Raw genomic sequence first — 57048 nt, 5'->3', positions numbered from 1 at the left:
ACCTGGACTCCCGCGCCAGCGGGGATCTGCTCCGGCTGCTGCGCGAGGCGGTCGACACCCTCGGGCAGACGGTGGTGATGGTGACCCACGATCCGGTCGCCGCCGCCCGCGCCGACCGGGTGGTCTTCCTCGCCGACGGCCGGCTGGTCCGGGACCTGGCCGAGCCGACCGCCGAGCGGGTCCTCGACGTGCTCGGCCACCTGGACGCGACGGCCGGACCGATCGCCACGCCGGTGCGGGGGCGGTGAACATGCTCCGGATGACCCTGCGTTCGGTGCGCGCCGAGGCGCTGCGCATGCTGATGTCCGCCCTGGCCGTCGTGCTCGGGGTGGCCTTCATCGCCGGCACGCTGATCTTCGTTGACGGGATGCGGGCCGGCACGTACGACCGGGCAGCCGCCTTCGACCGGCACACCGACGTCGGTGTCTACGCCAGCCGGGCACCGCTTCCGGCGTCACTGGTCGAGCGGGTGCGCACGGTCGACGGGGTACGCGCCGCCGAGGGCGAGCTGACCGCCACGGCCGGAGTGGTCGGTTCGGACGGCCGACCGGTGCTCGGCTTCGGGGTCCTCGCCGCCGTGCCCACCGACCCCGCCCTCCAGTCGTACGACCTGGTGGCCGGGCGGCTGCCCGCCCGTCCCGGAGAGGTGGTGCTCGACGAGCGGACCGTTGCCGAGGAGGGCTTCGAGTTGGGCGCCCCGGTCCGCGTCGGCGGTGCCAGTGGCGCGGCCCGACCGTACACGCTGGTGGGCGCGGTGGATGTCGCCAACACCGCGCGGGACATCGGGGGGCCGTTCGTCGGCCTGGTCGGCGCTGACGCGCTCGCGGTCTCCGGCGACGAGGGCTTCGGCCGGATCATGGTGGCCGCCGACCCGGGGGTCTCCGACCAGGTGCTCGCCGAACGGATCGCCACGGCTGTCGGGCCGGGACCGACCGTACGCACCCGGCAGGCGATCCTCGACAAGGCCGTCGCCGACGCGGTGCGCGATCTCAACCAGTTCAACGTGGTGCTGCTCACCTTCGCCGGGGTGGCGGTGGTGGTGGCCGCGTTCGTCATCGCCAACACGTTCACGATCGTGCTCGCCCAGCGTTCCCGGCGTACCGCGCTGCTGCGCCTGGTCGGCGCCACCCGGGGGCAGGTGTTCCGGGCGACCCTGCTGGAGTCGGGGCTGGTCGGCCTGGCCGCCTCGGTGCTCGGTGTGGCGGTCGGGGTCGGGCTGGCGGCCGGGATGACCGCGCTGATGGCGCGGCTGACCGTCCCGCTGCACGGCGACCTGACCATCACCGCCGGCACGGTGGTGGGCTGCCTCGTCGCCGGCACCGCGCTCACCGTCGGCGCGGCCCTCGTGCCGGCCTGGCACGGCACCCGGGTGGCGCCGGTGGCGGCGCTGACCGACGCGGCCGTGCAGGTCACCCGTCCCGCCGGACGGGCACGTCTGGCCCTCGGGGCGGTGATTCTCGCCCTCGGCGTCGCGGCCCTGGTCGGCGCGGCCTCCGCCGGTCACTTCGTGCTGGTCGCCCTCGGCGGGGTGCTGAGCTTCCTCGGCATCGTTCTGTTCGGCCCGGTCCTGGTGCCGGCGCTGGTCCGGGTGTTCGGCGCCCCCGCCCGACGGCTCCTCGGGGTCACCGCCGCGCTCGCCGTGGCCAACGCGATCCGCAATCCACGGCGGGTGGCCGCGACCGCCACCGCCCTGGTGATCGGCATAAGTCTGGTCGCGTCCTTCGTGGTCGGTGCGCGCAGCACCAAGGTCGCCATCGAGCGCGCCGTGGACGCCCAGGTGGGCGTGGACTTCGTGGTGACCGGGATCGGCATCGACCTGCCCGCCGGGGTGGTCGACGCGCTCGCCGCCCGGCCCGAGTTGGGTGTGGTGCACGAGCCGCGTACGCACATCGTCGACGATCTCGAGTTCCGCGCCAGCGACCCGGCGCTGGTCGGCCAGCGGCTCGACAGCGTGGCCGGCCGGGTCGACCGGCTCGGGCCGGGCCGGGTGCTGGTGCACCGGGAGTTGGCGACGCGGCGGGGCTGGTCGGTCGGCGACACCGTCACCCTGCGCGGACAGCCGTTCGAGGTGGCGGCCGTGGTGACCGGGGCCGGCCGGGAGCAGTCGTTGGGGCCACCCGGCCAGGTGGTCGATCTGGTCGCCGCCGACTTCACCCGTCTCTTTCCCGACGTGCGGGGCTACCTGGCCGAGGTCGACCCGGCCGCGGGGGTGCCGGCCGCGTCGGCCCGGACCGCGATCGAGGAGGTGCTGGCCGACTACCCGACGGTCAACCTGTTGGACCAGGCGGCGTACAAGCGGACGCTCACCGGGACCGTGGACATGCTGCTGGCCTTCGTGATCGCGCTGCTCGGCCTGGCCGTGGTGATCGCGCTGGTCGGCGTGGCGAACACGCTGAGTCTGTCGGTGATGGAGCGGACCCGGGAGAACGCGGTGCTGCGGGCCGTCGGACTGACCGGAGGACGGATGCGAGCGATGCTGGCCGCCGAGGCGGTGCTCACCGCGCTGGTCGGGGCGGTGCTCGGGGTGGCCCTGGGTACCGGGGTCGCCGCCGGGGCGATGGCCCTGGTCGCCCGCATCGGCGGCGAGTTCACCCTGGTCGTGCCGTGGGGACAGCTCGGCGGCATCCTCACCGTGGCGGTGCTGGCGGCACTGGCGGCGTCGGTGCTGCCGGCCCGACGGGCGCTGGCCGTGCCGGTGGTGGAGGCGCTCGCGGACTAGAGGCGTTCGACGGTGGGGCCGGTGCAGCGGTTGCGGGTGTCGAAGACGTAGCGCGCGTGCCGGCCCACCAGGTCGTAGTCGAAGACATCGTGGTCGGTGATCACCACCACGGCGTCTGCCGCGCGTACCTCCGGCTCGGTCAGGTCGACCGTCAGCACCCCGTCGGGGAGGTGGTGCGGCTCGGCGTACGGCTCCACCGCGCGGACCTCGCCGCCCAACTCCCGCAACCGGCGGGCCACCTCCACGGCGGGCGAGTCGCGCATGTCGGCGGTGTTGCGCTTGTACGTCAGGCCGAGCAGCAGCAGCCGGGCACCGCTGACCGACCGGCCGGACCGGTTCAGCCCCGCCATCACCCGCTGTGCCACGTGCTCGGGCATCTCGTGATTGACGTCGTTGGCCAGTTCGATGAACCGGAACTGCCGGCCGAGGCGGCGCTTCACCTGCCAGGACAGGTAGCAGGGGTCGATCGGCAGGCAGTGGCCGCCGACCCCTGGGCCGGGCCGGAACGGCATGAAACCGAACGGCTTCGTCTCGGCCGCCTCGATCGCCTGCCAGACGTCGATGTCCAACTGATGCGAGAGCATGGTCAGCTCGTTGACCAGAGCGATGTTGACCTGGCGGAAAGTGTTCTCGATGAGCTTCGTCAACTCGGCCACCCGGGTGGAGTCCACCGGGACGGTCCGCTGCACCAGCCGACGGTAGAAGCCGTCGACCCGGGCCAGGGAGGCAGCGTCCACTCCGGAGACAACCTTCGGGGTGTTCTCCAGCCGCCAGGTCGGGTTGCCGGGGTCGATCCGCTCGGGGCTGTAGCCGAGGTGGAAATCGCCGGGGCTGTGCAGTCCGCTGGCCGACTCCAGCAGCGGCCGCAGCAACTCCTCCGTGGTGCCCGGGTAGGTGGTCGACTCCAGGATCACCGTGCAGCCCGGCCGCAGATACGGCCCGATGCCGGTGCCCGCCTGCTCGACGAAGCTGAGGTCCGGCGTGCCGTCCCGCAGCGGCGTGGGCACGGTGATCACGCAGATGTCGAAGAACTCGGCATCCGCGTACTCGCTGCTCGGGCGGTAGCGACCACTGCCCAACGCCCGGCCGAGCCGATCGGCGGGTATGTCCGCCACGAACGACTCGCCCGAGGCGAGCCGCTTGACCCGGTCGGCGTCGACATCGAGGCCGACCACGTCCAAGCCGGCTTCGGCGGCCCGTATCGCCAGCGGTAGGCCGACGTAACCCTGGCCGATGACGACCAATTTCTCCACACTCACCCGGGACTCCCGAACAGTTGGCGATAACCGCACGTGAGCAGACTAAAGCGTGCTGTTATGCCGGATGTCCGATTCGGTGATTTCCGGGAAAATCGCGAGGCATGGGAACTAGCCGGCGTTTCCCTCCCCGCCGCCGTCCCCGGGAGGTGCGGCGCTGGTCGCCGGCGGCGTGCTCGCCGGCGGCGTGCTCGGCGGCGGGGGCGTGGGGGTGCCCGGGCCGTCGGTCGGACCATCGTTGGACGGCGTCGGATCGGGCGACTCGGGTGTGGTCGGCGTGTGGGGCTGCGTCGTGGTTGGTGACGGTGACCGGGACCCGGTCGGGGTGGCCGTCGAGCCGGTCGGACGGTACGAGGGAGGCGCGGCCGGCGCGCTCTGGTCCTCGCTCGGCAACGGCTCCGCCTCAAGGCTGGTCTCGGTGCCCGGCAAGTTGGTCGGCACCGTCACCGCGGGAGTGTCGGCTGTGGTCGCCGCGTTGAGCGCGGCACCGAGCGCGACCAGCCCGACCGTCACGGCGGTGAGCGCGCCGATCAGCGTGCCGCGACGGCCCCCGCGGCCGGCCGGCGGGGCGTCCGCCGCCGTGACGTCGGCCCGGGTCTCCGGCCCGGCGTCGCGCAGCGCCGCGGCGGCCGGCACCATCGCGGTCGGCAGGGAGCTGTCCGACACCGCCGTCCGGGCGGCCTCCGCCATCGCCGCGCCGCTGCTGAACCGATCGGCGGGGTCTTTGGCCAGAGCTTGGGCGACCAGGACGCGTACCGCCTCCGGAATGTCGTGCGGCAGTTCCGGTGGCGGGTCGTCGAGATGCCGGACGGCCACCTGGAGCGGATTGTCGCCGGTGAACGGCGGGCTGCCGGTCAGGCAGCAGTAGGCGACCGCGCCGAGGGCGTACAGGTCGGTCGCGCCGGAGACCGGACGCCCGGCTGCCTGCTCGGGCGCCATGTAGAGCGCGGTGCCGGGGACCGCGTTCGTGCTGGTGATGCTGGTCACATTGGTCGAGCGGGCGACGCCGAAGTCGACGAGGACGACCGAACCGTTCTCCTGCACCAGCAGATTGCTCGGCTTGACGTCGCGGTGCACGATCCCGCCGAGATGGGCGGCGTGCAAGGCCTGCGCCGCCTGCGCCACGACCGACATGGTCTCGCTCACGGTCAGGCGGCCCTCGGCCTCGATCCGCTTCGACAGCGGCACGCCGGTGACGAATTCCATGACCAGGTAGTCGGCCCGGCCTCCGTCGGGCAGATCGTCCTCGCCGCAGTCGAAGACCTGGACGATCCCCGGATGGCGCAGCGCCGCCATGATCCGGGCCTCGGCCCGGAACCGGGCGATGAAGTCGGGGTCGGAGACCAGTGAGGGCAGCAGCACCTTGACCGCGACCTGCCGGCCCAGGATCAGATCGGTGCCGCGCCAGACGTCCCCCATGCCGCCGGTGGCGACACGCTCGTCCAGGCGGTAACGACCGCTGAGTACGACCTCCGAAGACAACACGGTTCCACCGTACCCACAGTGGTCGTGGACCACGCGTTTGCGGGTCCGGGATTCGGGGGCGTCGAGCGGCCTGGTCGTGGGCCTTTGCGTGACCCTGCCGACACATGGTGTCACAGGTTGCTCCCGCCGGGCGCACCGGGGGAGATACCGCTGCCGTCGGGGCGCGGAGGCGCCGCCGGCCGCCGGGCGGCGTCGTGTACCGTCGATTCGCCGTCCGGCCGGCAGCCGTTCATCTGCTCGTCCGGTCAGCGGCGCCGACCTGTCAGTCAACTGGCGGACGGGTCGACGGGGGCGGACCGGGGGAGCAGGTCCGGCCCACAAAGGTCCGGGCCCGCGCAGCGCGCGCCGGCCCGGCGGACGTCCCACGAGAGGGCCGGTGGAACGGAAGCGGCAGGGCCATGACCGGTGAGCTGAGCCAGGCCGTCGAGGCGGCCCAGGCCGGCGACGAGGACGCCTTTCGCCTTCTCTACCGTGGCCTTCAGCCTGGCCTGCTGCGTTACCTGACCGTCCTGGTCGGCGCGGACGCCGAGGACGTCGCGTCGGAGACGTGGCTTCAGGTGGCGCGCGACCTGCCCCACTTCACCGGTGGGGAGTTCCGGGCCTGGGTCGTCACTATCGGACGCAACCGGGCCATGGATCATCTGCGCCGGCAGCGCCGCCGCCCGGCGGTGTCGGTGCCGGTCCAGGAACTCGCCGAGTTGGCCGGGGACGCCGACACCGCCGAACGCGCCGGAGAGAGCCTCGGCACCGAGGCCGCCCTGGCCATGATCGCGAATTTGCCGCCCCGGGAGGCCGAGGCGGTTCTGCTACGGGCGGTCGTCGGGCTCGACGCCGCGACCGCCGGACGGATACTCGGCCGCCGGGCCGGGGCGGTACGCACCGCCGCCCACCGGGGACTGCGACGGTTGGCGCTGCTGCTCGACCAGCGAGCCGAGGCCGCCACGTCGTCCGGTCGGAGGGCGCCGGGTCCCCGTACCGGCCTGTCGCCGAAGGCGCCGCGCACCGAATCGGTGGACGGTTGACATGGGGAGACCGTGCATGATCCTGCGCTGGCTGGCTCGGTCCGGTGACCGAGCGGAGCATGAGCGGCTGCTCGACGACGCCCGCGGGCCGTGGGCCGGAGCACCGCCGTCCGGGCCGCCGGATCCGCTGGCGGGGCTGTTGCGGGCTGCCGCCGCCCCACCTCGTCCACGGGAACTCGCCGGCGAAGAGGCGGCGCTCGCCGCGTTCCGTGCGGCCCGGCAGGCCGCCGCCGGGGCACCGGCGGCCCGGCCGCTTCGGCGTCGGTTCACCGCCGGTGTGGTGCTCTGGCTCGCCGGCCTGGCGGCCACCGCCACCGCGGGCGCCGCGCTGGCGGCGGCCAACCTGGACCGTACGGAGGCGCCGCCGCCTCCGCCTCCGGCGTCCGCCACGGTCGCGCCGGTGCCCACCGGTGTCCCCGCAACCCCCACCGCCGACCGGCCCGGCGGCCGGACGCCGACGCCGACCGGAGCGCCGAGCGGTGCCGCGCCCGCGCCGACCTCGGCAAGCCCCGTACCCATCGAGGCGGAGCCGAGGGCGACGGCCCACCTCGGGCGGGGGAACTCCGGGCGCTGCAAGGCGTACCTGTCTAAGCCCGAGCGCCAACGGGAGAAGGCACTACGCACGCCCGGCTTCGACGAACTCGTGACTGCGGCCGGTGGTGCCGAGCACGTTCCGGCCTACTGCCGGCAACTGCTGGCCGAGACCGACCCGAATTGGCTGGCCAGGCAGGAGCCCGAGCCGGACGCGAGCACCAACGGCACCGAATCCTGAACATCCGCGCCGACGTCGGGCCGGCGTGCCGAAACCCGGATCGGTCACCCACACCGGAGGTGAATCACCTTCGGTGTGTGATTGACTACTGATGGACAGGAGGGGTAGCCGCCGAATACCCGGTGATGTCACCGGGGCGGATTACGGTGGCAGCGCCGGATCGCCGCCGGAAGGGCCGTCGCATGGTGATGTCGCCGGAACTGGACCGCGTCGTGGTGCTGCGCGACCGCGCCGCCGCCGCTCGGCACCTCGCCCGGATCTGCTTCAAGACCGGCCCGCCGACCTACACCGGGGTCGAGCTCGAATGGACGGTTCACGACGCCGTCGATCCCGCCAGACCCGTCGGCGCCGCGCGGCTGGCCGCGGCGTTGGGCCCCTACAGCCCCACCACGCTGGATCCGGCCAGCCCCGCCCGGCGACTGCTCCGGGGCGGTGCGGTGACCGTCGAGCCCGGTGGCCAACTGGAGATCTCCACCCCGCCGCGGGCCTCGGTCGCCGCTCTGGTCGAGGCCGCCCAGTCCGACATCGCTCAGCTCACCCGACTGCTGGAGGCGGCCGGCCTGTGCCTCGGCCGGGCCGGGATCGACCCGTACCGCTCACCCCGGCCGGTGCTCGACACTCCGCGCTACCGCGCCATGCGTCAGGTCTTCGACCGGCGTGGCCCGGCCGGGCGAACGATGATGTACAGCACCGCCGGTCTACAGGTCTGTCTGGACGCGGGCGAGCCCGAGCAACTCGCCGCCCGCTGGGCGCTGGTGCACGCGGTCGGCCCGCCGCTGCTGGCCGCCTTCGCCACCGCCGGCCGGCACGCCGGCCGGGACACCGGGTGGGCGTCGGCGCGGATGGTGACCTGGTGGCGCATCGACCCGGCCCGCACCGCCCCGGTCTGGACCCCGGGCGCCGACGCGGACCCGGTCACCGCGTGGACCGCGTACGTTCTCGGCGCCCCGCTGCTCTGCGTGCGCGACGACGGCGACTGGATCCCACCGCGAAACGTGACGTTCGCCGACTGGCTCGACGGCGCGCTGCCCCGGCCGCCCACTGTCGATGACCTGGAGTACCACGTGAGCACCCTCTTCCCACCGGTACGACCGCGCGGCTACCTCGAACTGCGTTATCTGGACGCGCAGCCGGGACGCGACTGGACGCTGCCGCTGGCGGTGCTCGCCGCCCTGTTCAGCGGCGCCGACACGGTCGACGCGGCGGCCGCGGTGAGCATGCCGGTGGCCGGAAGCTGGCGCGTGGCCGCCCGGCAAGGGCTGGGTGACCCGGCGCTGGCCTGCGCCGCCGCCGAACTGCTCGACCTGGCCGTGGCGGCGCTACCCCGGCTCGACCTGCCGGCGGCCCTGCACCACGAGATCGACCAGGGAGTACGACGGCGGCGGCAGGCCGCGACGAGGAGGCAAGGGTGACCGACGTCTTGACCGACCGGGGCGACGCGGAGCAGTTACGGAGCCGGATCGCGGCCGAGTTGGAGCGAACCCGGGCCCGGACCGCGCTGCTGACCGAGGCGGTGGACGACAACGACCTGGTGCGTCAGCACTCGCCACTGATGTCACCGCTGGTGTGGGACCTGGCCCATGTGGGCAACCAGGAGGAACTCTGGCTGGTCCGGGACGTCGGGGGGCGCGAGCCGGTCCGCTGCGACATCGACGACCTGTACGACGCTTTCAAGCAGCCCCGCCGGGACCGCCCGTCGCTGCCGCTGCTGCCGCCGGCCGAGGCGCGGGCGTACCTGGCCACGGTCCGTGAGAAGGTCCACGACCTGCTGGACCGGGTCGCCTTCGACAGCCGTCGGCTGGTCGCCGACGGGTTCGCCTTCGGGATGATCGTGCAGCACGAGCAGCAGCACGACGAGACGATGCTCGCCACCCACCAGCTGCGGGCCGGCCCGGCCGTGCTGCACGCGCCGCCGCCGCCCGAGCCGGTCGCGCGGGTGGCCGGCGAGGTGCTGGTGCCCGCGGGCCCGTTCGTCATGGGCACCGACACCGACCCGTGGGCGCTGGACAACGAACGCCCGGCCCACCGGGTGGAGCTGCCCGCGTACCTCATCGACGCCGCGCCGGTGACCAACGGGGCGTACCGCCAGTTCATCGCCGACGGCGGGTACGACGATCCCCGCTGGTGGAGCGGGCCCGGCTGGCGACACCGGCAAAAGGCCGGGCTGAGCGCGCCGATGCACTGGCGGCCCGACGGCGACAGTTGGGCGTACCGGCGCTTCGGCCGGTGGGACCGGGTCCGCGACGACGAGCCGGTGGTGCACGTCTGCTTCCACGAGGCGCAGGCGTACGCCGCGTGGGCGGGCAAGCGGCTGCCCACCGAGGCGGAGTGGGAGAAGGCGGCCCGCTGGGATCCGGCCACCGGCCGGTCCCGTCGCTATCCCTGGGGCGACGACGAGCCCACCGGTACGCGGGCCAACCTGGGGCAGCGGCATCTGTGGCCGGCGCCGGTCGGCGCCTACCCGGCCGGCGCCTCGCCGCTGGGCGTGCACCAGCTCATCGGTGACGTCTGGGAGTGGACCGCCACCCCGTTCCGGGGCTATCCCGGCTTCGCGGCCTTCCCCTACCGCGAGTATTCCGAGGTCTTCTTCGGCGACGACTACCAGGTGCTGCGCGGCGGCTCGTTCGGCACCGACCGGGCCGCCTGCCGGGGCACGTTCCGCAACTGGGACTATCCCATCCGGCGGCAGATCTTCAGCGGCTTCCGCTGCGCCCGCGACGCGCATCCGGAACAGGCCCACCGGTGACGGTCGCGGGACCGGCCGCCTGATGTGTCGCCATCTTGCCTACCTCGGGCCGCCGGTGACCCTGCGCGAGCTGCTTCTCGATCCGCCGTACTCGCTGTCGCGCCAGTCCTGGTCGCCGCGGGACATGCGCGGCGGGGGGACGATCAACGCGGACGGCTTCGGCGTCGCCTGGTATCCCGGCGACGGTCCGCCGGTGCGGTACCGGCGCGCCCAGCCGTTCTGGAGTGATTCGACCATCGCCGAACTCGCGGCCGTCACCTCGAGCGGCGCGGTGCTGGCCGCGGTGCGTTCCGCCACCGTCGGCATGCCGGTCGCTGACGGTGCCGCCGCGCCCTTCGCCGAGGGACGGTGGCTGTTCAGCCACAACGGTGTGGTGCGCGGCTGGCCGGACTCGATGGTCGCGCTCGCCGCCGAGCTGCCCATACGTGACCTGCTAACCCTCGACGCGGCCACCGACTCGGCGCTGCTGTGGGCGCTGGTCCGCGACCGGCTGCGCGCGGGCGTTGCCCCGGCGCGGGCGGTCGCCGACACGGTCACCTCGGTCGCCGCGGCCGCCCCCGGGTCACGGCTCAACCTGCTGCTCACCGACGGCCGCACAGTGATCGCCACGGCGGTCGGGCACGCGCTCTCCCTGCGCGCCACGCCGACCTCGGTGCTGCTGGCCTCCGAACCACACGACGACGAGCCGGGCTGGCGACAGGTGCCGGATGGCCAGCTCGTGCAAGCCACCGCGACCGAGGTGCGGCAGCGCACGATCGCGGCGCGGTGAGCCCGGCCGCTCGGGACATCACAGGGAAGGGGAAGTAGATGGGCGCGGAGCCGCTCGAGATCCACCTGGACGATCAGGACATCGTCCGCAGCCTGGGGCACGACGTGCGGGTCGGGCTGACCGCCGAGGCGAAATGGCTGCCCCCGAGATGGTTCTACGACGCTCGGGGCAGCGAGCTGTTCGACGAGATCACCCGGCTGCCCGAGTACTACCCGACCCGGGCCGAACGCGCGGTGCTGGCCGAGCGGGCGACCGAGATCGCCGACCTGAGTGGCGCGAAGACCCTCATCGAGCTCGGTTCTGGCTCGTCGGAGAAGACCCGACTGCTGCTGGACGCCTTCACCCGGCGCGGCGATCTGGGCACATTCGTGCCACTGGACGTGTCGATCGACGCCCTGCGGGCCTCCACCGCCAGGCTTGCCGCCGACTATCCGGGGCTGCGGGTGCGGGGCATCGTCGGGGACTTCACCCGCCACCTCGACCGGCTGCCCACCGGCGGCCGGCGACTGGTGGCCTTCCTCGGCGGCACCATCGGCAACCTGCTGCCGGACGAACGGGCCGAGTTCCTCGCCCGGATGCGGGCCGCGCTCGAACCGGGGGACTGGCTGCTGGTCGGCACCGATCTGGTCAAGGATCCGGCAGTGCTCGTGCCCGCGTACGACGACGCGGCGGGGGTGACCGCGGAGTTCAACCGCAACGTGCTTCGGGTGCTCAACCGGGAACTCGGTGCCGACTTCGATCCGGAGGCGTTCGCGCACGTCGCGCGCTGGGACCCGGACCGCGAATGGATCGAGATGCGGCTGCGTGCCGAGCGGCCGATGCGGGTGCGGGTGATCGACCTGGATGTCGACTTCGCTGCCGGGGAGGAGCTGCGTACCGAGGTGTCGGCCAAGTTCCGCCCCGAGGGGATCGCGGCCGAGCTGGCCGCCGCGGGATTCCGCGCCGAACGGTTCTGGGCTGACCCGGACGGCCGGTTCGGCGTGAGCCTGGCCCGGGCGGAGTGACCGGCCCGTGATCGGCTAGGCTGGCGGGCAACGAAGGGGAGTAGCCCGCAACGACGTGGTCGACATACTGGTGCGTTCCGCATCCGGCCACCCGGCCTCGTAGCGACGAGGCGGGCGAGACCTTCGACCAGGCTGTAACAGCCGGGTCGAGGGCGCCCCGGGCACCTTCTTCCCGGCCAGATCCGGAAGGACGTCATGGACGGGTTCCTCGTTGCGCTGGCGGTCAGCTTCGGCGTGATCTTCGTCGCCGAGCTGGGAGACAAGTCCCAGCTCATGGCCCTGGCCTTCGCCACCAGATATCGCACCGTGCCGATCCTGATCGGCATCACCGTCGCCACCGCCGTGGTGCACCTGGCCTCGGTGGCGATCGGTCACGGCCTCGGCGCCACCCTCCCCACCGGCTGGATCTCGCTGCTCGCGGGTCTGGCCTTCATCGGCTTCGGTTTGTGGACGCTGCGCGGCGACACGCTCACCGAGGAGGAGAAGCGCAAGGCCGCCAAGGGCGGCAAGTCGGCGGTGCTGACCGTCGGTGTCGCGTTCTTCCTGGCCGAACTCGGTGACAAGACAATGCTCGCGACGATCACGCTGGCCACCCAGTACGGCTGGTTCGGCACCTGGGTCGGCTCGACCGTCGGGATGGTCGCCGCGGACGCGCTCGCTATCCTCGTCGGCCGGCTACTCGGCCGCAAGCTGCCGGAACGGACCATCAAGTACGGCGCCGCCGCTCTCTTCGCCATCAGCGGCCTCTGGCTGATCATCGAGGCGGTCGCGCAGCTGAGGTGAGTCGGGGGCATGACGGACGGACCCGGCGCGGACTAGCCGTTCGACGGCTGGGTAAGGCGCCAGGGCCCATCCCGGGCGTCCGGCGAACCAGCCCAAGGGGCGCCCGGAGCCCGACGCCTGACCGTGGGGCCGCTGGTCGGCGGGCCGTCAGGTGCCGGGCTGCTGGTAGACGTCCGGCACGCCGTCCTGGTCGAGGTCGACCTGCTCCTTGCACGCGATCGCCCGGTAGGCCCGGTTGCGCCGGGACAGCACCACCGTGGCCAGTAGCGCCGAGATCAGCGAGCCGGCCAGCACGGCGGCCTTCACGTTGTCCCCCTCCCCGCTGTCGGAGCCGAAGGCGAGTTCGCCGATCAGCAGCGAGACGGTGAAGCCGATGCCGGCCAGCAACGACACGCCGAGCAGGTCCGACCAGGAGATGTCCTCGTCGAGTCGGGCCCGGCTGAACCGGGCCAGCAGGAAGGTCGACCCGAGGATGCCGACGCATTTGCCGATCACCAGACCGAGCACGACGCCGAGGACGATCGGATCGGTGACCACCGCGCCCAGGTCGGCACCGCGCAGGGACACCCCGGCGGCGAAGAACGCGAAGACCGGTACGACGAACCCGGCCGAGATCGGCCGCCACCGGTGTTCCAGACGCTCGGCGAGGCCGGGTGCGGGTCGCCCGTCGCGACCCTTGCCGGCGAGCACCGGAACGGTGAAGCCGAGCAGCACGCCGGCGACCGTGGCGTGCACGCCGGAGGAGTGCACCAACGCCCAGGCGACGGCCGCGAGCGGGATGAGCGCCCACCACCAGGTGCGGCGACGTTGCACCAGCAGCCCGAACAGCGCGATCGGCGCCACGGCGCCGAGCAGCGGGAGCAGGCTGAAGTCGTCGGTGTAGAAGACCGCGATGATGGTGATCGCGAGCAGGTCGTCGACCACCGCCAGGGTGAGCAGGAAGGCGCGTAGGCCCTGCGGCAGGTAGGCGCCGATCACGGCCAGCACGGCCAGCGCGAAGGCGATGTCGGTGGCGGTCGGGATGGCCCAGCCGCGTAGCCCCTCGCCGCCGGCGGCGAGGTTCACCCCCACATAGATCAGCGCCGGTATCATCATGCCGCCGACCGCCGCGATCACCGGCAGGGCAGCTCGGTGCGGGTCGCGCAGTTCGCCGGCGACGAACTCGCGCTTCAGTTCCAGGCCGACCACGAAGAAGAAGATGGCCAGTAGCCCGTCGGCGGCCCAGGTGGCCAGATCGAGGTCGAGGTGCAGCGCGGCGCCGCCGGTCCAGGGCACCCATCGGCCCAGTTCGGCGTAGGCGTCGCCCCAGGGCGAGTTCGCCCAGAGCAGCGCGGTCACGGCGCCGAACAGCAGCAGCGCGCCACCGACGGTCTCGGTGCGCAGCATGTCGGCCAGGAATCGGGCCTCCGGCCAGGAGGTACGCGTGAAGAGGCGGCGGACGCCGCGGTGCTCGGGGCGTGGGCTGTGGTCGGTCATGTGGAGGGTCCACCTCGTCGGTCGGGGGACAACAGCGTGTCATCGCCGACCAGCCTTCCCGGCACACCGTCCGTGATCCTATCCACCGCGCAACGGCCCGCCGCGCGGGTCCCGGCCCGTCGCGGAGCTCCACCCGCTGGTCGAGGTCCGCACTTTTCCGTGCCGAAGGCGATTCCGAGGGACCCATGGTCCGGTTGGTACTACCGGGCGTACTCCTCGTCAAGGAAACTGACAATCCAGGACACAAGCCTCTAAGGACCGCTTTAATAGCTTTACAAGATTGGTCGACCTTGGGAGTTTTTGTGAACTTTTTTGGTGTCGCCGGCCCGGCCCGGAGGCATGTCTGATGGACCTGGTCCGCCAACTGCGCCTCGTCCGCCGAAACTGGTGGATCATTCTGGTCACGCTTATGGTGTCCCTCGGCGTCACTGCCCTGGTCACCGTCCGGGCCCAACCGCGTTACCTCGCCACGGTCACTTTCTTCGTCACCACACCCAGCCAGGGCGTCACCGACGCCTACCAGGGCAGCCTTTTCCTCCAGCAGCGGGTGAAGTCCTACGAGGAGTTGCTGACCAGTGACCGGCTGGCGCAGAGCGTGGTGACCGACAACCAACTCGGGCTGACCGCCGAGCAGGTCCAGCGCCGGATCACGACCTCGACGGAGACCGGCACGGTCCTGCTCCAGGCGTCGGTGACGGACACCGATCAGACCCGGGCGCTGCGGGTCGTCGAGGCCCTCTCGGCGAGGTTCGTCGAACTCGTCAACAAGGTGGAGACCCGCCTGGACGGGACCCCGGGTCCGATCAAGATCGAGGTCATCGGCGGGCCCCGGGTCAGCCCGAGCCCGGTCTCGCCGCAGCCGGTCCGCAACATCCTCATCGGCACCCTGCTCGGCCTGCTGGCCGGGACGGGCCTGGCGATCCTGCGGGGCATGACCGACGTGCGGTTGCGGGACGCCGCCGCCCTGCGGCGGGTGACCGGCAGTCCGCTGCTCGGCGAGATACCGCTCGACCCCGCGGCCCGGACCGCCCCACTGATCGTCGGTGCTGCCGCGACCTCGGCCCGGGCCGAGGCCGTCCGCAAGCTGCGGACCAACCTGCGCTTCGTCGACGCGCACGAGCCGGCCCGGGTCATCGCCGTCACGAGCGCTCTGCAGGGCGAGGGGAAGAGCACCCTGTCCTGCAACCTGGCGATCGCCCTGGCTGAAGCGGGCTGGCGGGTGCTGCTGGTCGACGCGGATCTTCGCCGATCGAAGGTCGGCGATTATCTGGGCGTCGACTCCGCGGTCGGGCTGACCGATGTGTTGCTCGGGGACGTGCACGTCGGTGACGTGGTCCAGCGCTGGGGCGACAAGTCGCTGCTCGTGCTGCCCAGCGGGGCGACCCCGCCCAACCCGAGCGAACTGCTCGGCTCGAAGGCCATGGCCGATCTGCTGCTGACCCTGCGGGAGTCCGCCGACATCGTCATCATCGACACCGCGCCGTTGCTCGCGGTCACCGACGGCGTGGTGGTCGCCGTGCAGGCCGACGGTGCCCTGCTGATCAGCCAGCAGGGACGCACCGCACGGCCACAGGTGGCCGCCGCGGCCCGCGCGCTCGACGCGGTGTCCGTACGGCTGCTCGGCTGCGTGCTGAACATGGCGCGGACGCCCAAGTCCGAGGCGTACCAGTACGAGGCCTACCGGTTGGCAGCGACGCCACCGGCGGCGGCGAGCCGGGCCGCGGCGGGGCGGCACGCCGAGCGCGTGGGCGCCAACGACGCGGTCGAGCACGTCGAGGAACTCAGCCGGCTGTCCCGATGAGCGCCGCCAGCGGTCGCAGGCACCGTTCGATCTCCCGGGCGCAGTGCCGGAAGTCGTCGGGGGTGCCGGTGAGCGGGTCCCGCAGGTCGTCGGCGTCCCCGAGGGCCGGTTGCAGCCGCCCTCGGGCCAGCGCGGCGGCTGCCACCGCCGCCCGCAGTGGGTCGGCGTGCTCCTGTACCGGTGGCTCGACGGCCGCGATCAGCCGGCCGAACTGGCGCAGCGTGAACGTGCGGTGCAACGCCGCCGGCGCCAGCGCGGTGCAGACGGAGCGCTGGCGCCGGGTCGCGGTCAGCACCAGCGCCGCGTGGTTGAGGTGCTCGGGCGCCAGTCGGCGGCTGCGGAAGCCTGCCGGATCCGCGCCCATCTCGGCGGCGATCCGGGCCGCGAACGGGTGCATGGCCAGCCCGGCCACGGCGTCGGTGCCGGCGCTGGCCACCGTCACCGGCCAGCCGGCGAGCAGCCGGCGCGCGGTGTACTCGGCCATCGGCGAGCGGCACAGGTTGGCGTGGCAGACGAACAGCACTGCGGTGGCCATGTGGAACCCCTTCGACGATGCGGTCGCGGCCGGCGCGGCGATCCGGGACAGTCGCCGCCGACCGCCTCGGGAGGGGTTGCCGGCATCGTACGCAGCCGTGGTGCCGGTGGTCCCCGGCGCCGCGCCGAATCGGCCGGCCGTGACGGGGGTGCGAGGGTGCGGATCGGGATCCTGACGTACCACTTTCCGCCGGAGCCGGCGTTCATACCCGGCAGCCTGGCCGAGGAACTGGCCGCCCGGGGCCACGAGGTGCGGGTGCTCACCGGTTTTCCCGACTACCCCGGCGGGCACGCCTATCCGGGTTGGCGCCAGCGCTGGCGGCACGAGACCCACGACCGAGGGCTGACCGTGCGGCGGGTTCTGCGGTACAGCACCGGCGACGATGGCATGCGCGGCCGGATGGCGTCCTGGCTCTCCTTCGCCGGGAGCGCGGCGCTGGTCGGGCGCCGCTACCTCGCCGGCGTCGACGCGCTGTACGTGTACCAGCCGCCGGCCGCGGCGTTCGCCACGGCGGCGCTGCTACGCCTGCTCGGTCGGGTGCCGGTCGTCCTGCACGTGCCGGACGTGTGGCCGGAGCAGGCGGTGGACGGCTCTGACGACGGGCGGTGGGCGGCGCGGGTGCGTGCCGCCATGATCCGCACCTACCGCTCCGCCACCCTGGTGGCGGTCACCGCGCCGTCGTTGCGCGATGCCGTCGTCGCGCTCGGCGTCGACCCGGACCGGGTCCGGCTGGTGCTCAACTGGACCGAGGAGCGGATCTTTCAGCCCAAGACGGCCAGCGCGGCCGCGCGCCGGCTGGTCCGCCGCGACGAGCGGTGCGTGGTGATGTACGCGGGCACGATCGGTGCCCGGCAGGGGCTGATGACGGCGGTACGGGCGGCGGCGGCCCTCCCCGGCACCGTGGACGTGGTCCTGGTCGGTTCGGGCGCGGACGAGCCGCGGGTGCGCGGGCTCGCCGCCGAGCTGCGGGCCGACAACGTGCGGTTCGTGGAGCGGCGGTCCCCGCTGGACATGCCCGAGTTGTATGCGGCGGCCGACTACCAGCTGGTGATGCTGCGTGACCTGCCGGAGCTGCACAGCAGCGTACCGGCCAAGCTCCCGGCGGTGCTGTCGTGCGGCGTGCCGGTGGTGGCATCGGCCGGCGGCGACACCGCTGCCCTGGTCGAGCGGACCCGCGCCGGGCTGTCCTGCCCGCCGGAGGACTGGGCGAGCTTGGCCGACCGGTTCTGGCTGGCGGCGCACATTCCTCCGCCGGCCCGAGTCGAGATGGGCCGGCGCGGCCGGGAGGCCTACCTGCGGGAGATGTCGCTGCCGGCCGGGGTGGACCGGATCGAGCGGCTGCTGCGGGAATCGGTTGCCGCCGCCCGCCCGGAACAACAGCGAATAAAACTCTCATAGCTTCTTAAAACACTATTCGAGCCGCAAAAGCCGTATCAGGTGTTAGAACAATGGTGCCTTCTGTCCGTTTCGGCAAGCGAGGTGGTTGTGACGGAGCACGAGACTTCGCAACGCCGTCGGCGTCGCCGTCGGCGCGTACGCCTGCGTCGTGCGCTGCTCGGCTCGCTGGTGGTCGGCTCGCTGGTGTTGAGCCTCGCCGGATGGGTCGGGTTCCGGGGCTGGCAGGCCCGCACCCACCTGGTCAACGCCACCGGGCTCGCCGGCGCGCTGAGCGCTCACCTGGTCAGCGGCGACGTCGACCGGGCCCAGCGTGCCCTCGCCGCGCTCCAGGAACAGTCCAGGGCGGCCCGCCGGGCCACCGGGGATCCCGGATGGCGGTTGGGCCGGCAGGTGCCGTACGCCGGGGCCAACCTCTCGGCGGTGCGGCAGATTGCCATCGCGGTCGACGACCTGGCTCGCCAGGCTCTTCCGGCGCTGGTGCGGGTCGACCTCGGTGGCCTGCTGCCCCACGATGGTCGGCTGGACCTGGCCGGACTGGGAGCGATCAGCGACGAGCTGGTCGAGGTGGACGCGGCGGTGCAGCGGACCCGGGCCGAGCTCGCCGCAGTCAACGGCGACCGGCTGCTCCGACAGGTCCGGCTGGCGCTTGAGACGTTACGCGGCGAACTCGACCGGTTGGCCACGATGACCTCGGCGGCCGAGCGGGCCGGCCGGCTGCTGCCGCCGTTACTCGGCGCGGACGGCCCGCGGCGCTATCTGCTGGTGTCCCAGAACCTCGCCGAGCTGCGCGCCACGGGCGGCATCTTCGGTGCGTACGCCGTGATCGAGGCGAACCGGGGCCAGGTCCGGATGGGTGCCCAGGGCAGCGGCGCGAGTATCGGCATGTTCACCACTCCGCTGAAGATCCCGGCCGAGGTGCGCGCCCTCTGGGGCGAACTGCCCGGCACCTATCCCGCGGATGTCAACCTCAGCCCGCACTTCCCGACCGCAGCGGCGCTGCTGCGGGAGATGTACCGACGGCACAGCGGCGAGAGCGTCGACGGGGTGCTCGCCGTCGACCCGGTGGCGCTGTCGCATTTGTTGGCCGCCACCGGTCCGGTGCGGGTGGTCGGTGGGGTGTCGCTGAGCGCCGAGAACGCGGTCCGGACTCTGCTCGGCGACACCTACCAGCGAGTGACGGACCCGGCCGAGCAGGACGCCTTTTTCGCCGCTGCGGCGGCGGCCGTGTTTGATGTCCTCTTCACACGAAAGATTCCCCCTAGCGGCCTTGTGGCCGCTTTAGACCGTTCTGTGCAGGAACGTCGGTTATTGTTCTGGAGTGCCCGACCGGAGGAGCAGCGGACGTTCGGCGACAGCCGGATGGCCGGGACGCTTCCGGAACAGGACACCGTGCCGACGGTCGGCGTGTTCCTCAACGACGGCAGCGGCGCGAAGCTCGGCTACTACCTACGGCAGACCGCCGACCTGGTGGTCGGCGACTGCCAGAGCGATCGGCGCCGGGAACTCAGGCTCCGGGTGATCATCCGGTCCACCGCGCCGGCGTCCGGACTCAGCAAGTCCGTGCTCGGTCTGGCGATGGCCGGGGATCCGTACACGATCCGGACCCTGGTCTCGGTCTACGGCCCGGCCGGCGGGGCGGTGCTCGATGCCCACCTCGACGGAGCCCGGACGCCGGTGGCCACCGGCACCGAGCGGCGCCGGCAGGTAGCGACGGTGAACGTCGAGGTCGGCCCCGGGGAATCCCGAACCCTGGAGATTGCCCTGCTGACCGGACCGACGGACAGCGGAACCGCCGAGCTGTGGCTGACCCCGACTGCCACCCCGTGGACCACCCATGTTGTCACCGCATCCAGCTGTTCACAGTAGGAGGGAACGAATAATGCGGCTAACCCGCATCATCATGGCAATCACGGTCGGAATGGCCGTGGTGGCTGTGCCGGCCGCGGCGGGGGCGGCACAGCCGCAGCCGCAGCCGACATCCACACTTCCCGGTCCGCCACAGCCGTATCCGCCGGGCCCGGCGTCGCTGACACTGAGCGACCCGAGCGTCTTCGTTGGCGAGACGGTGGACATCATCGGACGCAACTTCGGTCCGAACGAGACGGTGGACATCGTGATCGTACGGCGCCCGATGGATGGTGGCGGCGCGGGCGGCGGCGCCCCGAGCGACGATCCGGACACCGAATCCGAGGACCGCGCCTCCGACACCACCACCCTGACCGCCCGGACCAACTCGCGGGGCGAGTTCGTCCGGCCGTTCACGCCGCGACGGACCGGGGTGTACACCATCACGGCCACCGGGCGTACGTCGGGCCTCAGCGCCTCCACCGAGTTGCGGGTGCTGCGCCGGCACCACGAGCCGCCGCACCACAAGCCGCCGCACCACCTGCCGGTGACCGGCAGCAGCCTGGAGACGCCGATGAAGATCGGTGGCGGGCTCGTCGCGACGGGCACGCTCCTGCTGCTCGGCACGGTGCTGTGGCGGCGGCGCAACCGCCTCGGCGCGGGTGGCACCCACTGACCCCAGCACGCCGGGCAGGGCCCGGCACGCACCGGGTGCCGGTGCCCGCCGGAGAGATCCGGCGGGCACCGGCCCGTTCGTGTCCGCGTCCGTGGGCGAGGTCGAGGTGCTGCTCAACGTCCGAGTGACCTGGAGGCTGCGAATCACCGGCGGGCCCCGCTGGGGCCGTCGACCGGCTCAGCGGCGCGGCTGCCAGGTGGCTGGGGCAGGCGTAGAGTCGGCACGTGGAGCTGTACCGAGTCGATGCCCGCGCAGACCCGTCCGCCGGGTGTAGCCACCGCCGATCCCGGCAGCCTCCTGCTGCCCGGCCACGACGTGCCGCTGGGCCGCTACACCACGGTGCGTCGGCTGCTGCCGCAGCGTACCCGGCGGATGGTCGGCGCCTGGTGCTTCGTGGACCATTTCGGCCCCGACGACGTGGCCGAGCGGCCGGGCATGGAGGTGCCACCGCATCCGCACACCGGCCTGCAGACGGTGACCTGGCTGCTGGACGGCGAGATCCTGCATCGCGACAGCCTCGGCAACGTCCAACCGATCCGTCCCGGCCAGCTGAACGTGATGACCTCCGGCCACGGCATCGCGCACTCCGAGCGATCCCCGGCCGAGCGCCCGCCGCTGATGCACGGCGTGCAGCTGTGGGTGGCACTGCCCGATGAGGCACGGTCCGGCGCGGCCGACTTCGCCCACCACGCCGAGTTGCCCCGCTGGCGCGACGGTGAGCTGGGCGTGACCCTGCTGGTGGGCGAGTTCGGTGGTGAGCGCTCACCGGCCCAGGTCTACACGCCCCTGCTCGGCGCAGAACTGGAGTTGGGCGGTGTTGACCCGGTCGGGCTGCCCCTGCGCCGCGACTTCGAGTACGCGCTGCTGGCCCTCGACGGCACCGCCGAGGTGGACGGCGTGTCGGTCGCGCCCGGTGCGCTGCTCTGGCTCGGCGCGGGCCGGGACGCCCTCGCCGTGCGCGGCATCCCCGGCACCCGGTTGCTGCTGCTCGGCGGCGCGCCCTTCGCCGAACCTCTGGTGATGTGGTGGAACTTCGTCGGCCGCAGCCACGAGGAGATCATGGCCGCCCGGGAGGACTGGATGGCCGGGCGGCGCTTCGGGGTCGTCACCGCCGACCCCGACCCGCCGCTGCCCGCCCCCGCGCTGCCCACCGTCCGGCTCAAGGCCCGGGACCGCGCTGGCGGCCTGCGGGACTGACCTGGGCGGCGCGCAGGCGTGACCGGCCGGGACGCGGGTAGTAGCCGGCATGCCCACCACAGTCTCCACCGTCGAGGACAGGAAGCGTCTGGTACGCCGGCTCGCCGGCAGCGGCCGAGGCTTCGCCGAGCAGTACGGCTTCCGGGTCACCAACAATCCGTCCAACCTGTTCCAACTGCTCTGCCTCGCGGTCCTGCTGGCCCGCCGGGGCGACTACCGACGCGCCCTGGACAGCGCCCACGCGTTGCCGGACGCCGGCTGGGACAGCGCGGCCCGGTTGGCCCGCTCGCTGCACGCCGAACGGGTCCGGGTGCTGCGCGACAGCGGTCAGCGCGGGGATGTCGACGCCTTGGCCGATCTGCTCGGCGATCTCGCCCGCCGCATCGTGGAACGCTATCGGGGCGACCTGCGGCGGCTGCGCTCGACGGCCGGCCACGACCCGTCCCGCGAGCGGGCGCTGCTCGCCGAGCTGCCCGGAGTGGACGGTCAGGTGGTCGACCTGTTTCTGCGCGAGGTGCAGGCGTTGTGGGCGGAGGTCGCTCCCGTTGCCGACCGGCGGGCGCTCACCGCGGCCCGCCGGCTCGGATTGGGCCGCTCCGCCGAGGACCTGGCCGGGCTGGCGGGCGGTGGCGAGTCGGAGCGGCTCGCCTGGCTGGTCGGGGCGCTCGCCCGGGTAGACCTGGAGCAGCGGTACGCCGAACTGACCGGATGAGACCTTTGTTTGGCACCCCCCTGACCGTTCGGCCGATGGCGTGCCGTATGATGATCGCAGTAGCAGCGGCTGCCCGGTTCGGACAGCCGTAGGCCGCCTGGTGGTCGGGACCCGGTTCGGGTGCCACACCACCAGGGCAGGTGGTGCTCAGCGGCGGCCCCCGGTCGCGGTTCGCGGCCGGGGCGTCCGCCGGAGTCGACCGATGCCCGCCCGGCCCGTCAGATGCTGCGAAGATGCTCCGACACCCGCTGGTGCCGCTTGTCTCGGGCTCGTGCGGCGTGCTGCGCGTCGGTCACCTCGGGGGCGGCCTCGATGCCGGCAGACCGGGCCACCTCGGCGCCGTTGGCGTAGTCGACCGGCGGCAGGGCACGCAGGGCGCGCAGCACGTCCGGCGGGGCTTTCGCGCGTTCGGCTTCGCGTACCACGTCGTCCTTCCCGGCCGGGTAGTCCAGGCTGGACAGGTACTTCAGGACCTCGGCGTAACTCGCCATGTTGTCGGCTCCTCCCGGGTTTCGCTCCGGCCACGACCGGGCGCGGTTACCCACCCGGGCGCCCGTCACGCGCCGCCGGGCCGGGAAATCCGCACCGTTTTCGGCCCGGCAGGCCGGGTAACCGCTTCCCGAGGGGGTAGCTGATGGACTACGACACGTTCGTCGATCAGGTCGCCCGGCGAACCGGCACGTCGTGGCAGCGGGCGGCGGAACTGATCCGGGCGACGCTGGCGACGCTGGCCGAGCGGCTGACCGGCGGCGAGGTGCTGGACCTCGCGGTCCAGTTGCCCGAGCCGCTGCGACCGCCGCTGCGTCCGACGCCCGACACCGAGGCGGCCGAGCGGTTCGGCGCGGCCGAGTTCGTCGCGCGGGTGGCTCTCCGCGGCGGCATCGAGGAGTCGGCGGCCCGCGATGTCGCCAGCGCGGTCTTCAGCACCCTGCGCGAGGCGGTCACCGGTGGCGAGTTCGACGAACTGGTCGTCCGGCTGCCGCGCGACTACCGCGAACTGGTCGAACCGGCTCTGGCGCCCGGCGCGGCATTGCGCCGCCGCTGAAGCCGCACCTGCACGTCGGCCAGTGGTCCGGCGGACAGCTTCGCGTTCTGTGACGGTGCCGAGGGCGGCCGGGATCATCAGCTCTGTGCTACCAGGTCGTGACTGATACCTGATATTCGTCGCCGGTGTTGTCCATTACCGTCGCCCGGGTGACCCCGCCGACGGTAACCCGCCTCGAGTCGCTGACCGGCCTCCGCGCCATCGCCGCTGCCGCCGTGTTCGGCTTTCACGCGCTGGCCGTCGGCCTCGTCGACACCCCGGTCGCGCAGTGGTTGTTCCGGCAGGGCGCAACCGGCGTGTCGTTCTTCTTCCTGCTCTCCGGTTTCGTGCTGGCCTGGTCCACCCGACCGGGTGACACGATGCGCCGGTTCTGGCAACGCCGCCTGGCGAAGGTGTGGCCCAACCATGCCGCCGCCTGGGCCGTCGCCCTCGCCGGTCTGGTCGCGGCCGGCACCACCGTCGGCGTCGGGACCGCCCTGGCGACCCTGCTGCTGCTTCAGGCGTGGGTCCCGGACGAGGGCGTCTACTTCGGCGTGAACACCGTGGCGTGGAGCTTGTCCTGCGAAGCCTTCTTCTACGCTCTGTTCCCCGCGCTGTGGGCGCTGGCCCGCCGGTTACCCGAGCGGGCGCTGTGGCCCACCCTCGCCGGTGTGCTCGCCCTCGTGTGGATCGTCCCCGCTGCCGCCCTCACCATCCCCGCCGATCTGCGCTACTGGGCGATCTGGGTACTTCCCGCAGCTCGGCTGCCCGAGTTCGTCGCCGGCATCCTCCTCGCCCGGCTCGTCGCCGCCGGCAGATGGCCCAGGTGGGCAAGCGTCGGGCGGGTCGCTGTCCTGGTCGTCGCCGCCTACCTCGCCAGCTGGTGGTTGCCGGAATTGTGGCGGCTCGTCGCCGGCACCGTCGTCCCGCTGGCGTTGCTGGTCGCTGCCGTTGCCGCCCGCGACGTCCAGGGCCGGCGGAGCTGGCTGCGGTCCCGGCCCGCCGTCGTGGCGGGGGAGTGGTCGTATGCGTTCTACCTGCTGCACCTGCTGGTCCTCAGCGTGCTGGTGAAGGCGGTCGGCGACAACCGGCCGCTCTTGGTCGAACTGGCGGTGGTGCTGGTAGCGCTGGCCGTCGCGGTGGCCGCGTCGGGTGCGATGTACCGGCTGGTGGAGGTGCCGGGCATGCGGCTGCTTCGCCCCCGACCGATCGCGCCAATTCCCGACTCGACTGCCCGGCCGGGGGTGTTGTCCAGTCGGTCGGGCGGGTGATCAGAGTCCCCCGCCTGGCGGGTCGAATCCGGCTGCCCTAATCTAAGGCACCACGAGGGGAGTACTTCCCACGAACCATACCGGTCAGTACGGCGCGCCCGGGGTGCGCCTCGGGTGGTTGCCCGCGAAAGGCGGGTGAAGGAGACCTCGAACATGCCACGGTGTTCGAGGAGGCTCCATGTCCGATTTCCCTGTCGCGGCCAAGTTGCAGTCGGTGGGCACCCCGTCGCTCTGGGTGATCACCATCGCCGGTGTGATCGCGCTGCTGGTGCTCGACTTTCTGCTCACGCGACGCCCGCACGAGGTCAGACTCAAGGAAGCGCTCGGCTGGTCGGCGTTCTACATAGCCCTGCCGTTGGCCTTCGCCGCCTGGGTCTGGGCCGAGTTCGGCTCGGAACGGGGCTTCGAGTACCTCACCGGGTACCTGGTGGAGAAATCGCTGTCGGTCGACAACCTCTTCGTCTTCATGCTGCTGCTGGCCGCCTTCGCGGTGCCGGGCGTGCTGGCCCAGCGGGTGCTGCTGTTCGGCATCACCGGCGCGCTGGTGCTGCGTGGCGTCTTCATCGCCCTGGGCGCGGCGGCGTTGCAGACCCTCGACTTCGCCTTCCTGATCTTCGCGCTGATCCTGCTGTTCACCGCGGCCAAGCTGCTGCGCGACGCCTTCACCGGCCACGAGCAGTCGGTCGACATCGGCACCATGCGCTCGGTGCGCCTGCTACGCCGCTTCATGCCGGTGGTCAACGAGTACCACGGCACGAAGATGACGGTGCGGGTCGACGGCCGCCGGGCGCTGACGCCACTGGCGTTGGTGGTGGTCGCGGTGCTCGCCACCGACGTGGTCTTCGCCGTCGACTCGGTGCCGGCCGTCTACGGCATCACCGAGGACCCGTACCTCGTCTTCGCCACCAACGCCTTTGCCCTGCTGGGCCTGCGGGCGCTCTACTTCGTGCTGCACGCGGCGCTGAGCCGGCTGGTCCACCTCACCTACGGCCTGGCCATCATCCTGGCCTTCATCGGCGTCAAGCTCGGCCTGCACTGGGCGCACGGCATCTGGGAGGGCGTCCCGCAGATCCCCACCGTGGCCTCGCTCCTGGTCATCGTCGGCGTGCTGACCGTGGTCACCATCACCAGCCTGCGCGCCACCCGCAACGTCGTGCCGGGCTCCAAGGAGGTCGTGACCGAACGGCGGTGAACGCTCGCCCGGCCGAAGCCGCGTGTCGCGGCGTCCGACATGGTACGAATTGGCGGTGGGCATCGTCACGCCGGGCTTCACGGGCCGGCCCCGTTCCGGGGCGCCGGAGCTGCCGCCCGGGCAGTACCTCACCCCGGACTTTCCCGTTCTCTCCGCCGGCCCGACGCCCCGGGTGCCACACGAGAGCTGGGAGTTCGTCATCACCACCGAGACCGGCGCCGAATACCGGTGGAGCTGGGCGGAGATGATGGCACTGCCGCAGGAGACGCCGACCGTCGACATCCACTGCGTGACCCGGTGGTCGAAGCTCGGCACCAGTTGGCAGGGCGTGTCCCTGGACACCCTGCTCGACGGGGTGGACACCGCCGCCGCGTACGCCCTGGCCCACTCCTACGGCGGCTACAGCACCAACCTGCCCCTGGACGACCTGCGCGCCGGGCGGGCCTGGCTGGTGCACACCTACGACGGTGCGGACCTGCCCGCCGAACACGGCGGCCCGGCCCGGCTGCTGGTGCCGCACCTGTACTTCTGGAAGTCGGCCAAGTGGGTACGCGGCATCCGGCTGGGCCTGGAGGACACCCCGGGGTTCTGGGAGACCGCCGGCTACCACGACTACGGTGATCCGTGGCGTGAGCAGCGGTACCAGGGCGATTGACCGGGCGCATGGGGTGGCAGCCGGCCCGGTTGGCGCATCGCCGGGTCGAGACGCCGACGGCGCAGACCCTGGTGCTCCAGGTGCCGGGCTGGGCAGCCCACCTGCCCGGTCAGCACGTCGACATCCGACTCACCGCGTCCGACGGTTATCAGGCCGCCCGGTCGTACTCGCTGGCCGCCCCGGCCGACGGTGAGCGGATCGAGGTGACGGTGCAGCGGGTGCCCGACGGCGAGGTGTCACCGTTCCTGCTCGAGGGCTACCGCGAGGGCGACCCGGTCGAGGTGCGCGGTCCGATCGGCGGCTGGTTCGTCTGGCGGCCGACGGAGAGCGACCCGGTGCTGCTGGTTGCCGGCGGATCGGGCGTGGTGCCGCTGATGGCCATGATCCGGGCCCGCCGCACGGCGGGCAACCGGGCCCCGTTCCGGCTGATCTACTCCGTCCGCACCCCGTCGGACGTGTTCTACAACGAGGAGTTGCGCCACCGGGTCCGCGACGACGCCGGGCTCGACGTGGCGTACGTCTACACCCGCGAGGCGCCCGAGGGGTGGCGCGGCGAGCCCCACCGGGTCGGTCTCGCCGACGTCACCACCCACGGCTGGCCGCCGGACCTGGAGCCGCTGGTCTACGTCTGTGGCCCGACCGGATTCGTGGAGGCGGTGTCCGACCTGCTCGTGGGGCTGGGCCACCCGCCCGGGCGGGTGCGTACCGAACGTTTCGGCCCGACTGGTTGAGAGGGGAGGCGTGGATGACCGAGCTGCCCTACCTGGACGGCAACATGCTCGACGGCCCGCTGGGTGAGGTGTTCGCGATCGACCTGAGCACCGCCACCGGCCGCTGCGCCCACTGCGGCACTGCGGGTCCGGTGGCGGGGCTGCGGGTCTACTCACAGGCGCCCGGGCTGGTCGCACGATGCCCGACCTGCGTCGAGGTGATGATGCGGATGGTCCGTGCGCCCGACCGGGCCTGGTTGGACCTGCGCGGCACGACGTACCTGCGGTTCCCCATGCCGCTCGACCGCCCACCAGGCGGATAGCCGGACCTTACTCGGCGCCCGTCCACAGCCCGCCCGGACGTTTGCCCCGGCTTGGGGCGGGAACCGGGCCGGAATGACGAAACCTCGTGTGGTGATCGTGGGGGCCGGGTTCGCCGGTTACCACGCGGCCAGAACGCTGAGCCGGCTGGCCCGCGACCGGGCCGAGATCGTCCTGCTGAGCACGACCAACTACTTCCTCTACCTGCCGCTGCTGCCCGAGGTCGCCGCCGGGGTGCTGGAGCCGGGTCGGATCGCGGTGCCGTTGACCGGCACGCTGGACAGCGTACGGGTGGTCATCGGCGAGGCAGATCACGTCGACCTGCAGAACCGCTGGGTCGGCTTCACCCAGCCGGAGGGGGACCGCAACCGGCTGGCGTACGACCGACTGGTCCTCGCCGTGGGCAGCGTGAACAAGCTGCTGCCGATCCCTGGGGTGACCGAGTACGCACGCGGCTTTCGCAGTCTGCCCGAGGCGCTCTACCTGCATGACCACGTGATCCGGCAGATCGAGCTGGCCGAGCAGGCCGAGGACCCGGTCGAGCAGCAGGCCCGGTCCACGTTCGTGGTGGTGGGCGCCGGCTACACCGGGACCGAGGTGGCCGCGCAGGGCCAACTGTTCACCGACGAGCTGGTCACCCAGCGTCCCCGGATGAGTATCCGCCCGAAGTGGATGTTGCTGGATGTCGCGGCCCGGGTGCTGCCCGAGTTGGACCAGCGGATGTCGCGGACCGCGGACCGGGTGCTGCGCCGCCGAGGGGTGGACGTCCGCATGGGTACCTCGGTGGCGGTCGCCACCGCGGACGGGGTCAAGCTCACCGACGGGGAGTTCGTGCCCACCTGTTCCCTGGTCTGGTGCGTGGGCGTACGCCCCGATCCGTTCGTGGCGGAGTTGGGCCTGCGGACCGAGAAGGGACGCCTGGTCGTCGACGAGTACCTCAGCGTCCCCGGATTCCCCGAGGTGTACGCCTGCGGCGACGCAGCCGCCGTACCCGACCTGTCGCGACCGGGCGAGATCTGCGCCATGACCGCCCAGCACGCCCAGCGGCAGGGCAAGCTCGCCGCGCACAACATCGCCGCCTCGTACGGGCAGGGCCGACGCCGCCCCTACCGTCACCACGACCTCGGTTGGGTGGTCGACCTGGGCGGCCGGGATGCGGCGGCGAACCCGCTCAAGGTGCCGCTGTCCGGCCTGCCCGCCAAGGCGGTCACCCGGGGCTACCACCTGCTCGCGATGCCGGGCAACCGGGCCCGGGTGGGCGCCGACTGGCTGCTCGACGCGGCGCTGCCCCGCTCGGCCGCGCAGCTCGGGCTGGTCCCCGCCAACGCCGTGCCGCTGGAGAGTTCGTCGCCCGAGGTGCCGGCCCACACCCGGTGACCGGACGGTCCGCGACCGACGCACGGCAGGTCGACGCCGGCGACCGACGGCTTCGGTGAGCCGCCGGCCCCCCGCCTCAGCCGCTGGCCAGGCCGGCGCCCGCCTCCTCGATCGCGGCTTCGACCGCGTGGGCGAGGTCGATGTCCGACGCCGTTACCACCCCGGCGTTTCGTGAGCTGACGGTGAGTACGGCCGTCGTCCGGTCCGCCCGGCCGATCCGTGGAGCGCGGCCGCTCTGGTCGCGAAGCCGGTCGAGCCGGTCCAGGACCCGGTCGAGGTTGCCTGCCGGCAGTTCGAGGGTCCGCGACAGCGACGTGCCGTCATGCGCCCAGTAGGGCAGGTCGCCCAGTGCCTCGCGCAATTCCGCGCCGGACAGTGGGGCCGCGGTGCTGCTCGCGCCGACCAACCCGCCGCCGACCGGCGCAGGGTTCAACAGTTCCCGCAACTCGTCCGGCACGTGAAGCGACGCGATCAGGTCATGGTCGTGCTCGGCGAGCGCCGCCAGGGTGGCCTCGGCCTGGTAACGGGCCTGCTCCGGGCTGCGGCCGCTGATCCGACCCACCTCGGCCAGGAAACCGGCCAGGTCCGGGCGCCGCGCGATGCCGTCGACCGGCACGACGTCGTGCAACGAAGCCGGCACCGCGGCGAGCAGCCGTCCGCGTTCGGCCGCCTCCAGCACCGAGGCCAGCACGAGCACCGTCGATTCCACCCCCACCTTCGCGGTACGGAAATCGACGCCCGCGCGCCGCCCGACGTCCTCGACCAGGTCTCGGTACCCCACCGTGCTGACTCCCGGCGCCTCGCGACCAGGCTGGGGACGAGGCCGAGGGGCCTCCGGGACACCGGCTGGTGGCGGAGCGGGTCCGCCACGCGTGGTGTCCGTTTTATGGCGGGCGCCGGCCGGTGCGGGACCGGCCCGCCTGCCCTGCTCAAGGTGCGTGAGTTGCTTGCTGGCGCTGAGGCTGGCGCCGGTGTCGGCCGCCTGCCTGCCGCGCTCCCGGGCCTGTCGGGCCAGCGCCCGGCGGCGCTGGTTGTCGCCCTCCATCTGTTTGCGCATGGTGACACCTCGCTTCGCTGGGTCCTGCATGCGGATCCTCGGTGGCCTTCCCGCTGCTGCCGGCCGCGAAACGATCGCGTCGAGCCCGCGATCGGCTGCTCGACGCCGCCGAGGCGGTTCATCCCGCCGGGGTGAGGGGTGTTCACCCGGACCCTGCCGATCATCGAAGCCGACCGGAGCAGTCGAGCTGAAGCGGCAGAGGCACGCCGCAGGGCATCCGAGCCATCCTCCGGCCCCCGACCCCTGGTCCCAGGGTCGGGGGCCACCCGAGCCTCGTCGGGGAATCCCCCCAACCTCCGCCGACCTTGCACTTTCGGTCGGCGTAACGCCGCTTTTGCGCCCTTCTGTCCCGACGAAGAGTGCATGATCGACGAGGCATGAGCCACGGTGGTCAAGCCCTCGCGGCCGTCCGGCCACCGCCCTCGCGGCCGTCCGGCCACCGCCGCCCCGTGGCACTCGGCTCAGCGACGCGCGTGCCCGGAGAGCATCCTGGACAGTCGGGGCGTGCCGGTAACGGGGGCGGCGAACTTTGCCGTAACGGCGTAGACTGCCGCCCCGCCGCGGCTCGCCTTATACTTGCCCTACCGCAATCATTCGCGCCAGGATGGCGAGAGGGGATACCCGTGACGTTGACCGTCACGTACGCCGAACGCGACGAAGGAGGCGCCGCCCGCCTTCGTCTCGCCGGTGAGCTCGACATGAGCAGTGCCCCCGAGCTCAACGCCACCATCGATCGACTGGCCGCCGCTGGCGAACGCCGGCTCCTGGTCGACCTGACCGACCTCACCTTCTGTGACTCGACCGGCATCGCTGTCTTCGTGCGCGGCGACAACCTCGCGGCTGCCGAGGGCGGCTGGTTGCGGATCACCGGCGCGACCGGCCGGGTGGAGCGGGTGCTCAAGCTGACCGGCCTGGCCGAGGTGCTCGGTTATGGCACCGATGCCCCCGACCCGGCGGCCACGGACCGCCCGGCGATCGGCTAGATTTTGCCGCCGATGCGGGATCGTTAGATCCCGCCCTCCGACCTGAGGCAGGTAGTGATGGCCGCTCGAACACTTGACCCGGTTCGCATCCTCGTGGTCGACGACGACCCGGGCGACGTGCTCATGATCGAGGAAGCTCTGGCGACCTCGAACGTCGAGAAGGTCATCGACGTGGTCGGTGACGGCCAGGAGGCGATGGAGTTCCTGCGCCGCGAGGGCCGGCACGTCTCTGCCCAACGCCCGGACGTGATCCTGCTCGACCTGAACATGCCCCGGATGGACGGACGCCAGGTCCTGGGCGAGGTGAAGGGCGACGAGGATCTGCGGACCATACCGATCGTCGTGCTGACCACCTCGAACGCGGACACCGACATCATCAGCAGCTACACCCTGCAGGCCAACGCGTACGTCACCAAGCCGATCGACCTGGACGACTTCAACGACGTCGTGCACCGCATCGACGAGTTCTTCGGCCGGGTGGTCGTGCTGCCGAAGCGGGCCTGAACGCGCCGTCAGCGTAACGGGTGGCCGCGCCGGTCAGGTCAGCGCGGCCACGATGGCCCTCGCCCGCTCCTCGTGCTGCGCGTACGCGTAGGGGAAGGCGGAGATCTGCACGGCCTGGGCGGCCATGGTCAGGCTCAGCTGCTGCCAGCCGGGTACCTCCAGCAGCGCCGCGTAGAACGCCTGGGCCGCGTACGCCGGACGCATCAGGTCCCGTACGCTGCCCCAGCCGCTGCTCGGGCGCTGCTGGAACAGCCCGACCGAGTCGTGGTCCCAGCCGATCGCCTGGTGCGGGTAGTTCTGTGACTCGGGTAGCACGCCGCTGGCGTAGTTGAGCAGAGTGCTCTCCTGCATTGCGGTGGCGATGGCGATCACCAGGCCCTGGCGCGGGACCTTCAGCTCGACGCCGACGTCGACGATCACCTTGGCGTTGTCCATCTGCGCCTGGGTGAGCCCGGCGACCGGCTTGGGGCGGGTCGGCGTGGCCTTCGTCTTCTTCGGTTTCGGGCTGGCGGATGGCTTGGCGGATGGCTTGGCCGACGGCTTGGCGGTCGGCGAGGCGCTCGCGCTCGGAGCCGGGCTGGCCGGGGCAGGGGAGGGGCTGCGGTCCAGCGAGCGGGAGGCGGCCTCGTCCTGCGCGGCCAGCGCGCGGTCGGCCACCGCCTCGGCCACCTGCGGCGCGGGCGCCTGGGTGGTGTCGCGACTCGCGGCGACTGCTCCCGCCCCAGCGAGGCAGCAGGTCACTGCGGTGGCGAGGGCCACCCGGGCGGGGGTGGACTCCAACAGGGCGCGGACACTGCGGCGCGCCGTTTCGGTGGCGGCATGCCGGCCTCTTGGCCGTTCGGGTGATGCTCCATCGTTCGAGCGGGTCGCCGCGGGCTGGGGGGTCAGCTTCTGGTCGATCTGGTCGTCGGGATGCACGCGCCGAGGTTAGAAAGCTCTCGGCCCGTTGCCATCGGCCTGGCTGGTGTGATGAGTCACATTTTGCGGAGATCTGTGGGGCTATTTGCCGTAGCCGAGGCCATAGCGGAGAACCATCATCTATCCGCTGTTCCGTTAATGCCGGAAATGCCGGTGCAATAGGGTAGCAAACGGTGATCTTGCCGCGCTCGATGAACGTTTCGGTCCGCATCCTCCGGACGATCGGTGTTTGCTCACCCGAACGTCACGGCGGCCGGGGGTGATCGGGCCACCCGCCGTCGCAGGTGGCTCTACAGCGACCCGCAGGCGCGTCCGCCGCCGTCCAGGTCGCCGGACGGCCACCACGGGCCGACCGTTCTGCGCAGGCGGCGTCAGTGCCGGCCCTGCTCGGCGGGGGTGACGGTGAGCCGGTGCCGGCCGCCGTCCGCGCTGGAGAAGGGCCACAGCCGGTCGGCGTGCTCGACCAGTTCGGCGAGCTGCTGCCGGGTCAGGCCCACCGAGGAGATCGAGGCGTGCACGTCCGCCCGGTACCGGCCGTCGTCGTCGCGATCCAACGTCGCCTCGGCGCGTACCTGCACGGTGTGGGCCTCGTCCGTGATCGCGCTGGCCGCCTCCACCGCCGCGTGGTGCAGACAGGAGGCAAAGGCGGCGGCGAGCAGTTGCTCCGGGGTCAGCCCGGAGCAGTGCGGCGCCAGCGGCGAGGCGAGGGCGGTGGAGAGCGCCCCGTCGTCGGTGCGAATGTGACCGCCCTCGGCGGTCGCGGTGGCAACCTCGTTCAGTCTGGAACTCGGCATCGCGTTCCTCCCGTCACTCCCCGCCCGGCTACCCGAGCCCGGTCGGGTGAAACCGGGACTACCCGCCGTGCCGGCCCCCGGTCACCTCGGCCACCACCCCGGGAGCCTCGGCCGCTGCTTCGGTCACCTCGGCCGCCGCACGGTCGGTCCACGGGCTCACCGAGGGTGGCCGCGGCCGCGGCATCAGGGGCTGGTGCATCGGCACGTACACCCGGGCGTCGACCGCCTCGGCGAGCAGCAGCGCCGTCACCAGGCTGCTCGGTCGCCGGGTCGGCTCCTCGGCCAGCAGGCGCCGGCACAGGTCGGCCACCTCGGCGGGCAGGCCCGGCACCTCGGGAAGGGGTTGCGGAGGCTGCCGCCGCTGTGGACCGAGCAGCTGGGTCATGCTGTCGGCGGCGTACGGCAATCGCCCGGTCAGGCAGCAGTAGAGCAGCACGCCGAGGGCGTACATGTCGGCCGCCGGGGTGGCCGGGGCCCGGCGCAGCTGTTCGGGGGCGAGGTAGGCCGGCGTGCCGATCACCACGCCGTCGGGCGTCGGGTCGGCGGCGCCGGCCGGGGTGGCGATGCCGAAGTCGAGCACCTTCACCCCGGACGGCGTGAGCATCACGTTGGCCGGCTTGACGTCGCGGTGCACGATGCCGTGCGCGTGGGCGGCGGCCAGGGCGGCGCTCACCTCCGCGCACACCCGTACCGCGATCCGCCAGTGCAGCGGGCCGGCGCGCAGGTGCGCGGCGAGCGTGTCGCCGGTGGCCAACTCCAGCACGATGTACGGCGTCTCGTGCCCGGGCAGCATCGCGCAGCAGGTGCCGAAGTCGTGCACGCTGGCGACGTTGGGGTGGACCAGGCGGGCCGCGCAGCGGGCCTCGGCGCGGATCCGGGTCACCGACTCCGCGTCGTCCGGTTGCCCGGGCGACAGCAGCTTCACCGCCACCTCACGGTCCAGCACCTCGTCGTGTGCCCGCCACACCTCCGACATGCCGCCGAGGCCGATTCGCTGTTCGAGCCGGTACCGCCCGCCCAGCGTTCTCATCGCCCGCTCCTTGCCCTCGTGCTGCCCCCCGCCCCGGCGGTTGTCCGCCGCGCCCGCACGGTACCCCGCGCCCGATAAGGGCAAACCGGCCTCGGAACGGGGCTGGTGGGGTTAGCGTGCGAGCCGGGACGCCAGTGCCGGAACAGTGGGAGGCGGAGCGGGGCGATGAGTGAGGTGACCGTACGGTTCGTCGGTGGGCCGGCCCACGACACGGTCCGGGCGCTGCCGGCCGGGCCGGACGGGACCCCGCCCCGGCTGTGGGTGCTGCGGCGGCCCGAGGCGGCGCCCGCCCCGGCCGCCGATCACCTCTACGCCCGGCAGCGCCCGCACGACAACGTCTGGACGATGCGCTTCGTCCGCACCGACCCGGTCGGCGCGACCGAGTGACGCGCCGGCCCTGGCAACAAGGCCGGTGTCGCACGAGCGTGGCAGGCTGGCGACGTGTACCGGGAACGATCGGCCGGCGTCGCCGGCGCGGTGCTGTGGACCAGCACCGCACCCGCCGACCCCGTGCCGACCCGGGTGCTTCCGGACGGCTGCCTCGACCTGCTCTGGTCCAGCCGGGCCGGGCTGCTGGTGGCCGGCCCGGACCGCACCGCGTTCCTCAGCAACGGCGGGCCGGGGGAGCGGTGGGTCGGGCTGCGGCTGCCGCCCGGGGTGGGCCCGGCGGTGCTCGGCGTGCCCGCCGTTGAGCTGCGTGACCGGCGGGTGCCGCTGGCGGACCTGTGGGGTCCACGGGTCACCGCGCCGTTGGCCGACCGGGCCGAGGCCGACGCCGCGACCGTCCTGATCGAGGTTGCCGCGTACCGGCTGCGCGTCGCCGGCGGTCCGGACCTGCTCGGCACGCGGGTGGCCGCCGCGTTGGCCGCCGGCGCCACGGTGGCCGCGACCGCCGCCGAGGTCGGCCTCGATCCGCGCGGTCTGCTACGTCGCAGCCGACACCTGTTCGGGTACGGCCCGAAGACCCTCGCCCGCATCCTGCGGATGCGCCGGGCGTTGGCGCTGGCCCGTGCCGGGGTGCCCCTCGCCGAGGTGGCCGCCCGCGCCGGCTACGCCGACCAGGCCCACCTGACCCGCGACGTGCGGGCTTTCGCCGGCGTACCGCCCGCGGCGCTGCTCGGCGGCTGAGGCACCGCCGACTTGTCGATCATGAATCGGGCGTCGCGGTCGGCCAGCGGGCGTCTTGAACGAAACGGACCCACGAAGTCCGCGTTGTGCCCGACATGGGGAGAGAGAACGCGTACGGTGGGACAAGTCCTGCTACGCCAGCTAAGTCTGAAATGTGAGGAGCGGTCGGTGAACCACTTGGCCTACCTGGACGCGGGATCGGGCAGCCTGATCGTGCAGGCGGTGGTCGGCGGCATCGCCGGCGTCGCGGTGGCCGCCAAGCTCTACTGGCGCAGACTCGTCAGCCGCTTCCGCCGCCAGCCCACCGACCAGAGCTGATCCCTCCGGCATGGTGATCCCCGACCTCGGCCGGGCCGTGTGGCCCCCCGCCCGGTCCGGCACCGGGCCACGCGTCGAGCCCGGCTCGTTCCGCGACCCGGCGAACCAGGTGTTCCACGCGGGCGGCGACGTGCTCCGCGCGCTCGACGAGACGGCCGCCGCGCACTGGCGGGCACTGGCCGGCAGCACCTTCTTCCCACAGCTGGTCGCCGCCGGCAAAGTCTGTGGCACCGAGGAGTTGCCGCCCGGTGCGGCACGAGAACTGCTCGCGGTCGACCGGCTCGACGGCACCGAGCAGCGGCCGGCCTGGGCGGCGGTGCTGCGGCACGAGCGCATCCCCTTCGTCTCCCACCCGTACGAGTGGTCCTACGCGATGCTGCGCGACGCCGCGCTGCTGCATCTGGAGATCCTTCGGGTGGCCCTGCCGGCGGGCTTCACCACCAAGGACGGCTCGGCGTACAACCTGCAGTGGCGAGGCAGCCAGCCGGTCTTCATCGACGTGGGTTCCTTCGCCCCGCTGCGCGAGGGCGAGCCCTGGGCCGGCTACCGGCAGTTCTGCCAGACCCTGCTCTATCCGCTGTTGCTCGGCGCCCACCTCGGGCTGGATTTCCAGCCCTGGCTGCGGGCCCGGATCGACGGCATCGAGGCGGATCAGATGAGTGGGCTCCTGCGCGGCCTGCGCCGGCTGTCGCCGGGCGTACTGACCCATGTCCACCTGCACCGCAGCGTGCAGCGGCGCAACGCTGCCCGCAGCACCGCCGACGTGCGGGCGCAGCTGCGCGACGCCGGCTACACCCGGCAGATGGCGCTGGCCACCGTACGCGGGATGGAGAAGCTGGTGCGGCGCCTCGATCACCGGCCGCCCGCCAGCCACTGGGTGGACTACCAACGCACCTGCGGCTACTCCGGTGCCGACCGGGCGGGCAAGGAACGGTTCGTCACCGCCGCGCTGACCGGCGCGCGCCGGAGCCGTCTCGTGCTCGACCTGGGCGCCAACGACGGCCACTACTCCCGCCTCGCCGCCCGGCACGCCGACTACGTCGTCGCGGTGGAGCAGGACCCGGCGGTGGTGGACCGGCTCTACCTGGCCCTGCGTGACGCGGACGAACGGCGGGTGCTGCCGCTGGTGCTGGACCTGGCCGACCCGTCACCCGGCGGCGGATGGCGTGGCGTCGAGCGGGCCTCTTTCGTCGCCCGGACCGGCGCGGACACGGTCCTCGCCCTGGCCCTGGTGCACCACCTGGCGATCGGTCGCAACGTGCCGCTGCCCGAGGTGGTGGCATGCCTGGCCGGGTACGCCGCCCCCGGCGGCCGGCTGGTGGTGGAGTTCGTCCACCCCGACGATCCGATGGCCGTCCGACTGCTGGCCAACAAGCCGGACGGGATCTTCCCCGACTACCGGCGGGACGCCTTCGAGGCGCTGCTGCAGGGGTGCGGCTCAGTCGAGGATCGGCTGGAACTGCCCTCGGGCACCCGCACCCTGTACCAGGTGACCCTGGGTGGCTGACCGTCGCCGGGATCGCTGGCGGTCGGAGGGGGGTCGACTGCTGGAGGTCGCGGCGCTGGTCGGGTTGGTGATCACCCAGCCGCTGCTGGACGTGCTCGGCCGCAGCCCGGACTTCTTCCTGTTCCACCGCGCCGACCGGGGCGAGATCCTGCTGCTGGTGGCCCTGGTCGTGGTGCTGCCGACGGTGGCGCTCGGGCTGCTCGGCGCGCTGTCCCGGCTGGCCGGATCGGCCGCGCGGGCGGTCACCCACACCCTGCTGGTGGGTCTGCTGGTGGCCGCGTTGGCGGTGCAGGTCGGCCGGCACGTCACGCCGCTGCGGGGCGTACCGCTGCTGTTGGTCGCCGCGATGGTGGGTGCTGCCGTGGCGGTCGCCCACCGACGCTGGCGGGCGCTGGGCGCGGCGCTGCGCCTGGCCGCCGTCGGGCCGTTGCTCTTCGTCGGGCTGTTCCTGTTCGCCTCGCCGACCGGGCCGGTCGTGCTGCCGCGTGGCGACGGTGGGGTGGCCGGTACGGCGACCGGCGACCGGCATCCGCCGGTGGTCATGCTGGTCCTCGACGAGCTGCCGCTGGTCTCGCTGCTGGATCCGCAGGGCGGCATCGACGCCGAACGGTTCCCGCACTTCGCCGAACTCGCCGCCGCCTCGACCTGGTACCGCAACGCCACCGGGGTGAGCGGCTGGACGCCGTACGCGCTGCCGGCGATGCTGACCGGTCGCTACCCGGCGCAACCGGTCGCGCCGCACTTCTCGCACCACCCGGACAACCTCTTCACCGCCCTGGGCGGGTTGTACGACATCCGCGCCGAGGAGAGCATCACCCGGCTCTGCCCGCCCAGCCGTTGCGAGCAGCCGGTCACTCCGGAACAGGGCCTCGGTGTGCTGGTGCGCGAGACCGGCAAGCTGCTGCGCCAGGTGACCTCGCCGTGGGACAGCCGCATCGATCCGGAGCAGTCGTACCGGGAACGCACCGCCGAGGAGGCGGGCATCGACGACGCCGAACCGGTGCCGATCGATCCGAAGTTCCGCTGGGACAGCCTGACCGTCAACCAGCCGGCCCGGTTCACCAGCTTCCTGCGCGGGCTGGCCCCCACCTCTCGGCCGACGCTGCACTTCCTGCACCTGCTGATGCCGCACCCGCCGTGGGCGTACCTGCCGTCCGGCGCGCGCTACGAGGCGCCCGAGGACTTCCCCAACGAGGGGGACGGGTGGGTCGACCTGGCCCGCCAGCGCCACCTGGCGCAACTCGGCTACACCGACCGGCTGATCGGCGAGACGCTGCGTACTCTGCGCGAGAGCGGGCTGTGGGACCAGGCGTTGGTGGTGGTCACCGCCGACCACGGGGTCAGCTTCACCAAGGGGTTCCAGGGGCGGGGACTCGACGCCATCCGGGCCGCCCCGCAGCAGGTGGCCTGGGTGCCGATGTTCGTCAAGACGCCGGGGCAGCGCGCCGGCCGGGTCGACGACCGCAACTGGCAGCACGTCGACCTGCTGCCGACGATCGCCGACGAGGCCGCCGTCCGGCTGCCCTGGCCGGTCGACGGCCGCTCCGCCCGCCAGGCTCCCCGTACCGACCCGGGCAAACTCTTCTACGACCGGCCCGGGGAACCGATCCCGCTGCCCGGCGCAGTGCCCGCCGCGCTGCCGCCGCCGGCCCCGCATCCGTTGACGGGCACCGCCGTGGGCGCCGCGCCCGCAGGCGGCACCGCCCGGGTCGGCGGGCTGGACGCGTTCCGCTTCGTCGACCCCGACGAGGGCGTGCTGCCGGGCATGATCTGGGGCACCGTGCCGGACTCGGTGCCGAACGGCACCGAACTGGCGGTGGTGGTCAACGGTACGGTGGCCAGCGTGGTGCCGGTGGTCGCGCCGGACCCGGGTGGCCGTCGCTTCGCGGCGCTGCTCGCCGACGACCGGCTCTTCCACGCCGGCACCAACCGCCTCGACCTGTACCTGGTCGAGGCCGGTGGCGGGTTGCGCCGCCTGACGATTTCCTGAGGCGCCCGGCGCGCGCTGCCGAGCGCCCCGAACGCGAAGCCGACCAGTGTCGTCCCGGCTGTTGAGCCGTCGCGTCCCTTTTCTCCTGCCGCTTTCACGCTCCGTGTGCCGCCTGTCCCGCTGCGTGCCGGCCGTCCGGGTTTCCCAGCTCAACGGTCGGGAATCGGGTGACGCATACCTCACCGCCAAACCACGAGGGGCAGTGTCGCTTCTACCGCAATTACGGTAGAAGCGAAGGCAATTCAACGTAGATCTGCCGGCAAAGCGAGGAAACACATGACGGAAGTCAAGCTCGATCACCCCGGCGGGCAGCTGTCGATGCCGGTACATTCCGCGGTCGAGGGCCCCGCCGGCATCGGTGTGGGCAAGCTGTTGAAGGAAGCCGGGTTGACGACGTACGATCCCGGGTTCGTCAACACCGCTGCCTGCTCGTCCGCGATCACGTACATCGACGGGGACGCGGGCATCCTGCGCTACCGCGGCTACCCCATCGAGCAACTGGCTGAGAAGAGCTCCTTCCTGGAGGTCTCCTACCTGCTGATCTACGGTGAGCTGCCGACCCCCCAGCAGCTCAACGAGTTCACCGAGCGGATCCGCCGGCACTCGCTGCTGCACGAGGAGATGCGCCGGTTCTTCGACGGCTTCCCCCGCGACGCGCACCCGATGGCGGTGCTCTCCTCGGCCGTGAGCGCCATCTCCACCTTCTACCAGGACAGCCTGGACCCGTTCGACGCCGAGCACGTGGAGATATCCACGTTCCGGCTCATGGCGAAGGTGCCCACCATCGCGTCGTACGCGTACAAGAAGTCGATCGGGCAGCCGCTGCTGTACCCGGACAACTCGCTGAGCTACGTGGAGAACTTCCTGCGGATGACGTTCGGCGTGCCGGCGGAGCCGTACGACGTCGACCCGGTGATGGCCCGCGTGCTGGACATGCTGTTCCTCCTGCACGCCGACCACGAGCAGAACTGCTCCACCTCGACCGTGCGGCTGGTCGGCTCCAGCAACGCCAACCTGTTCGCCTCGATCTCCGCCGGCGTCAACGCCCTGTTCGGGCCGCTGCACGGTGGTGCCAACCAGGCGGTGCTGGAGATGCTGGAGCGGATCCAGGCCGACGGCAGCGACGTGCGGTCCTTCGTCCGCAAGGTCAAGAACCGCGAGGACGGCGTCAGGCTGATGGGCTTCGGCCACCGGGTCTACAAGAACTACGACCCGCGCGCCGCGATCGTCAAGCAGGCGGCCCAGGACGTGCTCGGCCGGATGGCCAAGCCGGACCCGCTGCTGGACCTCGCGGTGCAGCTGGAGGAGATCGCCCTCGCCGACGACTTCTTCGTCTCCCGCCGGCTCTACCCGAACGTGGACTTCTACACCGGCCTGATCTACAAGGCGATGGGCTTCCCGACGAAGATGTTCACGGTGCTGTTCGCCCTGGGCCGGCTGCCCGGCTGGATCGCCCAGTGGCGCGAGATGATCAACGATCCGGAGACCAAGATCGGCCGTCCTCGGCAGGTCTACACCGGCGCCAGCAAGCGTGACTACATCGACAGCACCCAGCGCTGAGGTGCAAGGAAGGGCCCCCTTTTAACGCCTGCGGTATAGGAAGGGCCCCTTCTTAACGCTGCTCACGAAGGCCGCCGACCCGACCAGGGTCGGCGGCCTCTTCGCGTCGTCGCCACGACCGCACGTTCCCGCCACCGTCCATCAGGACGGCCGCCGACCCCAGGGTCAGGGGTCGGCGGCCGTGGGTGTCCGCGAGGAGGGGGTTGCGCCCCGCGGCAATCAGTGGGCCGGGTGGTCGTCCTCGTCACCGGCGGTGGTGGGCAGTGCGCCGAGCACCTGGTTGATGACGTGGATGCGAGCCCCGGCCGCCTGGTAGTCGGCGCACACCGTGTCGGCGCGACCACCGACGCGGGCGCCGGCATCGTGGGCGGTGACGGTGAGGCTGGTGCCGGCGAGGGTGGTCACGGTGCCCGCGGCGGCCAGCTCGGCCACCGGCAGCGCGCCGGTGACCACGTGGTCGCGGAGCAGCGTGCGCAGCGTGTCGGTGTCGTGCAGCAGCAGCTCGTCGAGGTGGGACCGGGAGAACTTGGCCGCGAACGCGTCATCGGTCGGGGCGAGGATGGTCACGTCCGTCGCCCCGGACAGCTCGGCGGCCAGACCGGAGGCCCGCACCGCCGCCTCGAAGGTGGTGAGCACGGGAATCCACTGGAGAGCCTGATCGGCGGGCTGGTCGGCCAGCGAATCCGGGTTGCCCGGTTCGGTGCCGGCCGGCAGCTGTTCGCAGAGCGGCCCGGTCACGTCGACGGCACGCGGCGCGGCGGCCTCCGCCGTACCGTCGCCACGGTCGCCGCCCGCGTCGGTGCAACCGGCCACCGCGAGCAGCAGGGCCAGGGCCGCCCCAGCGAGCGGTGCCGCACCCCGGGTGCGCCGTGGTGCCTGCGTCCCAGCCGCGGCAGGGGTGTCGGTCACGATCTCCTCCAGTCAATGGTGGGGTACCGGCAGGCCGGGCGCGGACCCGGCCTGCCGATACGAGGGGTACGAACTCAGCCGCTCACAGGCGTCCGCACTGGCTGGACTTCGGACCGCTCACCGAGTTGGCAACCTCCAGGTTGACCGGCGCGTGGGTGTTGCCGGTGCAGCTCAGCGGGCCGTCGACGGTGTTGCCGGCGACCAGTGGCGCCACGCCGGTGTTGTTGACCACGTTGACCGGGCCGCTGACCTTGTTGCCGACCAGGACCACCGGGCCGCTGACGCCGGTGGCGTTCACCGGGCCGTTGACCGTGCTATCGGTCAGCACGAACCCGGCCGCGCCGGTGGCGTTCACCGGGCCGTTGATCGAGCTGCCGTTGACGATCAGCGTGGCGCCCGGCTGGACCCGGACCGGGCCCCGGACGGTGGCGTCGGCGAGGCAGGACACTCCGGAGACCGTCAGCGGACCGTTGTGGGTGCCGGTCAGCGTGGGCGCGATCCGCTCGCCGGCGACCAGGCCCTCGACGGCCTGCCCGTCGAGCAGCAGCGGCACCAGACCCCGCTCCGGCTGGGACAGCGGGACGAGGTAACCGTCGGCAATCTTGATCACCTTCCAGCCGTGGGCGGCGAGCCGCTGGGCCACGGTCGTCTGCCGGCCGGCCGGGCCGTCGGTGCGGGCGCCGTGGTACTGCTCCTCGGTGAGCTTGTAGGCGCACGGCGCCTGCTCCAGGATCCGGTCCTCACGCGGGGCGTCGAGCGGCGGCGGGGTGTCACCCGGGTGCGGGGCGGGGTACGCCTCGATCGGCCGGGAGCCCCGGAAGACGATCCGGCCGGTGTTCGCCGACTGGAACTTGATCGCCTCGGCCCGGGCCTTCGTGATGTCGGTGATGCGCGCCGAGTGGTACGCCAGGAACTGGTTGAACGTCCACAGCGCCGAGTAGGTCTTGCGCCGGCGGTTGTTGGCGGTGTTGCTCTCGTCCGGCCGGGTGGGGCCGCCGGAACTGCGCAGCTCCAGCAGGGAGTTGACCACGTTCTTCAGGCCGAGGGTGTTGCGCAGGATGGTTTCCTCACCCAGACCCACGTTGGCTCCGGTGCACCCGTACGGGCAGGCCCACCAGCCGTCCTTGGCGCCCTGGGTGTACATGTGACCCTCGATCATGTGCTGCGACTCGTCGAAGATCCCCTGCGCCACGTTCTGGTGCCGCGGCGGCAGCATCGGCAGGTCACCGGTGTTGGCGTTGCCGTACTCGTGGCCGTCGTAGCTGGCGATCGGCCGGTAGTCGCGGACCATCTCCACGAAGGCCTGGGTTTCCGGCTGGCGGATCAGCGAGTAGTCCCGGTTCAGGTCCTGCCCGGTGGAGTTGCCTCGGCTGTTGGCCGCCCGGCCGTCGCCGTTGATCGTGGGCAGGATCAGCATGGTGGTCTTCGACAGCCGGTCGAGGGTGGCCGGGTCGTCGGTGAAGGCCAGCTGTCGGGCCATGATGAAGCAGGCTTCGCGGTCGCCCGGCTCGTTGCCGTGCACGTTGCAGTTGACCAGCAGCGGGTTCGTCGCTGCCACGGCCTCCGGGGTCGCTGGCGGGGTGGGGTAGCCGATGACGAACATGTTGATCGGCCGGTTCTGGATGGTGCGGCCGATCTCCACCACGCGTACCCGCTCGCTCAGCTCGTCGATCGCCGAGGTGTAGGCGTACTCGTTGACGTCGCTGGTGTACTGCGCGCCCAGCGTGGTCTCCCACTGGGTACGCAGGTTCTGGCCGGGGGTGCTCGGGTCGCCCCAGTGCGCGTTGGTGGTGCCGGTGACCGGGGCCGAGTAGGGCTGCGCCGTGGTGCCGAAGCGGGCGCGGACACGCCACTGGAACCGGTTGCCGGGGACGAAGCCGGCGTCGGCGAAGGTGGGCTCGGTGTTGTTGATCTGACGGTTCGGCCGCCAGACGCCGACGATCACCGGGTTGCCGGTGGCGGTGTCGTCGCCGGCAACCGGGGTGCGCTCGATCTGGTAGTCGGTGGCCCCGTCGACCGGGGTCCAGGCCAGGGTGGCGTACCCGTCCGCCTGCGTCACGGTCAGGCCCTGGACCTGGTTCGGCTCCGCCGTCAACTGGGCGGTGGTGGTCGACAGTTGGCCGTTGGCCTGGGCGGGTTGTGCGGTCGCCGCGAGGGTGACGGCGAGCAGGGCCGAGAAGACACCGGCTGTTGTCCGTCTGTATCTCAAGGGACATCTCCAAACAGGAGGGTTGATCGGGTAGGCCCAGCACACCCGCCTCCGCCCGCCGACGGGCCCATGAGCAGCGATTCTTGAGGATGCCTTGAGATTTCCGCCGACTGTTCTGCATCTCGAATCGTGACGATCCAGGCGATCAGTCGGCGCGGAGGCGGTAGCCGACACCGCGTACCGTCTCCACCAGGCCGGGGTCGTTCAGCTTGCCGCGCAGCGCCGCGACGTGGACGTCGAGGTTGTGCCGGGTGGCCCAGGTGGTTTGCCAGACCTCCAGTTGCAGCCGCTCCCGGGGCACCACCGTGCCCGCCTGCCGGGCCAACGCCACCAGCAGGTCGAACTCCTTGCGGGAGAGCCCGACCTCCCGCTCGGCGACCCAGACCCGCCGGGCGTCGACGTCGATGCGCAGCGGACCGGCCTGCAAGGTGGTCGCCGTTCGGATGGTACGCGAGGTCCGGCGCATCACCGCCTCGATGCGTGCCTGCAACTCGACCATCGAGAAGGGCTTCACCACGTAGTCGTCCGCGCCGGCCCTGAGCCCGGCCACCCGATCCTGCTCCTCGCCGCGGGCGGTCACCGCGATGATGGCCACCACCTCGTCGTGCTGGCGGATCCGCCGGCACACCTCCAGGCCGTCCCGGTCGGGAAGGTTCATGTCGAGCAGGACGAGGTCCACCTGCTTCGCCGCGACCGCCTCCGCGGCGGTGACCGCCTGCGTCACCTCGTGCCCCCGTCGCCGCAGCGCCGAGGCGAGCCCCGCCGACACCCGCAGATCGTCTTCCACCAGGAGCACCCGCACCGACAAACCTCCTCAACCCGCCGCCCCCGTGGATGGTGCGAGTCTGTCGGATGTGAACAGTGGTTCACCAGTACGGATGCAAGATCGTAACGGCAGAATGAGCTGTCCGAACGGGCGAGACTGCGGCGCTGGCCGCATTGTCGTGGCGCCGGCTCCGCCGGGCTGCGGGTGCCGCCTTCGTCGCTGGATGACCGACCCCGGTCTGCGGGATTTCCCCGAACCGATCTGGGGGGATCGCCGGATGGAAACGCATCGACGGCCTCGTACTGTCGGTTCCTGGTCATCACCCGTATTCAGTGGGAAGGGCATGACATGCGAGGACATCTCGGCCGGTGGGGCCTGACCGTCGCCCTGGCAGCGGCGCTGGTCGTCACCGGTGGCGCGGTACCGGTCGCCGCGAAACCCGTCAACGACGACCGGCGACGGCTCCAGGTCGCGGTCAAGGATCTTCACGATCTCGGCATCACCGGCGTGCAGGGGCTCACCCGCATCGACGGTACGACCACCCGTGCCCGAGCCGGCGTCGGCGATCTCAAGCGGGGCACGCCGGTGCCCCTCGACGGGCACTTCCGGATGGGTAGCAACACCAAGACGTTCGTCTCCGTCGTCGTCCTGCAACTGGTCGGAGAGGGCAGGCTGTCGCTGGACGACACCGTCGAGCGATGGTTGCCGGGAGTCGTCGCCGGCAACGGCAACGACGGCCGTCGGATCACCGTCCGTCACCTGCTTCAGCACACCAGCGGCATCTACAACTACACCAACGACACCGCGGCACTCACCTCCTACGAGGGGTATCTGGCGCACCGGTTCGACCACTACGAGCCCGCCGACCTCGTCGCCCTGGCGATGAAGCACGAACCCGGCTTCGCGCCCGGCACCCGGTGGGACTACTCCAACACCAACTACATCCTCGCCGGGATGCTCATCGAAAAGGTGACCGGCCGGTCGTGGGCCACCGAGGTACGCCGGCGCATCCTCCAGCCGCTCGGGCTACGACAGACGTCGGCGCCGGGGGACCGGCCGTTCCTGCCGGCACCGCATGCCAAGGGCTACCAGCAGTGGACCCCCGGCGGCCCGCTCACCGACACCACCCTGTTCAACCCGACGGTTGCCGGCGCGGCCGGCGACATGATCACCACGCCAAGCGACCTGGCGCGCTTCTGGCAGGCGCTGCAACGCGGTCAGCTGCTCAAACCGCGCCAGATGGTGCAGTTGCACGACTCGGTGCTCGCCGAAACGTTCCAGGACTTCATGCCCGGAGCGCGATACGGCCTGGGCATCATGTTCATCCCGAACCGGTGCGGCGGCTACTGGTCCCACGGCGGTGACGTGCCGGGCATGAGCACCGCCAACGGAGTCAGCGCGGACGGAAAGCGGGTAGCGGTGCTCTCCCTGACCACCCAGCTCGCCGACATCGAGGCCGTCCTCGCCGTCCATGCCCGGGCGTCCCGCCTCATCGACGACGCGATCTGCGCCCCCGCGTAAGGCACCTCGCCCCGTTGATCAGGTTGGCGGCAGTATGATCTTCATACTGCCGCCAACCTGATCAACGGGGCGAGTTTTTCCAACCCGGACGACCGGACGCTGAACCGGCGGCGGTCCCGCGCCGTCATGGGGGCGTGCGAGTGCCGCACTCGTACGCGGACATGGTGCGTCCGCCTTGTTGGGGCATTGGAGGGCTGCATGGCTTTGACTACCGGCTCGTCTTCGATCCGCCGGGCCTGGACGAGTACAAGAGTCGCGATGGGCGTCGTCCTGGTGCTCGCTCTCGGCCTGATTATGGTGATGTCGAGCAACTCCGAGGCCGTCGCCGGTGAACGGGTGACGTTCGTCAACGCCACAGATGAAACCCTGTGGGTCGGCGCGGGCGAGAGCCCGGACGGCTCGCGCCGAATCACCGGCCTACCGGTGCTGAAGCCGGGCGAGTCGAAGAGCATCGTCATTCCGGACACTGAATGGCCGGGCCACTGGCGCGGCCGGTTCTTCGCCCGGCAGGGGTGCAGCGGCGAATCGGGCAGCACGTTCAAGTGTCTCGTCGGCGACTGCGGCCCGTACCAGGACTACTGCGTGGCGGGTGCGGAACCGGTGAGTCTGGCCGAGTTCAACTTCGACCAGCGAAACGGTCACGCTCCCTGGTTCAACGTCAGCTATGTCGACGCGCTGTCGACGGTCATCACGATCGACGCGCCCGGTGCGCCGAATCCCACCCTCGCCGGGAGTTGCGTCAAGTTGGACTGCTCCGGAAAGCAGATGCTCGCCGCCTGTGCCGAGTTGGATGCCGTACGTCATCCACAGACCGGCGCCCGGATCAACTGCATCAACCACAACCGAGACGGGCACAGCAGTTACACCGCCGCGCTGCTTCCCTTCGAGCCGCGGGCCTACCTGTGGTCCACCCATGACAAGGTGGTCGGTAACCAGACCGTCTACAACTGCCCCGGGTGTGCGAACTTCACGGTCACGTTCCGTGGCGGCATGGTGGCCTCGGCGGGCGGTCCGCCAGCCAACGCCAACCCGCCCGCGTCGAGGAACGACCACAACCCGGGTTCGAACTCCGCTTTTGCGTTGCGCGGATATGAGGGCAAGTGCATCGACGTGCCGGGTGGCATCTCGGCCGATGGTGTGCAGCTGCAACTCTGGCGCTGCAACGGCACCCCGGCGCAGCGGTTCAAGCGTGGTCCGAACGGTTCCATCATGGCGCTCGACAAGTGCATGGATGTCGCCTGGGCGGCCCGACACAACGGTGCCAAGGTACAGCTCGCGGACTGCAACGGCGGGCCGGCGCAGATCTGGGTCATCGAGAACGGGATGGTGCGCAATCCGCACTCGGGCAAGTGTGTGGACGTGCGCGAGTGGAACAAGAACGACGGCGCCCCATTGCAGATCTGGGAGTGCAACCCCGGGCAGGGCAACCAGACCTGGCGGAGTGCCGACCGCTGAGGTGGCCGCTGATGGCGCGGTGCGGTGACGTACGGACCGGGACGGAAGGATAGAAATGCAATCAGGGTGTCGGGGCCGGAAGTGGACGGCGGGTACGGCGGCGCGGTTGCCGTTGTCTCGGCGGGGGCACCCTCGGGTGAGGTTCTGGTGGGCCCTGCCGTTGCTGCTGGCGATTCTGCTCGCGCCACTCGTCCCGGTGACCCCGGCGGCCGCTGCGGTGCCCGAGGAGACCGGCAAGTACTACGTCGTCGGGCCACCGGTCGATGGCCAGCGGGAATACCTCTACAACATCGCCCTGCTCACTCTCGGCAACGGCAACCGCTTCCGCGAAATCATCGACCTCAACCGGGGCCGTAGCCAGCCCGGCGGTGCCACCTTCACCGATGGCGTCGAGTTGGCACCAGGCTGGATGCTGGTGCTGCCGCCGGACGCAGACGGGCCAGGGGTCCGGACCGGCGCGCTCCCGGCGATCGGGCTTCCGACGCCCTCGCCGAGCGCGCCGGCCCCGTCCCGCACCACGGTGGCCCCGTCGTCATCCTCGCCGTCCCCAGCACCGAGCACCACGACCCAGCAGCCACCTCCGAGCGCGAAGGCCTCGCCTCCAGCGGTCGCTTTGCCTCCGGAGGAGGCCTCGGCGGCCCCGGTTGGTGCCGCCCCCCGGGGGGAACCCGGGCCGGTGCAGTTCAATCCTCGACTGGCCCGGATCAGCGCGGCCGTGCTCGCGGTACTCTTCGCGGTCGTCGCGCTCCTCGTGTTGCCCCGTCGGATACACCAGATGCGCTCGGTGACGCTCGACGACGGGCCGTGGCCGCCGGAGCGGCATCACACGCCGACACCTGCCGAGCTTGAGGCGGTGCGGACGGCCTCCCCGTCGGCGCCTCCATCCGGCCCGGCCGGACCGCCACCGCCCCCGGGGGCACCGCCCGCCCCGGACCGCCCAGCGCCGCAACCCTCGGCGTCGAGCCGCCCGGCTTCGCAACCCCCGGCGTCACCGCTCGCCGCGCCGCAGCCGCCGATCGCCCCCGGGCTGCCGGCCCCGGGGCAGTCGCCGGCGAAGCGGCCTGGCCTTGCCGCGTTGTCCCCGTCGCAGCCCGAGTGGCCTCCGTTCACCGGCACGATGCCGGCGAACTCTCCCGCTGCCGTGCGGCAGGAGGAGCAGTCCGATGACCTGCCCCGGCCGGTGCTGCCGGCCGACAACGACGTGCCCTACGTGCGCACTGAGGTGCGCACCGAGGCGGGCCCGGTCATGGTGCGGCTGATCGGCGTCACGACCGGACCGACGACGCCCGCGTACGCCTGGTTGGCGGACGACGAGCTGGGGCCCCCGGCGGCGGTTCCGTTGGTGCTGGGACGGAAGGGGCCGTGGCGGCTCCAGGTGGACCTAGGGCGGGCCCCCGACGTGTTCACACTGGTCGGTGCCGTGGACGAGTGCCGTCGGGTGGCCGCGGCGTACGCCCGGCAGTTGTATGCGGAGGGGGTCGCCGTCGGCGTCGTCGGCGATGCGCTCGGTGCCGAGACCTTCGAAGGTTGCCGGAGCCTGGCCGGGCTTCCCACGCCCGACGAGATGGACTCCGACCGCTGCGTCGTCATCACGACGGGCCTGCCGCAGGGGGCCGGGATGGGCGGGCGGGCTTCCGCCACCGGTGGTCGCTGCATCCCCTTCGTGATCGGGCCGGTCCCGGAGGGCCGCTGGTCAGCTCAGCTCGGCGTCGGAACCTGAGCCGCAGGGACCTGGGGCGCCGGGTCCTGAGGTGCCGGGTCCTGAGGTGCCGGGACCTGGGGCGCCGGGACCTGGGGCGCCGGGTCCTGAGGTGCCGGGACCTGAGGCGCCGGGTCTTGAGGCGCGGGGGTTTGAAGCTGAGGCAGGACGGCCGGGAGCGGTCCCGTCGACAGCCGCCCCACGCGCTGCCAGACGCCCCCGTCCGCACGGTACGCGCGATGCACGCGTACCCGTTGGTAAGAGCGGCTGCGGACGATCAGTTCCACCTGCGCGGTGCGCAGCCGCTCCGCCTGGGATTGGACCCGGGTGAGCGGGGCGAGCAGGTCGGCGGTGGCCATCACGTCGATCGCGCGGCCCCTGGGTATCCGAACCTCCAGCAGCAACCGTCCCGGCTGCACCGGCGGCTGATTGCGGTAGAGCCGCAGCCAGGTGCGGGGCAGGCGGGGACGCTCCGCCGACAGGAGGGCGTACGCCCGGCGGGTGCCGAAGGTCGGCCAGCGCCGCACCTCGTTGGAGAGCCCGGCGATCGACCGGGCCGGAGAGGCGCAGCGGATCCGGAGGGATTCGCCTTCGCAGGTGCTGACGGCCGTCAGGTTGCCGGCGCGGTCCACATCGAAGGTGTCCACCGCGAAGATCCGGTCCAGACGCGCCGCCGGCAGGAGGTACGCCTCGCGGAGGCCCTGTAGGTGCTGAAGGCGTGCGGGCAGGTCCCGGATCACCTCCATCGGGATCGCGCCGCCCGGCTCCACCCGGACCCGCAGTAGCCGACCGCCCTCCGGCACCGACCGGGGGTCCAGAAAGGCGAGCAGGAAGAGCTCGGCGCTGGCCAGGCCGGCGGCGATCGGCCCGGCACCGGCAGGCAGGCCGACGAACGCCTCGAACCGCTCGGCGTTGACCTGCTGCCCTGCTGACAGCCATGCCGGGCCGTACGCTGTTCGGTGCTTCTCGGCGACCAGCGCAGGGCGGGGGAACGGCGTCACCGGCAGGTCCGCCGGCTCCCCGCGCTCCGCCACCGCCGACTTCGCAGGCTTCGTCGCCGCGGCCGGCTTCTCGGGCTCGGCCGTGCCGTCCGGGTCTGCGGCCTCGGCCGGCTCCGGCTTGGCCTGCTCTGCTGCCGTGACCCGCTCCGCCGGCTCGGCCTGCTCGGATGCATCAACCGGCAGTGCTTCGGCCGGCTGATCCGGCTGCGCGGTGTCGGCCCCCGGCGGGGAGGTGGTTCCGGCCGTGATGCTGAGCTGGTCGGACATCGGCACGAGCAGGCCGGCCGGGGTGGCGTGCAGTGCCGGCGGGCCGAGGGAGAACCGGGGGCGGTGGGCCTGCCACGGCGCGGGCTGTCCCGCGTAGTCCAGCGCCCGCAGATCCTGCCGGCTGTCCACCAACTCGGCGCTGCCACCCGGGGGTGGTGTCCAGACCGTGGCACCGGTGGTCTCGGCCAACTCCTGAGTGTGCTTGCCGAGGCTCCGCTGCTCGTCCGGATCGGACGGCCAGGTGAGCCAGAGCCGCAGTTCGCAGCCGTAGAGCGGAAGATTACCTAACAGTGCGGCGAGTTCATAGCCGGTGCACACCCGCTGGGTGCCGTCGTAGTCACCGACCAGGAAACCGCCGGCCCGCGCGGTGACCGCGACGGTCACCAACCCCTCCGGGGCGGCACCGAGCCGGTGTGCGGTGGCCCGCCGGGTGACGAAGTCGGCCCGGGTGGCCAGGACGAGTCCGCCGCGCAGGGGCAGGCCCACCAGGCCCGTACGGGGACGGACCAGTCCGCGGTCCACGGTGAACCAGCCGGGCAGCGGGGTGGCCAGATCGGGTGGCTGGATGACGAGCCAGTCCTTGACCCGGCGGGTTTTCCGGTCCAGCGGTATGGCGTGCAGCGGCCGGTTGCCGGCCTGCCGGTCGTGGTGTCGGATCACCGCACCGTCGGGGCTCACCAGGACGTCGTGGGCGAGCATCCCGGCGACCTCGCTGAACAGTTCCGTGTATCGGGCCCCGTCGGCGGTCAGGATCCGGACATCGTTGGCGGGTTCGCCGGAGCGCTGGATGAGATCGATGATGGCCCGCGCGGTCAACGGACGGTCCGGCTTCTGCGGCACCACCAGACCACCGCGTACGCCGGGCTCCAGCCAGAGGTCGAACAGCCCGGTGATCCGGCGGTGTCGGCTGGGATCGAAGCGGCGCGTGGTCGGCAAAACGTCGGTGCCTATATCTGTCGTCGTGCGCGTGACGTTCATACGCTCTCACCACCGTCCGTTCGGCTTGACGCCCACCGGTTTGCCCGCCGCGACCTTGCCTGCCTCGACGTAACCGCGCTGCCCGGCCTTTCGCCTGGGCCTACGCGGGAGCCTACGTCTCCACCACGAAGATCATCGGGTGCTGGTTCAGCTCGACTCGAACCTTTCTGCCAATCGGATTGAACGTGTTGGGCGCGGATCCGCTATAGAGGGTGGCGGTCGACCGATCGGCCGCAGGTTACTGAAGGAGGAAGATCAGTGCTGGCGAACGTTGGACGCCTGCTCGCGGGCGTGGCGGTTGCCTGCTGCCTGGTCGTGGCTATGGCCGGTACGTCGGCGGCCCAGAAAGCCCCGCCGGACCCGCAGGCATACGTCAAGTATTACGTCGCCGCTGCGACGTACCAGGGACAGCCGGAGACCCTCGCCGAGATCGCGACCCGGTTCCTGGGCAGCAGCGCGCGATCCGCAGAGATCTACAACCTGAACGCCGGACGGATCCAGCCGGACGGGGAGAGCCTGCGTGACCCGGGCCGGATCAATAAGGGCTGGTATCTGGTGCTGCCGTGGGACGCCGTCGGCGAGGGGGTGAAGTACGGGCAGATCCCGGCCGGCCCGAAACCGACCACCAAGCCTTCGGCGCCCACCCGCCCCACGACACCGTCCGGCGGTTCCACCCCCACCTCCAGCCCCAGCCCGACCTCCAGCCCTTCGCCGACCAGCACGAAGGGCGCTGCCGGCTGTACGGCTGTCGCCGCGTCGAGTGGCCGTTCGGACTGGGCCCAACTTCGGATGGCCGCCGACGGCGCGTGGGACCTCAGCCGGGGCAACGGCGTCGTGGTGGCCGTGGTCGACTCCGGGGTCGACGGGAAACTCGAACAGTTCAACGGCCGCATCGCGGTCGGCGCCGACGTTACCGTCGGCAACGGACGCGGTGACTCGGACTGCCACGGGACCGGTACCGCGATGGCGGGCATCATCGCCGCGGACCCCGGCAACACGCGTACCCCTCCTGGCCTCGCGCCGGACGCCACGATCCTGCCCGTACGAATGGTCGGTGACTCGGGCAACGGCCGGGCCACCGACGCGGCGAACGCCATCGAGGTGGCGGTGAGTGCGGGGGCCTCGGTGGTGGCCCTCGGCTCGCACGTGGACCTGTCCGCCCCGCCGGTCATCGCCTCGCTCGCCACCGCGCTGAACCACGACGTGCTCGTGGTGGCGGGGGCGCCGACGAAGCCCGGCACGCTGCCGCAGGCCGGCGAGCCCGACGCCACCGGCGCCCTGCTGCTGGTCGGTGGGGTCGGAGCCGACGACACGCTCGTCGAGGAGTACCAACCGAACGTCGTGGAGGTGGTCGCGCCGGGAGCGGACGTGGCCAGCGTCGGGCCGGGTAAGGCCGGTCCGCTGAGTTACACGGGCACCCGTTTCGCTACCGCCTTCGTGGCCGGACAGGCGGCACTCGTGCGGGCGGCCTACCCGGAGATGACAGCCGCACAGGCCGAACAGCGGATCAAGGACACCGCCGACGCCGTGGGCGGCGAAGACCCCGACGGCAGGTACGGCGCTGGCATGATCAATCCAACCGCCTCGGTCGCCCGTCCGATCGAGGGCGACCGGCCGGTCGGGGCCGGCGCGGACAGCAGCAGCGGCGGCGGGGCCATGGGACCGCTCGTCCTGCTGGGCCTGGCGCTGGTCGGCGGTGGCGCCTTTCTGGCGCTCCAACTGCGCCGCCGTCGCCTGGGCTGACCGGTACCGCAGCAGGGACGAAAACGGGGTACGGGCGCTTCGCCCGTACCCCGTTTTGCTCTGGGAGCAGAACTGCTGGCTACCGCTTCTTCCAGGTCTGCTCGGCGTTGCCGATGTAGCCCGACAGCTCGAGCGGCTTGTCGCCACTGGCGTTCATGTCGACATCGACGGACCTGCCGTTCAGGTTGCTGATGATGCCGCCCTTGTCGTTGACCTTCCACGACTGGGCCGGGTTGCCACTGCAGACGGCCACCTGGATCGGCGTGCCATCCGTGTTACCGCCCCAGGCGATGTCCATGCAGAGCCCTCGGGAGCGGATGGTCCCGTCGCTGCGGAAGTCCCACCACTGGGCCGGATCCTCCGTGCACTTCTTCAGTAGGAGCCGCGTCCCGTCGCCGGTGTTGCCGGAGCTGACGCACATGCCGGTATGCGGGTGGAAGATCTGCTTCATGCCCGACGGGCGGACCGGCTTCGGCGCCGGCGCGGCGGTGGTCGGCTTCGCATCGCTGGTAGGCGGATCCGGGTCGCTGTCCGATGCGTCCGGCTTCGTGGTCGGCGGGTCCGGCTTGGTAGTGGGGGGTTTGGCAGACTCGCTCCCTTCCGGCTCAGGATCGGTGGTCGGTGCTGTCGGCTGGGGCCGGGCGAGCCGGGTGTCGAGCACGTAGAGGTCGGTGAGTGCCTTCACTGACCGCAGGAACGTCTCGGTCTCCTGATCGACGCTGCCCCCGGCCTGCCGTACGGCCGTGGGCCCGTTGCGGTAGGCCGCGAGCGTCAGCAGGTACGGGTCGCCGTCGAGGCTGGACAACTCCGAGAGCTGGTGGCACATGGCGAGGCCCATGGTCGGGATCGCCACGGCCGGATCCCAGGCGGAGCCGCCCTTGGGTCCGTACGTCTGCCACATCTCGGGCGGGAACTGCGCGATGCCGCGCTGCCCGGTCGGACCGAGCAGGTTGGCGTCGAATCCGGAGAGCGCCATCAGCTGGGCGGCGATCATCGGCGGCGTCACCTGGTCGCAGACCGTCCCGGCCTCGACGACGAGGGGAACGTACTCGGCGGGCACCCCCTTGCCCTCGCTCGCCGGTGGGGCCGGCGGCGCGGGCACCTCGTTCCCGCTGAACTGCTTCAGCTTTCCGTAGTACCCGGCGTAGCCACTGACCAGGTCGACGTAGTCGACCGCCTCGGCCGGCACCGCCTTCGCCGTGGCGACCGCCGGCAGGCCGGCATGGAAGGCGGCCACCGAGAGGCGCCAGGCGTCACCCGACACACCGGCCTGCCGGAGCTGGCCGGTGAGGTCGCACATCTGGTGGGCGAGCGCCAGAATGCTCGCCGAGATGTCCGAGCGGCGTGCGTCCGGCCACGGCTGCCACTTCTTCCAGTCCTCGTCGTTGAGGCCGGCGATGCCCCGACCTCCGGAGGCCGTCTTCCGCGTCCGGTTGTTCAGGCCCGATTCGGCCATGAGCTGTCCGGCTATCCGGGCAGGCGTCAGCGCCGGACAGGAGCGGGCGGCGGCGGTGATGGCCGTCATCTGATTCTGGGTGACCTTCTCACCGACCACTGTATCGTTTCGTGCTTGGGCAACTCCCCAGTTGACGGTGGCGATGACGGCAGACAATACCGCCAGTGTGGCCAGGACTGCCGCAAAAACTCTGCGCGGCGTACGGCCGAGGGCGAGCTTGGTGGATATGAGCTTGGTTGTCACGGGGGCCATCCCTTTCGGCGTGGCGACACCTTCGTGACGGATCTCGCCCATCCGGCGTTCACCCCGACGCGGATTTTTCTGGGAATCTTCGGCCCGTGATTGAACCGGGCGGGTGACGGGGCCGTCAGTCGGGCGGGTACAGCACTCCGGTCGGCCGCTGATGCGACCGACGACGCCACCATCGAAAGGAGAGAGTCGCGGCGTTGAACAGGACAGACATGTGGTGGCGCGGCCAGCAGGGAAAGCGTTGGGCATTCGACCGGACCTGCGAACTTCGGCCCGTCCCGGGACGGCTATCCTCGCTGAGGGCCGGGATCGGGGATGCATGACGTCCAACCGGCTGACAGGATGCGATCCGTCCGTCAGGGAGGCTGTCTGTGCCGACGGTGTCCAGTGGGTCGGTCGGGCCACGTCTCCCGGGCGATGCCGCCCTGGCGTCGTCCGCCGCCGCGGCGCTGCTGAGACAGGTCGTCGATGAATACCGTCAACCCCTGCACCGTTTCCTCACCCGCCTGCTGCTCGGGCAGACGGAGCTTGCCGAGGATCTGGTGCAGGAGACGTTTCTCCGCGCGTGGCGACATGTGGAGACGCTGGCCGCCGATCCGTCGAAGATCGCGCCCTGGCTCTACACGGTCGCCCGACACGTGGCGATCGATGCGATGCGGGCGCGGCAGGCCCGGCCACCAGAGGTCAGTCTGCCGGACCTCAACCGGGTGCCCACGACGGACGACGAAATGGATCGTGTCGTCAGCGTGCACGCAGTGCGGGTTGCGCTGACGAAGATCAGCCCGGAGCACCGTGAGGTGCTCATCGAGATGTACTACCGAGGCGCCTCGGTTGCCGAGGCGGCGGTGCGGTTGGGGATACCCGAGGGTACGGTTAAGTCCAGAGCCTTCTACGCGGTGCGCGCCCTGCACGCAGCGATCGGCTCTACCGAGTCGTCCTGACGTCAGGCGTGCCTTGGGCCTGGACCGACATGACACCGCGTGGTGCCGACCCGTTGAGGAGAGGGCTGGATGCGCGCAGGCGGGGATCACGCCACGGCTGAGCAGGAGAGGTTGACCCTCTACCTGCTCGGAGCCTTGGACGACGCGGAGCGGGAGGCCTTCGAGGAGCACCTCGCCGGCTGCTGGGACTGCCTCGACGAGGCGGCCTCGATCGGCCCTTCGATCGGTGGGCTCGCCGGCTTGGGCGACGCGGACTGGTCGCTGCCCGAGGCCGACCCCGAGTTGCCTGCCCCGTCGTCGGCCGTGGACCCCGAGTTGCCTGCCCCGTCGTCGGCCGTAGGTTCCGAGCTGTCTGCGTCGGTGCCCGCCGCAGACCCGGTGCTGCCCTCGCCGTCGGCCGCCGCTGATCCCACCGCATCCGCGCCGTCGGCCGCAGTGGAGCCCGAGGTCTCCGAATCCGGCACCCCGGCCGCACCGGGTGCCCGCGATACCGGGCCCGACGCGGACGATGCGGTGCCGCCGGCCAACGAAAGCTCCGCCACGCCCGGCAGTACTGGCAGCCGGGCGTCCACCGTCGAAGCTGCTCCGGTCCGCCCGGCAGGTAGTCGCCCGGGTTTCAGGCGCCCGACCGGCACGCGCCCGGGGTCGACGGCCACCTCGCGGCGTCGCCGCCGGGCCCTCTGGGCCGGTGCCGCGGCGATGGTCCTGGCCCTGGCTGGCGGCGTGGTGGCGGTCAACGAGTGGACGAGTGCTCCCGACCCGGTGCTGGTCGCCTCTGGCGAGGCGCCCGGCTACGGTGCCAGCCTCTCCGTCACCATCACCGTCGGTGACCACGGCGGTGCCACCATCCGGATCACCGCCACCGGCCTGCGTCAGGGCCTGCGCTACCGCCTGTTCGCGGTGACCCGCGACGGTGCCACGCACGTCGTGCGGGACTGGACCGCCTCGGCCGGGACACAGCAGGTGGCCGGCGAGACGTCCCTACCGGTCGACGAGTTGTCGTTCATCACGGTCGGCCTGGTCGACGGCTCCGCGATCGTGACCGCACCCATCGCCCAGAACCCCGCCTCACCCCGCTGACCGACCCTCTACTGATACGAACTGTCGTTGCCGTGATGGGAGGGGTTTGCATGCCGCGACTCCGAATGTCAAGACTGCGATAGGGATCAGCCCGAGATTTCGTTCGGTGGGTTCCCGCGCTACGGGTCGCCCGCGCGGCTGGTGCACCCCGCGGCCGGAGATTTCTCCGCCAGCGAGAGTGGTGGGCGGCGGCAGGCCTGCGGCCTGGCGGACGACTGATCTCATCTCGCCCGTATTTA

50 protein-coding genes (1 of these 50 only partly in view) are annotated in these 57048 nt (G+C 71.9%); 36 read left to right on the top strand and 14 right to left on the bottom strand.

The features are described from left to right. On the top strand, positions 1 to 248 hold the 3' portion of the coding sequence (locus Vqi01_RS01070; protein ID WP_372444288.1) for an ABC transporter ATP-binding protein. 508 nt of this gene lie to the left of the window's left edge; only the last 248 of its 756 coding nucleotides appear in the window; its start codon lies off the left edge, out of view; its stop codon occupies positions 246 to 248. 2 nt (positions 249 to 250) lie between these two features. Then, the gene (locus tag Vqi01_RS01065; RefSeq protein WP_204032105.1) at positions 251 to 2719 is read left to right on the top strand and encodes an ABC transporter permease; all 2469 of its coding nucleotides are present in this window, start codon (positions 251 to 253) and stop codon (positions 2717 to 2719) included. On the opposite strand, the gene Vqi01_RS01060 is transcribed toward Vqi01_RS01065, so the two are convergent. Together Vqi01_RS01060 and Vqi01_RS01055 are read right to left on the bottom strand one after the other, a co-directional pair. Then, on the bottom strand, positions 2716 to 3978 hold the full coding sequence (locus Vqi01_RS01060) for a nucleotide sugar dehydrogenase (RefSeq protein ID WP_204032067.1): 1263 nt from the start codon (positions 3976 to 3978) through the stop codon (positions 2716 to 2718). The genes Vqi01_RS01065 and Vqi01_RS01060 overlap by 4 nt on opposite strands. A 108-nt stretch (positions 3979 to 4086) precedes the next feature. Further along, positions 4087 to 5460 (bottom strand): serine/threonine-protein kinase, encoded by a 1374-nt coding sequence (locus tag Vqi01_RS01055; RefSeq protein ID WP_204032061.1) that lies wholly within the window; start codon positions 5458 to 5460, stop codon positions 4087 to 4089. A gap of 398 nt (positions 5461 to 5858) precedes the next feature. Between Vqi01_RS01055 and Vqi01_RS01050 the strand changes: the two genes are divergently transcribed. From Vqi01_RS01050 to Vqi01_RS01020, 7 genes are all read left to right on the top strand, one after another. Next, a complete protein-coding gene (locus Vqi01_RS01050; protein WP_204032059.1) occupies positions 5859 to 6482 on the top strand; it encodes an RNA polymerase sigma factor in 624 nt (207 codons plus the stop codon). 16 nt (positions 6483 to 6498) lie between these two features. Continuing rightward, a complete protein-coding gene (locus Vqi01_RS01045) occupies positions 6499 to 7254 on the top strand; it encodes a hypothetical protein (protein ID WP_204032057.1) in 756 nt (251 codons plus the stop codon). Positions 7255 to 7436: 182 nt separating this feature from the next. After that, positions 7437 to 8666, top strand: coding sequence for an ergothioneine biosynthesis glutamate--cysteine ligase EgtA (egtA, locus tag Vqi01_RS01040; protein WP_204032055.1), 1230 nt, complete (start codon positions 7437 to 7439; stop codon positions 8664 to 8666). Then, on the top strand, positions 8663 to 10000 hold the full coding sequence (gene egtB, locus Vqi01_RS01035; protein ID WP_204032053.1) for an ergothioneine biosynthesis protein EgtB: 1338 nt from the start codon (positions 8663 to 8665) through the stop codon (positions 9998 to 10000). Before egtA ends, egtB begins: the two co-directional genes overlap by 4 nt. 22 nt (positions 10001 to 10022) lie before the next feature. Next, positions 10023 to 10769 (top strand): ergothioneine biosynthesis protein EgtC, encoded by a 747-nt coding sequence (gene egtC, locus Vqi01_RS01030; RefSeq protein WP_204032052.1) that lies wholly within the window; start codon positions 10023 to 10025, stop codon positions 10767 to 10769. A gap of 38 nt (positions 10770 to 10807) precedes the next feature. After that, entirely contained in the window at positions 10808 to 11773 is a 966-nt protein-coding gene (gene egtD / locus Vqi01_RS01025; RefSeq protein ID WP_204032050.1) for an L-histidine N(alpha)-methyltransferase, read from the top strand. A gap of 195 nt (positions 11774 to 11968) precedes the next feature. Beyond that, positions 11969 to 12556, top strand: coding sequence for a TMEM165/GDT1 family protein (locus tag Vqi01_RS01020; protein ID WP_204032048.1), 588 nt, complete (start codon positions 11969 to 11971; stop codon positions 12554 to 12556). 147 nt (positions 12557 to 12703) lie between these two features. Here the strand turns inward: Vqi01_RS01020 and nhaA are convergent, their stop codons facing one another. Further along, positions 12704 to 14032: a Na+/H+ antiporter NhaA gene (nhaA, locus tag Vqi01_RS01015; RefSeq protein WP_204032046.1), complete on the bottom strand. Its 1329-nt coding sequence runs from the start codon at positions 14030 to 14032 to the stop codon at positions 12704 to 12706. 346 nt (positions 14033 to 14378) lie between these two features. Here nhaA and Vqi01_RS01010 point away from each other — a divergent pair, with 346 nt between their 5' ends. Beyond that, positions 14379 to 15833: a tyrosine-protein kinase domain-containing protein gene (locus tag Vqi01_RS01010; protein WP_204032044.1), complete on the top strand. Its 1455-nt coding sequence runs from the start codon at positions 14379 to 14381 to the stop codon at positions 15831 to 15833. Here the strand turns inward: Vqi01_RS01010 and Vqi01_RS01005 are convergent. Then, the gene (locus Vqi01_RS01005) at positions 15814 to 16368 is read right to left on the bottom strand and encodes an arsenate reductase/protein-tyrosine-phosphatase family protein (protein WP_204032042.1); all 555 of its coding nucleotides are present in this window, start codon (positions 16366 to 16368) and stop codon (positions 15814 to 15816) included. The two genes, Vqi01_RS01010 and Vqi01_RS01005, sit on opposite strands and share 20 nt — an antisense overlap. A 156-nt stretch (positions 16369 to 16524) precedes the next feature. On the opposite strand from Vqi01_RS01005, the gene Vqi01_RS01000 reads away from it, so the two are divergent. The 5 genes from Vqi01_RS01000 (at position 16525) to Vqi01_RS00980 (ending at position 22196) form a co-directional block, all read left to right on the top strand. After that, a complete protein-coding gene (locus Vqi01_RS01000; protein ID WP_204032041.1) occupies positions 16525 to 17766 on the top strand; it encodes a glycosyltransferase family 4 protein in 1242 nt (413 codons plus the stop codon). 87 nt (positions 17767 to 17853) lie between these two features. After that, on the top strand, positions 17854 to 19632 hold the full coding sequence (locus tag Vqi01_RS00995; RefSeq protein WP_204032039.1) for a DUF4012 domain-containing protein: 1779 nt from the start codon (positions 17854 to 17856) through the stop codon (positions 19630 to 19632). A 34-nt stretch (positions 19633 to 19666) separates the two neighbouring features. Then, entirely contained in the window at positions 19667 to 20287 is a 621-nt protein-coding gene (locus Vqi01_RS00990; protein ID WP_239098093.1) for a hypothetical protein, read from the top strand. Between the two features lie 243 nt (positions 20288 to 20530). After that, a complete protein-coding gene (locus Vqi01_RS00985; RefSeq protein WP_204032036.1) occupies positions 20531 to 21484 on the top strand; it encodes a pirin family protein in 954 nt (317 codons plus the stop codon). Between the two features lie 49 nt (positions 21485 to 21533). After that, entirely contained in the window at positions 21534 to 22196 is a 663-nt protein-coding gene (locus tag Vqi01_RS00980; RefSeq protein ID WP_204032034.1) for a hypothetical protein, read from the top strand. 218 nt (positions 22197 to 22414) lie between these two features. On the opposite strand, the gene Vqi01_RS00975 is transcribed toward Vqi01_RS00980, so the two are convergent. Beyond that, positions 22415 to 22687 carry a DUF2795 domain-containing protein gene (locus Vqi01_RS00975; protein WP_204032032.1) on the bottom strand — a complete coding sequence of 91 codons (273 nt, stop codon included), beginning with the start codon at positions 22685 to 22687 and terminating at the stop codon, positions 22415 to 22417. Positions 22688 to 22830: 143 nt separating this feature from the next. Here Vqi01_RS00975 and Vqi01_RS00970 point away from each other — a divergent pair, with 143 nt between their 5' ends. From Vqi01_RS00970 to Vqi01_RS00940, 7 genes are all read left to right on the top strand, one after another. Continuing rightward, positions 22831 to 23241, top strand: a complete 411-nt coding sequence (locus tag Vqi01_RS00970) for a DUF2267 domain-containing protein (protein ID WP_204032030.1) — start codon at positions 22831 to 22833, stop codon at positions 23239 to 23241. Positions 23242 to 23390: 149 nt separating this feature from the next. Beyond that, complete coding sequence (locus Vqi01_RS00965; RefSeq protein WP_204032029.1) at positions 23391 to 24491, top strand: acyltransferase family protein; 1101 nt, start codon at positions 23391 to 23393, stop codon at positions 24489 to 24491. Positions 24492 to 24669: 178 nt separating this feature from the next. Next, complete coding sequence (locus tag Vqi01_RS00960; RefSeq protein WP_204032027.1) at positions 24670 to 25683, top strand: TerC/Alx family metal homeostasis membrane protein; 1014 nt, start codon at positions 24670 to 24672, stop codon at positions 25681 to 25683. A 55-nt stretch (positions 25684 to 25738) separates the two neighbouring features. Beyond that, the gene (locus tag Vqi01_RS00955; RefSeq protein WP_204032020.1) at positions 25739 to 26338 is read left to right on the top strand and encodes a sulfite oxidase-like oxidoreductase; all 600 of its coding nucleotides are present in this window, start codon (positions 25739 to 25741) and stop codon (positions 26336 to 26338) included. Between the two features lie 8 nt (positions 26339 to 26346). Further along, positions 26347 to 27069 (top strand): ferredoxin reductase, encoded by a 723-nt coding sequence (locus tag Vqi01_RS00950; protein ID WP_204032019.1) that lies wholly within the window; start codon positions 26347 to 26349, stop codon positions 27067 to 27069. A gap of 14 nt (positions 27070 to 27083) precedes the next feature. Continuing rightward, on the top strand, positions 27084 to 27371 hold the full coding sequence (locus Vqi01_RS00945) for a DUF6510 family protein (protein WP_204032017.1): 288 nt from the start codon (positions 27084 to 27086) through the stop codon (positions 27369 to 27371). Positions 27372 to 27444: 73 nt separating this feature from the next. Further along, positions 27445 to 28746 carry an NAD(P)/FAD-dependent oxidoreductase gene (locus Vqi01_RS00940; RefSeq protein WP_204032015.1) on the top strand — a complete coding sequence of 434 codons (1302 nt, stop codon included), beginning with the start codon at positions 27445 to 27447 and terminating at the stop codon, positions 28744 to 28746. Between the two features lie 76 nt (positions 28747 to 28822). On the opposite strand, the gene Vqi01_RS00935 is transcribed toward Vqi01_RS00940, so the two are convergent. Then, positions 28823 to 29803: a DUF2267 domain-containing protein gene (locus Vqi01_RS00935; protein ID WP_204032014.1), complete on the bottom strand. Its 981-nt coding sequence runs from the start codon at positions 29801 to 29803 to the stop codon at positions 28823 to 28825. 623 nt (positions 29804 to 30426) lie between these two features. On the opposite strand from Vqi01_RS00935, the gene Vqi01_RS00930 reads away from it, so the two are divergent. Both Vqi01_RS00930 and Vqi01_RS00925 read left to right on the top strand, forming a co-directional pair. Next, positions 30427 to 30786 (top strand): STAS domain-containing protein, encoded by a 360-nt coding sequence (locus Vqi01_RS00930; RefSeq protein ID WP_204032012.1) that lies wholly within the window; start codon positions 30427 to 30429, stop codon positions 30784 to 30786. Between the two features lie 57 nt (positions 30787 to 30843). Then, positions 30844 to 31290 (top strand): response regulator, encoded by a 447-nt coding sequence (locus tag Vqi01_RS00925; protein ID WP_204032011.1) that lies wholly within the window; start codon positions 30844 to 30846, stop codon positions 31288 to 31290. Positions 31291 to 31323: 33 nt separating this feature from the next. Here Vqi01_RS00925 and Vqi01_RS00920 read toward each other — a convergent pair whose 3' ends face one another. The 3 genes from Vqi01_RS00920 to Vqi01_RS00910 all read right to left on the bottom strand — a co-directional run bounded on the left by Vqi01_RS00920 (position 31324) and on the right by Vqi01_RS00910 (position 34032). Continuing rightward, positions 31324 to 32208 carry a hypothetical protein gene (locus Vqi01_RS00920; RefSeq protein WP_204032009.1) on the bottom strand — a complete coding sequence of 295 codons (885 nt, stop codon included), beginning with the start codon at positions 32206 to 32208 and terminating at the stop codon, positions 31324 to 31326. A 371-nt stretch (positions 32209 to 32579) separates the two neighbouring features. Beyond that, positions 32580 to 33002 (bottom strand): OsmC family protein, encoded by a 423-nt coding sequence (locus tag Vqi01_RS00915; RefSeq protein WP_204032007.1) that lies wholly within the window; start codon positions 33000 to 33002, stop codon positions 32580 to 32582. Between the two features lie 58 nt (positions 33003 to 33060). Beyond that, entirely contained in the window at positions 33061 to 34032 is a 972-nt protein-coding gene (locus Vqi01_RS00910) for a serine/threonine-protein kinase (protein ID WP_204032006.1), read from the bottom strand. A gap of 165 nt (positions 34033 to 34197) precedes the next feature. Here Vqi01_RS00910 and Vqi01_RS00905 point away from each other — a divergent pair, with 165 nt between their 5' ends. From Vqi01_RS00905 to Vqi01_RS00880, 6 genes are all read left to right on the top strand, one after another. Next, on the top strand, positions 34198 to 34419 hold the full coding sequence (locus Vqi01_RS00905; protein ID WP_204032004.1) for a DUF8847 domain-containing protein: 222 nt from the start codon (positions 34198 to 34200) through the stop codon (positions 34417 to 34419). Between the two features lie 54 nt (positions 34420 to 34473). Further along, positions 34474 to 35160 (top strand): helix-turn-helix domain-containing protein, encoded by a 687-nt coding sequence (locus Vqi01_RS00900; RefSeq protein ID WP_204032002.1) that lies wholly within the window; start codon positions 34474 to 34476, stop codon positions 35158 to 35160. A 168-nt stretch (positions 35161 to 35328) separates the two neighbouring features. Then, positions 35329 to 35478, top strand: a complete 150-nt coding sequence (locus Vqi01_RS00895) for a hypothetical protein (RefSeq protein ID WP_155220336.1) — start codon at positions 35329 to 35331, stop codon at positions 35476 to 35478. A 10-nt stretch (positions 35479 to 35488) separates the two neighbouring features. Beyond that, a complete protein-coding gene (locus Vqi01_RS00890) occupies positions 35489 to 36985 on the top strand; it encodes a class I SAM-dependent methyltransferase (RefSeq protein ID WP_204032001.1) in 1497 nt (498 codons plus the stop codon). Further along, positions 36978 to 38975, top strand: a complete 1998-nt coding sequence (locus tag Vqi01_RS00885; protein WP_204031999.1) for a sulfatase-like hydrolase/transferase — start codon at positions 36978 to 36980, stop codon at positions 38973 to 38975. The genes Vqi01_RS00890 and Vqi01_RS00885 overlap by 8 nt, the downstream gene beginning before the upstream one ends. A gap of 276 nt (positions 38976 to 39251) precedes the next feature. Beyond that, on the top strand, positions 39252 to 40535 hold the full coding sequence (locus Vqi01_RS00880; protein ID WP_204031997.1) for a citrate synthase: 1284 nt from the start codon (positions 39252 to 39254) through the stop codon (positions 40533 to 40535). 219 nt (positions 40536 to 40754) lie between these two features. Here the strand turns inward: Vqi01_RS00880 and Vqi01_RS00875 are convergent, their stop codons facing one another. The 3 genes from Vqi01_RS00875 to Vqi01_RS00865 all read right to left on the bottom strand — a co-directional run bounded on the left by Vqi01_RS00875 (position 40755) and on the right by Vqi01_RS00865 (position 44455). Then, entirely contained in the window at positions 40755 to 41444 is a 690-nt protein-coding gene (locus Vqi01_RS00875; RefSeq protein WP_204031990.1) for a fasciclin domain-containing protein, read from the bottom strand. A gap of 82 nt (positions 41445 to 41526) precedes the next feature. Further along, on the bottom strand, positions 41527 to 43653 hold the full coding sequence (locus Vqi01_RS00870; protein WP_204031988.1) for a M14 family zinc carboxypeptidase: 2127 nt from the start codon (positions 43651 to 43653) through the stop codon (positions 41527 to 41529). Between the two features lie 145 nt (positions 43654 to 43798). Beyond that, positions 43799 to 44455, bottom strand: a complete 657-nt coding sequence (locus tag Vqi01_RS00865; RefSeq protein ID WP_204031987.1) for a response regulator transcription factor — start codon at positions 44453 to 44455, stop codon at positions 43799 to 43801. Between the two features lie 312 nt (positions 44456 to 44767). Between Vqi01_RS00865 and Vqi01_RS00860 the strand changes: the two genes are divergently transcribed. From Vqi01_RS00860 to Vqi01_RS00850, 3 genes are all read left to right on the top strand, one after another. Next, positions 44768 to 45940, top strand: coding sequence for a serine hydrolase domain-containing protein (locus Vqi01_RS00860; RefSeq protein WP_204031985.1), 1173 nt, complete (start codon positions 44768 to 44770; stop codon positions 45938 to 45940). Positions 45941 to 46198: 258 nt separating this feature from the next. Continuing rightward, complete coding sequence (locus Vqi01_RS00855; protein ID WP_239098092.1) at positions 46199 to 47395, top strand: ricin-type beta-trefoil lectin domain protein; 1197 nt, start codon at positions 46199 to 46201, stop codon at positions 47393 to 47395. A 136-nt stretch (positions 47396 to 47531) separates the two neighbouring features. Next, positions 47532 to 49115, top strand: coding sequence for a hypothetical protein (locus tag Vqi01_RS00850; RefSeq protein WP_204031982.1), 1584 nt, complete (start codon positions 47532 to 47534; stop codon positions 49113 to 49115). On the opposite strand, the gene Vqi01_RS00845 is transcribed toward Vqi01_RS00850, so the two are convergent. Beyond that, the gene (locus Vqi01_RS00845) at positions 49094 to 51340 is read right to left on the bottom strand and encodes a hypothetical protein (protein WP_204031981.1); all 2247 of its coding nucleotides are present in this window, start codon (positions 51338 to 51340) and stop codon (positions 49094 to 49096) included. The genes Vqi01_RS00850 and Vqi01_RS00845 overlap by 22 nt on opposite strands. A gap of 258 nt (positions 51341 to 51598) precedes the next feature. Between Vqi01_RS00845 and Vqi01_RS00840 the strand changes: the two genes are divergently transcribed. Further along, positions 51599 to 53083, top strand: coding sequence for a S8 family serine peptidase (locus Vqi01_RS00840; protein WP_204031979.1), 1485 nt, complete (start codon positions 51599 to 51601; stop codon positions 53081 to 53083). A 79-nt stretch (positions 53084 to 53162) separates the two neighbouring features. Here Vqi01_RS00840 and Vqi01_RS00835 read toward each other — a convergent pair whose 3' ends face one another. After that, positions 53163 to 54791 carry a ricin-type beta-trefoil lectin domain protein gene (locus Vqi01_RS00835; RefSeq protein ID WP_239098091.1) on the bottom strand — a complete coding sequence of 543 codons (1629 nt, stop codon included), beginning with the start codon at positions 54789 to 54791 and terminating at the stop codon, positions 53163 to 53165. A 368-nt stretch (positions 54792 to 55159) separates the two neighbouring features. Here Vqi01_RS00835 and Vqi01_RS00830 point away from each other — a divergent pair, with 368 nt between their 5' ends. Both Vqi01_RS00830 and Vqi01_RS00825 read left to right on the top strand, forming a co-directional pair. Next, entirely contained in the window at positions 55160 to 55729 is a 570-nt protein-coding gene (locus Vqi01_RS00830; RefSeq protein WP_239098090.1) for a sigma-70 family RNA polymerase sigma factor, read from the top strand. A gap of 69 nt (positions 55730 to 55798) precedes the next feature. Continuing rightward, positions 55799 to 56809 (top strand): zf-HC2 domain-containing protein, encoded by a 1011-nt coding sequence (locus Vqi01_RS00825; protein ID WP_204031976.1) that lies wholly within the window; start codon positions 55799 to 55801, stop codon positions 56807 to 56809. Positions 56810 to 57048 lie beyond the last annotated feature (239 nt).

The sequence above is a fragment of the Micromonospora qiuiae genome, assembly GCF_016863555.1.
GTDB classification, from domain to species: domain Bacteria; phylum Actinomycetota; class Actinomycetes; order Mycobacteriales; family Micromonosporaceae; genus Micromonospora; species Micromonospora qiuiae.
This window is presented reverse-complemented; position numbering and strand designations above follow the sequence as displayed.

What these genes read in the sequence shown, in the direction of transcription:
- Vqi01_RS00940 (WP_204032015.1), top strand. Translation starts at nt 27,445, where the DNA reads ATGACGAAACCTCGTGTGGTGATCGTGGGGGCCGGGTTCGCCGGTTAC.
- Vqi01_RS00985 (WP_204032036.1), top strand. Translation starts at nt 20,531, where the DNA reads ATGCCCGCGCAGACCCGTCCGCCGGGTGTAGCCACCGCCGATCCCGGC.
- Vqi01_RS00905 (WP_204032004.1), top strand. Translation starts at nt 34,198, where the DNA reads ATGAGTGAGGTGACCGTACGGTTCGTCGGTGGGCCGGCCCACGACACG.
- Vqi01_RS00835 (WP_239098091.1), bottom strand. Translation starts at nt 54,791, where the DNA reads ATGGCCCCCGTGACAACCAAGCTCATATCCACCAAGCTCGCCCTCGGC.
- nhaA (WP_204032046.1), bottom strand. Translation starts at nt 14,032, where the DNA reads ATGACCGACCACAGCCCACGCCCCGAGCACCGCGGCGTCCGCCGCCTC.
- Vqi01_RS01045 (WP_204032057.1), top strand. Translation starts at nt 6,499, where the DNA reads ATGATCCTGCGCTGGCTGGCTCGGTCCGGTGACCGAGCGGAGCATGAG.
- Vqi01_RS00910 (WP_204032006.1), bottom strand. Translation starts at nt 34,032, where the DNA reads ATGAGAACGCTGGGCGGGCGGTACCGGCTCGAACAGCGAATCGGCCTC.
- Vqi01_RS00915 (WP_204032007.1), bottom strand. Translation starts at nt 33,002, where the DNA reads ATGCCGAGTTCCAGACTGAACGAGGTTGCCACCGCGACCGCCGAGGGC.
- Vqi01_RS00960 (WP_204032027.1), top strand. Translation starts at nt 24,670, where the DNA reads ATGTCCGATTTCCCTGTCGCGGCCAAGTTGCAGTCGGTGGGCACCCCG.
- Vqi01_RS01065 (WP_204032105.1), top strand. Translation starts at nt 251, where the DNA reads ATGCTCCGGATGACCCTGCGTTCGGTGCGCGCCGAGGCGCTGCGCATG.
- Vqi01_RS00855 (WP_239098092.1), top strand. Translation starts at nt 46,199, where the DNA reads ATGGGCGTCGTCCTGGTGCTCGCTCTCGGCCTGATTATGGTGATGTCG.
- egtC (WP_204032052.1), top strand. Translation starts at nt 10,023, where the DNA reads ATGTGTCGCCATCTTGCCTACCTCGGGCCGCCGGTGACCCTGCGCGAG.
- Vqi01_RS01010 (WP_204032044.1), top strand. Translation starts at nt 14,379, where the DNA reads ATGGACCTGGTCCGCCAACTGCGCCTCGTCCGCCGAAACTGGTGGATC.
- Vqi01_RS00825 (WP_204031976.1), top strand. Translation starts at nt 55,799, where the DNA reads ATGCGCGCAGGCGGGGATCACGCCACGGCTGAGCAGGAGAGGTTGACC.
- Vqi01_RS01050 (WP_204032059.1), top strand. Translation starts at nt 5,859, where the DNA reads ATGACCGGTGAGCTGAGCCAGGCCGTCGAGGCGGCCCAGGCCGGCGAC.
- Vqi01_RS00990 (WP_239098093.1), top strand. Translation starts at nt 19,667, where the DNA reads ATGGCAATCACGGTCGGAATGGCCGTGGTGGCTGTGCCGGCCGCGGCG.
- egtD (WP_204032050.1), top strand. Translation starts at nt 10,808, where the DNA reads ATGGGCGCGGAGCCGCTCGAGATCCACCTGGACGATCAGGACATCGTC.
- Vqi01_RS00975 (WP_204032032.1), bottom strand. Translation starts at nt 22,687, where the DNA reads ATGGCGAGTTACGCCGAGGTCCTGAAGTACCTGTCCAGCCTGGACTAC.
- Vqi01_RS00980 (WP_204032034.1), top strand. Translation starts at nt 21,534, where the DNA reads ATGCCCACCACAGTCTCCACCGTCGAGGACAGGAAGCGTCTGGTACGC.
- egtA (WP_204032055.1), top strand. Translation starts at nt 7,437, where the DNA reads ATGGTGATGTCGCCGGAACTGGACCGCGTCGTGGTGCTGCGCGACCGC.
- Vqi01_RS00945 (WP_204032017.1), top strand. Translation starts at nt 27,084, where the DNA reads ATGACCGAGCTGCCCTACCTGGACGGCAACATGCTCGACGGCCCGCTG.
- Vqi01_RS01020 (WP_204032048.1), top strand. Translation starts at nt 11,969, where the DNA reads ATGGACGGGTTCCTCGTTGCGCTGGCGGTCAGCTTCGGCGTGATCTTC.
- Vqi01_RS00860 (WP_204031985.1), top strand. Translation starts at nt 44,768, where the DNA reads ATGCGAGGACATCTCGGCCGGTGGGGCCTGACCGTCGCCCTGGCAGCG.
- Vqi01_RS00970 (WP_204032030.1), top strand. Translation starts at nt 22,831, where the DNA reads ATGGACTACGACACGTTCGTCGATCAGGTCGCCCGGCGAACCGGCACG.
- Vqi01_RS00950 (WP_204032019.1), top strand. Translation starts at nt 26,347, where the DNA reads ATGGGGTGGCAGCCGGCCCGGTTGGCGCATCGCCGGGTCGAGACGCCG.
- Vqi01_RS01005 (WP_204032042.1), bottom strand. Translation starts at nt 16,368, where the DNA reads ATGGCCACCGCAGTGCTGTTCGTCTGCCACGCCAACCTGTGCCGCTCG.
- Vqi01_RS00880 (WP_204031997.1), top strand. Translation starts at nt 39,252, where the DNA reads ATGACGGAAGTCAAGCTCGATCACCCCGGCGGGCAGCTGTCGATGCCG.
- Vqi01_RS00935 (WP_204032014.1), bottom strand. Translation starts at nt 29,803, where the DNA reads ATGCGCAAACAGATGGAGGGCGACAACCAGCGCCGCCGGGCGCTGGCC.
- Vqi01_RS00925 (WP_204032011.1), top strand. Translation starts at nt 30,844, where the DNA reads ATGGCCGCTCGAACACTTGACCCGGTTCGCATCCTCGTGGTCGACGAC.
- Vqi01_RS00890 (WP_204032001.1), top strand. Translation starts at nt 35,489, where the DNA reads ATGGTGATCCCCGACCTCGGCCGGGCCGTGTGGCCCCCCGCCCGGTCC.
- Vqi01_RS00845 (WP_204031981.1), bottom strand. Translation starts at nt 51,340, where the DNA reads ATGAACGTCACGCGCACGACGACAGATATAGGCACCGACGTTTTGCCG.